Consider the following 57,671-nt stretch of genomic DNA (forward strand, 5'->3'; position numbering starts at 1 on the left):
GGCGCTGGCCGACGTCGGCTACCACACCGACTCCCGTTGCGACGGAACGGGATTGGAAGAAGCCCTGGAGGGCCTGCGCCCCGACTTGGTGGTGCTCGACGTGATGCTGCCGGGCCGGGACGGATTCGAGCTGATCGACGTCATCCGCGAATGGGGCGATGTCGGGATCGTGATGATCACCGCGCGCGACGGCCTGCCCGACCGGTTGCGTGGCCTCGACGGCGGCGCCGACGACTACGTCGTCAAACCGTTCGAGCTCGCCGAGCTCGTGTCGCGGGTTGGTGCCGTGCTGCGCCGACGGGGACGGCTGCCCAAGGTGGTGCAGTTCGGCGACCTGCTGCTCGACGTCGACGCGGGGGTGGCCGCGCGGTCCGGGCATCCGCTGGACCTGACCGCCACCGAGCTGCGGCTGCTGGAATTCCTGGTCGAACAGCGCGGCCGGATCGTCAGCGCCACCCAGATCCTCAGCGCGGTATGGGGATACGACGCCTACGACCCTAACCTGGTGCAGGTGCACGTCAGCGGGTTGCGGCGCAAACTCGAAGCGCACGGTCCGCGGATCCTGCACACGGTCCGCGGTATCGGCTACCGGTTGCAGCCGCCGCGATCGTGACAGACCCGGTCACCGCCACCCCGTCGCTGCAGCGACGGGTGATTGTGCTGGTCGTGGCGCTTCTGGCGGTGCTGCTAGTGGTGCTGGGCGTCACGATCGACTTCATGCTCCGCACCCAGGCTGAGCGCAACCTGCACGACAGGCTGCTGGCCGCGACGTCCCGCGCTGACGCGCTGGTGGGTGTCAACACCCCGCCGGACCTGCTGGCCGCCCAACTCAACGGCGGCAGCGTGCGCGCGCTGGTGGTGATGGCCGACGGCGCCACCTACGGCGATCCCGGCATCAGTCCTGACACCAAAGCCGGTTCCACTGTCCCGCCGCCCCCGCCACCGCCTCCCCCTCCCGTGCCCGGCCCGATTGCGCCGGGCTTGCCGCCGCTGGCGTCCGGTGCGCCGCCGCTGCCCCCGCCGCCACCCATGCCGCCCGACTCGACCGCGACGGTCGTCGTCCACCCGTTGCCTGACGGCGCGCGGCTGATCCTGGTCGCCGATACCACCCAGACCACGCAGGTGACCCGCCAGCTCCGGCAGATCATGATCGGCGCGGGCCTGGCGACGCTGCTGCTTGCCGGGCTACTGCTGGTGGCGGTCAGCCGGGCCGCGCTGCGCCCGTTGGAGCGGCTGACCGCGCTGGCTAAGGACATCGCGACCGGCGATCGCGGCCGGCGGTTGCGGCCGTCTCGAGCCGACACCGAATTAGGACGTGCTGCAACGGCTTTCGATGTCATGCTGGATGCGCTCGAGGACTCCGAATTGAGGGCTCGGCAGGCCGCCGACACCGCGCAGCGCGCCGAAGCGGCGACCCGGCAGTTCCTGGCCGACGCCGCGCACGAGTTACGCACGCCGATCGCGGGCATCCAGGTCGCCGCCGAGCAACTTGCTGCCCACCAGACCGATGTAGAGGACGCTCAGCATCGGCGCGCCAGCCTGCTGCAATCCGACGCCCGTCGCGCAGGCAGGCTGGTCGCCGACATGTTGGACCTCAGCCGTATCGACGCCGGGTTGGTGTTGGATAGGCAGGACACCGACCTGGGCGCCACCGTCGACGCGGAGGTGCAACGGGCGGCGATGCTGGCCCCTCAGCTCTCGATCGTCCGCACCGGGCTGCCGACGCTGAATGTCGACGCCGACCCGACCCGGATCGCGCAGATTCTGTCCAACCTGCTCGACAACGCGCGCCGGCACACCCCAGCGGGCGGGGCGATCACCATCGACGTGAGTGCGGACAGTGCGGTTGCCGTCGTCACCGTCACCGACACCGGTCCGGGCGTTCCCGACGACGAGCGCTACCGCATCTTTGAACGTCTGGTGCGGCTGGACTCCGACCGGGCTCGCGACCACGGGGGTGCCGGACTGGGGCTGTCGATCGCACGAGCGCTGGCCCGTGCCCACGGCGGCGATCTGGTATGCGTGCCGCACGACGGCGGAGCGCGTTTCCGGTTGAGCCTGGAGCTGCCGCCGCGGATGTGATCGCGCCGCGAAATCGGGTAGCAGGCGAGGGACGCGTCAGCCGGTCACAATGCTCAAACCCCACTGTTCGAGCCACGGGCGCACCAGCTCAGCCACCGAAAATGTCGCCGCGGTCGAGCAGCCCGGATTGGGGTCGTTGGGGCGTCCGCCGCGGATGTGGATCCCGACGGCGACAGCGCCGTCCTTCTGGATCAGGTAGACCGGTCCACCGGAGTCGCCGCATTGGCTGGCCGCCAGGAACACCACCTTGCTCTCGGTGACTTCGGTGATCTGTCCGCATTCCACCCGGCCGGTTTTCATGCCGTATTTGCACAGCTGCTGCCCGATCTGCACGTTCTCAGCGACGCGCATCACTGGCATTGATGACTTGATCGAGGGTGTCTGCGGCAGCTTGTCGGCGTCGAGGGCGATCAGTCCGATATCGTGTTGTTCGCCGTAGGTTCCTTCGCTGACGGTCTGGTCGAAGGTTCCCACCGTCACGTAGGACTCGCCTGCGGAGTTGACGCTGACCTTGCTCGCTTCGCCCGGCTTGTTGCAGTGACCGGCGGTGAGCACTCCGGGCTGGCCGCTTTGGGCGCGAACCAAAAACCCTGCAGTGCAAGCCATCCCGCCGGTGCCGTCGGCGAAGCTGACGGCGATGGCGGTGCCCGGCCCGATGCTGGTCGCCGCAGGCAACAGGAAGGGGATGGCGATGGGCGGATCTTCAGGCCTGCGCACCGCCGTGCCTGGACCGGGCAGGAAAATGGCCACCACGAACGATGCCGCGCTGAGCAGCGCGAAGAACGAGAGCCGCCAGCTGTAGGTGCGCCGGTCGGAGCGGCGGGGCGCCGCAGCCAACGGCCAAGCGGCCACCGCCAGGCACAGCAACGCACCGATCACAAGCAAGATGGCGCGCAGCGACGCTTGCGGCGTCATGTGGGCGAGCGCACCGACCATGAGGTCGATCTTTCAGGCAAGGGCAGACGCGCTCAAACTCAAACCGAGCCGACAGGCTCTTGGTCGATGGCGGGGGCGGCGGTGCCAGCGGCATGGTGTGCCGCATGATGCTGCCGGTACTTGCGAATCTCGTAGACCAACCCGCACAGCCCCAGCGCGCCGGTGCACACCGACACCAGCACAAGCAGGGGATTGCCGTCCCCGGCGAACGCGTTGCCCAGGATCACCACCGCCGCGGTGCCAGGCAGCAGGCCGACGATCGTGGCCGACAGGTAAGGCATCACCCGCACCGCCGACGCACCGGCGGCGTAGTTGATCACCGCGAAGGGCACAGCAGGGATGAACCGCAGAGACAGGATGGCCAGCCAGCCGCGTTCGCGCAGCCGCTCGTCAAGTCGAGCCACCGCGCGTCGGCGATCCAGCCGATTGAGCCGCCAGCCGGTCGCACGTACCAGCAGCAACGCCAGCACCGCACTGGCCGTGCTAGCCGTCACCGCGATCGCCACCCCGATCACCGGTCCGAACAGCAGACCAGCGGCGATGGTGAATGCGGTGCGCGGGAACGGCGGCACCGTGACCACGGTGTGGACCAACCAGAATGCTAGCGGGAACCACGGCCCCACCGAGCGCGCCCAGTCGCGCATTTCGACGGCCGTGGGCAGCGGTACCAGTAACGCGACGGCCACCACGATTGTGATTCCCACCACGGTGACGACAAGTCGCGGTCGCGAAGCCTGCCGCAGCCCACCGCGCAGCGCGACGCCGATGCCGCGCACGGTATCGGTAGTTTTGCTGATTGCGGGGGTGGTCACGATTGCCAAGGGTACGGGGCGGCGGTGAATACCGAGTTTCCTTCGGCTGGCGTTTCGCCTCACAGAGCAGTGCGGCCGCCCGCAACGCGATTGCTGTTTTGCGGCGCTAATCAATTAGCCTAATTTGCAAGTCACATGCCCCAAACAACTGGGAAAACAGGAGCAGTCGGTGTCCATTGACGTACCCGAGCTGGCGGACCTCGAAGAGGTCCGCGGTCGTTGGCGCAGTGCGGTCGCCGGAGTGCTATCCAAGAGCACCCGGACCGACCCGGCCGAGTTGGGCGAAGAACCCGAGCAGCGGCTGGATACGCCGACCTACGACGGGTTTGTCATCCACCCGCTCTACACCGTGTTCGACGAGCTGCCCGAGCCGCCACTACCCGGCCAGTGGCCGTTTCTGCGGGGCGGGGACCCGACGCGCGACGTCAAGTCCGGCTGGAAGGTCGCCGAGGCGTTTCCGCTGCCCGGCCTGACCCCCGGTGAGGCCAACTCGGCGCTGTTGGCCGCCCTCGGCGAGGGCGTCAGCGCCCTGATGATCCGGGTAGGGAACGGCACAGTGGCGCCGTCTGACCTTGGGGCGCTGCTCGACGGGGTGTACCTGAGCATGGCGCCGGTGATCCTGGACGCCGGCGCTGAGTACACCGCGGCCGCTGACGCGATGCTGGCGCTAGTGGACGCGGTGGACGAGGACCAGCGCGCGACGGTGTCGGTCGACTTGGGCGCGGACCCGCTGACCGCGACGCTGAGCGACCGCAGCGCCCCGCCCGTAGTGGACGTCGTTGCCGTTGCTAGACGGGCTACCGGCAAACAGGGGGTGCGCGCGATCACCGTCGACGGACCCGCCTTCAACAATCTGGGCGCCACCGCGGCGTGGGAACTTGCCGCCACCATCGCCGCGGGAGTGGCCTATCTCAGGGTGCTCACCGAAGCGGAGTTGTCAGTCTCGGAAGCGTTGCGGCAGATCAGTTTCCGGCTCTCCGCCGATGACGACCAGTTTATGACGCTGGCAAAGATGCGCGCCGCGCGTCAGTTGTGGGCCCGGGTAGCCGAGGTGGCCGGCGATCCCGACGGCGGCGCTGCAATTCTGCACGCGGAGACGTCGCTGCCGATGATGACCCAGCGCGACCCGTGGGTGAACATGCTGCGCACCACACTGGCCGCGTTCGGTGCGGGGGTGGGCGGCGCCGACACCGTGCTCGTGTACGCGTTCGACGTGGCGATCCCAGGCGGATGGCCGGGTACGGCGACCAGCTTCGCGCGCCGTATTGCCCGCAACACTGAGCTGCTGCTGCTGGAGGAGTCGCACGTGGGCCGCGTGCTCGACCCCGCCGGCGGGTCGTGGTTCGTTGAGGACCTGACTAAGCAGCTCGCTGAGCAGGCCTGGCAGCATTTCCAGTCCATCGAGTCGCACGGCGGCTTCGTCGCGGCTGGCGATTTCCTCAAGGTTCAGCTGGACGAGTTGGCGGCGAAACGCGCCGACGACATCGCACATCGCCGCATCGCCATCACCGGCATCAATGAGTTTCCCAATCTCGCCGAAGCGCCGCTGCCGCAAGGTGCTTCGATGGGCCGCGCCGGGCAGGTCGTTAGGTACGCGGCCGAATTCGAGGCGCTGCGCGATCGCTCGGATGCCTATCTCGCCGAGCACGAGGCGCGCCCGCAGGTGTTGTTGTTACCGCTGGGTCCGCTGGCCGAGCACAACATTCGCACCACTTTCGCGTCGAACCTGTTGGCCTCGGGCGGTATCGAAGCGGTCAACCCCGGTACCGTTGACGCCGCCGGCGTAGCCCAGGCGGTCGAGGCCGCGAATTCGGCCGCCGCGAATTCGGCCAAGGTCGCGGTGGTCTGTGGCACCGACAAGAGGTACGCCGAGGAAGTCTCTGCCGTGGTGCAGTCCGCTCGTGATGCCGGCATCGAGCGGATATACCTGGCCGGACCGGAGAAAGCCGTCGCTGAGGCCGAGCACCGGCCTGACGAGTTTCTGACGATGAAAATTAATGCGGTGCAAACACTTTCCGATCTACTGACGCGATTGGGGGCCTAGTATGACCACCACAGTTCCGTCAATCGGTAGCTTCGCCGACATCCCCCTCGACGGCGACACGCCCCTGCACAAGCCAACCGAAGCCGACGTCGAAGCGCACATCGAGGCCACCGCGAAAGCACACTGGTACACCCCAGACCAGCTGATCTGGGAGACCCCGGAGGGCATCGATGTCAAGCCTGTCTACATCGCCGAAGACCGCAGCGCCGCCGGCGAAGAGGGCTACCCGCTCAACAGCTTCCCGGGCGAGCCGCCGTTCGTGCGCGGACCGTACCCGACCATGTACGTCAACCAGCCGTGGACCATCCGGCAGTACGCCGGGTTCTCCACGGCCGCCGAGTCAAACGCCTTCTACCGCCGCAACCTGGCCGCCGGCCAGAAGGGCCTGTCGGTGGCCTTTGACTTGGCGACGCACCGCGGTTATGACTCCGACCACCCTCGGGTGCAGGGTGACGTCGGAATGGCCGGCGTAGCAATCGATTCTATCCTGGACATGCGGCAGCTATTCGACGGTATAGACCTCTCGACCGTCAGCGTGTCGATGACGATGAACGGGGCGGTGCTGCCGATCCTGGCGCTGTATGTGGTAGCCGCTGAGGAGCAGGGGGTGCCGCCGGAGAAATTGGCCGGCACCATCCAGAACGACATCCTAAAAGAGTTCATGGTGCGCAACACCTACATCTATCCGCCCAAGCCGTCCATGCGGATCATCTCCGACATCTTCGCCTACACCAGCGCCAAGATGCCTAAGTTCAACTCGATCTCGATCTCGGGCTACCACATCCAAGAGGCTGGTGCCACAGCCGATTTGGAGCTGGCCTACACCCTGGCGGACGGTGTTGAATACATCAAGGCGGGCTTGGACGCCGGGTTGGACATCGACAAGTTCGCGCCGCGCCTGTCGTTTTTCTGGGGCATCGGGATGAACTTCTTCATGGAGGTCGCCAAGCTACGGGCCGGACGGCTGTTGTGGAGCGAGCTAGTCGCAAAGTTTGACCCCAGGAGCGCCAAATCGCTTTCCCTGCGCACACATTCGCAGACCTCCGGCTGGTCGCTGACCGCCCAGGACGTGTTCAACAACGTCGCCCGCACCTGCATCGAGGCGATGGCCGCAACCCAGGGGCACACTCAGTCGCTACACACCAACGCCCTGGACGAGGCGCTGGCGCTGCCCACCGACTTCTCGGCCCGTATTGCGCGTAACACCCAGCTGGTGCTGCAGCAGGAGTCGGGCACCACCCGCCCGATCGACCCGTGGGCCGGTTCGTACTACGTGGAGTGGCTGACCCACCAGCTGGCTTCCAGAGCCCGCGCGCACATCGAGGAGGTCGCCGAGCACGGCGGAATGGCCCAGGCGATCAGCGAGGGAATCCCCAAGCTGCGTATTGAGGAGGCCGCCGCGCGTACCCAGGCGCGCATCGACTCCGGGCAGCAGCCGGTGATCGGGGTGAACAAGTACCAGGTCGAAGAGGACCAAGAGATCGAGGTGCTCAAGGTTGAGAACAGCCGGGTGCGCGCCGAGCAGCTGGCCAAACTCGAAGAGCTGCGGGCGAATCGGGACACCAAGGCGGTCCAGGCTGCGTTGGCCGAGCTGACCCGCGCTGCCGCGGCGCATTCCGGAGCAGCCGGCAACGGAGATCACGACGGGCTGGCCAACAATCTGATGGCGCTGGCCATCGACGCGGCCCGGCACAAGGCCACCGTCGGTGAGATCTCCGATGCATTGGAGAAGGTGTACGGACGCCACCAGGCAGAGATTCGTACCATCGCCGGTGTCTACCGTGACGAAGTTGGAAAGGCCCCCAACATCGCTGAAGCCACTGAACTCGTAGAGAAGTTCGCCGAGGCCGACGGCCGCCGGCCCAGGATCCTGATCGCCAAGATGGGTCAGGACGGCCACGACCGCGGCCAGAAGGTGATCGCGACCGCGTTCGCCGACATCGGCTTCGACGTCGACGTCGGGTCGCTGTTCTCCACACCGGAAGAGGTAGCGCGCCAGGCGGCCGACAACGACGTGCACGTCGTGGGTGTGTCGTCGCTAGCCGCCGGGCATCTGACGCTGGTCCCGGCGTTACGCGACGCACTGGCGGAGGTGGGCCGCCCCGACATCATGATCGTGGTCGGTGGCGTCATTCCGCCGGGTGACTTCGACGAGCTGTACGAGGCGGGGGCGGCTGCGATTTATCCGCCAGGGACGGTGATCGCGGATTCGGCGATTGGTTTGCTGCATAAGCTCGCCGAGCGTTTGGGCTACGACCTGGCTTAATGACCGCCTACTCTGCCCGCGAGTGCAACCAGGCTGCGACGAGCGCGTCGATTCTCGACGGTGCGGTGACGTCGGTGGTTCGGAAGGCGGGTTGAGTGGGTACCGACGAACTCGCCGAGAATGCGTCGGAAAGCGCACAACTCGACCGCAAAGGCGCGCGGTGTTACGTCTTTTTGGCTGGCTGGGTGATTTTCTGGGCGGTGGTACATTTATTTATCGTGTTGGCTGTTTTCTCCAACACTGTCATGTTGTTGTCGTACTATGCCGTCAGCTACCGAAATGGCTTCGTCCGCCGTGGACTTGCGGGTGAACTTTTAAGAGTGTTCCCTGAATCAGATTATTTTGGGGCCGCGTACGCGATCTTGTGGGTTTCGACAATAGTCTGGCTGATCGCACTCGGCGTTTTAATGTGGCTGGTTCTTTCGCCTAACATCCGCTCTGAGCGACGAGTATTACTAGCACTATTGATCCCAGTACTTCCATTCTCCTATTCATACGCGATCTATAACTCACACCCCGAGATATTGGGGATGAGTGCCCTGCTGGCTTTCAGCATCGCAATCTGGAAGGCGCGAACGAGTCGGGTTCGCGTCATCGCGAGTTCGCTCTACGGAATCGCCATAGCCGTTTTATCTTTCATACACGAGGCGATTCCGTTAGAGTTCACGCTGGGCACGGTCCTGGCGATTATTGTTTTGCCAAAGGGTGCGACAGACTCCGAGCGGCGCCGCTGCTTTTCGTTGGCAGCGCTGCCCGGGCTGGCCGCCGTCGGTACCATTGTTTTGCTGGGGCGCCGCGACATCTCCGCGCAGTTGTGTACGCAAGTCCCGCACGGCATGGTGGACGATCCGCGCGGCACGGTACCCAACACGTCGCATAAGGCGTTTGGCTGTATCTTCGGGCAATTTCAGGGCCAATCGGACCTTCACGATTGGGTGTGCAGCAAGATAATTTTTTTCTTCGACCTCGACACGTTTTCTATGGCCCGCGTGGTAGCTTCTTTCGGGATCCCGCGCCTCTTCGCTTCTTTCGTGCTAGGCGTGGTGTTTTTTGTTGCAACACTGTCGGTGCTGCGATTGGTTTGCGGAGCGCCGGCTCGGCCTTTCTTTCGTGCGGTTGGCGAGCATAAAGCGATCGCCGCGCTGGCGGCAGTACTAGTGATTCCATTATTTGTGACCGCCCTAGACTGGACCCGCTGGTGGACCATGATGGCGCTCGATGTGGGCATCGCCTATATCCTCTACTCGCTGGACAAACCAGAGATCGAGCAACGGCCGCCGAAGAGGACCGTGCTGGTGTCGATAGCGATTATCATGGTGCTGGCCGTCATCCCCTTTGGAGACGTCAACAATGTCGGGGGATAAATTGTGAGTTTCGCGGAAAACGAACGAGCGGGCAAGAAAACGACACCGCGCGACGCACCGATGGCTGAGCTGGCCAACGCGATCCGCGGCGGCGACCGCGCCGCGCTGCCGCGGGCCATCACCCTATTGGAATCAACCCGCGCCGACCACCGGGAGCGGGCGCAGCAGCTGCTCCTGGAACTATTGCCCGATTCCGGAAACGCCCACCGGGTGGGTATCACCGGCGTGCCGGGAGTGGGGAAGTCCACCAGCATCGAGGCCCTGGGTATGCATCTGATCGAGCAGGGGCACCGGGTGGCGGTGCTGGCCGTCGACCCGTCCTCGACCCGCACCGGCGGCTCGATTTTGGGCGACAAGACGCGCATGGCGCGGCTAGCCACACACCCCGACGCATACATCCGGCCATCTCCGACGTCAGGGACTCTAGGGGGCGTAGCAAAGGCCACCCGAGAAACAGTGGTGCTGTTGGAGGCGGCGGGATTTGACGTAATCCTGATCGAGACGGTGGGAGTCGGGCAGTCCGAGGTGTCGGTGGCCAACATGGTCGACACGTTCGTGCTGTTGACTTTGGCGCGTACCGGGGATCAGTTGCAGGGCATCAAGAAGGGGGTCCTGGAGCTAGCCGACATCGTGGTGGTCAACAAGGCCGATGGTGCGCACCTCAAGGACGCGAAGATGGCCGCCAGGGAGTTGTCGGGAGCGCTTCGGTTGATCTATCCACGTGAAACACTATGGCGCCCACCCGTTTTGACGATGAGCGCGGCCGAGGGCACCGGATTGACAGATCTGTGGGAGACCGTCGAGAAGCACCGCAAGGTGCTCACTGAGGCCGGCCAGTTCGAGGCGCGCAGGCGCGATCAACAGGTGGAGTGGACCTGGCAGATGGTGCGCGACGCGGTGCTGGACCGGGTGATGTCGAACCCCGAGGTGCGCAAGGTCCGCCGGGACGTCGAGCGTCAGGTGCGCGAGGGTGAGCTGACCCCGGCACTAGCCGCCCAGCAAATACTTGAGATAGCGACGACCTAACAGATCGGTAAATATGTCCGAATTTGCCGGTGAGCACTTAGACCATTGAAGTAAATTCGATCTGTGACGGTAGACATCGGAGTCGATCGCCGCGCTGTTCCTCCCCACTACGCCCCTGACGCAGGGCATGGTGTGTTCGGCGCCGCGGACTCGCAATTTGGTTGCGTCGTTCGTTTGTTTTCTAGCATGTTCCCTGGTCACCGCTTCGGCGGTGGGGCATTGGCCGTGTATCTCGACGGACAACCCGTCGTCGACGTCTGGAAGGGCTGGGCGGACCGGGCCGGAGAAGTGCCATGGGCGGAGAACACCGCTCCGATGGTGTTCTCGGCGACCAAGGGCATGGCCGCGACGGTGATCCATCGCCTGGCCGACCGCGGTCTAATCGACTACGACGCGCCGGTTGCCGAGTACTGGCACGCCTTCGGGGCCAACGGCAAGGCGTCCATGACCGTCCGCGAAGTAATGAAGCACACCGCGGGCCTATCGGGCCTGCGCGGCGCCGACCAGGTGACCGTGCTCAACCACGTCGCAATGGAAGAGCGGCTGGCGGCGGCCTCGCCGGGTCGTCTGCTGGGTAAGCCCGCCTATCACGCGCTGACCTTCGGCTGGCTGATGTCCGGGCTGGCGCGGGCGGTCACCGGCAAGGACATGCGCATCCTGTTTCGCGAGGAACTCGCCGAGCCGCTGAACTCCGACGGCTTCCACCTGGGCCGGCCGCCGACCGAGTCGCCCACCAAGGCCGCCGAGATCATCATGCCGCAGGACATCGCCGCCAATCGGCTGTTCACTTTCGCGGTGCAGAAGGTCGCCAACAATTTCTCCGGCGGCTACCGCTCGATGTATTTCCCAGGCGTGATCGCCGCGGTGCAGGGCGACAACGCCATGCTGGACGCCGAGATTCCGGCGGCCAACGGCGTGGTGACGGCGCGCGCGCTGGCACGGATGTACGGTGCGATCGCCAACGGTGGGGAGGTGGAGGGCACCCGATTCCTGTCGCGTCGGCTGGTCGCGGGTCTGACCGGTGAACGGGTCATGCAGCGCGACCACAACATCTTCATGCCGATGGCGTTCCACCTGGGCTACCATGCGCTGCCCTTCGGCAATGTGATGCCGGGGTTCGGGCACGTGGGTCTGGGCGGTTCGGTCGGGTGGAGTGACCCTGAGACCGGATTGGCCATCGGGGTGGTGCACAACCGGCTGCTGACGCCGCTGGTGCTAACCGATCACGCCGCGTTCGTGGGGCTGTACAAGCTGGCTCGCCAAGCCGCGGCCAAGGCCCGCAAGCGGGGGTATCGGCCGGTGCACGGGCTGGGGGCGCCCTACTCCGAGCCGGGTGCGGTGGCGGGCTAGCTCCCTAGCGATACGAATCTTCTAGGCGGAAGCCAACTTTCATGGTGACCTGATAGTGGGCTACGGCGCCCTCTACCAGGTCACCGCGGACGGACTGAACTTCGAACCAGTCCAGGTTGCGCATGGTGTTCGCCGCGCGGGCGAGGCCACTCTTGATCGCTTCGTCGACACCGTCGGGTGAGGTCCCGACGATCTCGATCACGCGGTAGGTGTGATTGCTCATCGTGTCCCCTCGACTTGCTGATATCGCGACCCTATACGCGAGTGCGGGTCAATCGAGGTTTCCGAATGCGGCGATTTGCTCTTGAGTTACCACCAGCGGATCGGCGCCGTCGTGCACGCGTCGTTCCCAGTCGATGGTCCAGGTGATGGCTTCGCGGAAGCCGAGCCGATTGCGCCAGCCAAGTTCTTTCTGCGCCTTGGTGGCGTCGAGGGCGAGCAGGTTCGCCTCGTGCGGGTGATCGCCGGGCTGGTTTTCCCAGCGGGCGCCACCGCCCCACAGTTCGGCCGCCAGGGTGGCAACCTGACCGACTTCGACGAAGCTGTCGCGGCCTGGCCCGATGTTCCACTGGCCCGCACCAGAGCCGGCCAGCAGCGCGTCAGCGATGCTGAGATAGCCGCTAAGGCAGTCCAGCACATGTTGCCACGGGCGCACCGCGTGGGGGAAGCGCAGCAGGGGAGGCCTGCCACTTGCGAAGGCGCGCACCAGATCTGGCATCAGCCGCTCGGGGCTGACGTCGCCGCCGCCGATGACGTTGCCGCCACGGGCGATCGCGGTGGGGCAGCCGGGATAGCTGCGGACCCACGACTGGGTAAGCAGGTCAGCCATCGCCTTGGAGGCGCTGTAGGGGTCGTCACCGCCCAGGGGGTCGGTTTCGACGTAGCCGGCCTCCTGGTTGATGTTGCGGTAGACCTTGTCGGTGGTGATGACCGCGTGCGCGCGCACCGAGGGGGTCTTGCTGACAGCTTCGAGGACGTTGAGGGTACCCATCGCGTTGGTCTCGTAGGTATATCGTGGCTCGCGATAGGACTCCCGGACCTGCGACTGAGCGGCCATGTGCACGACGACGTCAGGTGAGATCTCCTCCACAGCGGCAGCGGTAGCCGGGGCGTCGCGGATGTCGACGCGCAGGTCGTTGATTAGTTCTTCGTCCAACCGGGCCGTCTCGAACAGGCTTCCCTCGGGGGGATCGAGGGCCAGGCCGGAGACTTGGTGGCCGCGGCTGAGCAGCAGCAGGATGAGCCAGGGGCCTTTGAAGCCGGTATGGCCGGTGATCAGGTAGTGCATGGTCGCCTCGGCCCTCTGGTCGCAAACCTGGAAATGGGATCTCCTCGTGTGCAGAGTCGTGAAAGCACATAGTAGTGGTGGCCTCTCGGCCAACAACATGCGATACGCATGGAAAGTCTCGCGTTCCCGTACCTGCGGTATGAATTGTGAAAGCCGCATGTGGACGGCAAAAAGCTCGTACCCTCGTTCCATCGGATTCTCGACTTTGCCGTCGAGGGCCAGGGTTGCGTCGTCGGATTCTTGGATAAAGCCGGGAAATGAGGGGTGGTGGCGGTCCGCGTGGCAAATCAGCCGCAGAAGCGAATCTGCATTATCGGGGGTGCCGGTCACGTCGGCCTACCACTGGCACTGGTGTTGGCGGACGAAGGCTACTGTGTCGACATCCTGGACACCAATGCCGTCGCATTGAAGACCATCATGGCCGGCAAGATGCCGTTCATCGAGAACGGTGCCGAGGAACTCCTCAAACGTTTGCTGCCAACCGGGCGTATTTCAGCTAGTACAGACTCATGGATTGTAAGGAACGCGGACATTGTCATCTGCGTCGTGGGCACTCCCGTCGATGAGTTCCTGACTCCGCAGGCGCATACGTTCTTTCGCATTATCAACGAAATCAGCCCTTACTTTCACGATGAGCAAACTCTGGTTCTCAGAAGCACGGTCTACCCGGGGCTCACCCAGCGTGTCCAAGATCTGTTCTACGAGCGCGGGATTGGGGTTCACGTCACTTTCTGCCCAGAACGCATCGCTCAAGGCCATTCGATTCGGGAGTTGCGGATCATTCCGCAGATAATCAGCGGATTTGACGCTGAGGGTTTACGGGTAGTTCGCGAGTTGTTCTCGCACATCACCCCCGAAATCATCGAGGTAGAGCCGCAGGAAGCAGAGCTGGCCAAGTTGTTCTGCAACAGCTACCGCTACATTCAATTCGCGGTAGCCAATCAATTCTATCTGCTCAGTCGTGAGGCAGGTGTCGACTACAGCCGCGTTCATCACGCAGCAACGTACAAGAATGGTCGGGTCGACAGCCTTCCACGTGCCGGGCTGGCCGCGGGTCCGTGTCTTCTCAAGGACACAATGCAGCTGGCCGCGTTCAGCAATAACAACTTCATGCTCGGGCACTCGGCGATGCTTATCAACGAAGGTCAGCCGCAGTTCATCGTCAACATGCTCAAACAGCGTGTTGATTTGCGGGACAAGGTTGTTGGCATCTTGGGCATGACGTTCAAGGCCGACTGCGACGATACCCGTGACTCGCTTAGCTTCAAGCTCAGGCATCTTCTTCTGCTCGAAGCCAAAGAGGTCATCCGGCACGACCCGTTCTTGGCGGGCCCGGACTATTACCCGCTGGACACAGTTATAGATCGCGCCGATGTCATCGTTGTGGGCGTCCCTCACTCGGCGTATCGGGGCCTGCGCGTCCCAGCGGGCAAGGTCGTCGAGGATGTTTGGGGGTGCCTTGACGCCGACTGCGCTGCGGCAGACGCAGTTAGACAGCCCGAATTGCTCCAGCTCGAGGTGGAGGCAGCAGCTCGGTGAAGGTTCTCGTAACGGGCAGTGCGGGATTCATCAACGGTTACGTGGTCGACGAGTTGCTTCGGGCCGGCCACGAAGTTGTCGGAATTGACAACTATTCGAAGTACGGACCAGTCAAGAAGTCCTACGATGATCACCCGAACTATCACTTTGTCGAAGGTGACGTCAAAGACGTCGACTTGATGTTCCAACTTGTCGAGGGCTGCGAGCAGATGGTCGCCAGCGCTGCGCGCATCGGCGGCATCACGTACTTCCACGAGTACGCCTACGACCTGCTCGCCGAGAACGAGCGCATCGCGGCGGCGCATTTCGACGCTGCCATCTACGCCCACCAAAAAGGGTGGCTAAAGAAGATCAACGTAATTAGTTCCTCGATGGTGTTCGAGAATGCAACTATTTTCCCGACACCTGAGAAGCACATCACCGAATGTCCGCCCCCAACAAGTACTTACGGTTTTCAGAAGCTGGCGTGTGAGTACTTTGCTCATGGTGCGTACGAGCAATATGGGCTGCCATACACCATCATTCGCCCCTTCAACTGCGTTGGCACAGGCGAACAGCGGGCGCTAGGGGGCCGTGAAATCCCTAGTGGGAACGTCAAACTCGCGATGAGTCATGTGGTCCCGGACTTGATCCAGAAAGTGGCCAAAGGCCAAGACCCGTTACATATACTCGGCGACGGCACCCAAGTTCGTCATTACACTTACGGCGGAGATCTGGCCCGTGGCATCCGGACCTGCATGGAGCACCCGGCGGCACTGAACGGGGATTTCAACCTTTCCACGCCGGAAGCGACGACGGTGTTGGAACTGGCGGAAGTGATTTGGCGCAAGATGCGGCCGGACACGCCGTTCCGCTATGAAAGCGATCCGCCTTTCGAGCACGATGTCCAGCTCCGCTCGCCCGATGTCGAGAAGGCAGCGGAAATGCTGGGGTTCTCCGCAACGACGCGACTCGATGCCATGCTTGACGAGGTCATACCGTGGGTCACCAACGCGGTTGAGGCAGGCTCGATATAACGTGCACGGTTGGTACTCTTAGGGGCGCCATGCGTATCGCGGGTGATATCGATCTCCAGCAGCTGTACCGCAATCGATTCGGCCATGACGCCGACTCGCGATCTGCAATATGGAGAGTATTGGTCCAAGACTTCTTTCAGGCATGGGTCAGACGCAGCGACACCGTACTTGACCTAGGTTGTGGTTACGGCGAGTTTCTTAACCACATAACCGCGGCTCGACGTATCGGGGTCGATCTGAACCCGGATACTGCCAAAATGGTGAACAGCGGGGTCGAGTTTCATCACAGTCGAGCCGACAAGCTTGACTTCCTTTCTGAGGATTCGGTTGACGTCGTTTTCAGCAGCAATCTGTTAGAGCATCTGCAAACCAAGGAGGAAGTGGAACGCACCATCGCCGAAGTGCGGCGAGTGTTGAAACCGGGCGGCCACTTCATCGCGCTAGGTCCCAATATTCGCTTTCTACCCGGCGAATATTGGGACTATTGGGACCATACTGTACCTATCAGTGATCGCTCCTTGAGTGAGCTACTACAAATTAACCAATTCGAAGTGCTGGAAAACTACGAACGTTTTCTTCCGTACTCGATGTACTCACCGTTGCCGAAGTCGCCGTTTCTGGTCCAGCTGTACCTGCGCTCACGATCAGCCTGGCCGCTAATTGGGAAGCAGTTCTTGATCCGTGCCCGGAAGATGGCAACTCTCCCAGACCAGCAAGAGCAGCTCATCAGTGTGGTCATCCCGGTGTACAACGAGGGCGAGAACATTCAAGTCTGCATCAGGCGGCTTAACGAGGCACTATCCGGCACACCGCACGAACTGATTATCTGCTACGACTTCGACGAAGACACCACGCTGCCCGCAATCGAGGCGATGGCCGACCGGCCTTCCACCGTCCGTTTGGTTAGAAACTCGCTGGGCAAGGGGGTGGCCAATGCGTTGATTGCCGGTTTTGCCGCTGCCGCGGGCGACGTCGTCGTCACCAGCATGGCAGATTTGTCGGACCCGCCCGCAGTTATTCCTTTGATGGCAGCGAAGATTCGCGACGAAGGTGCCGACGTTGTCAGTGGATCACGGTATATGCGTGGCGGCTCCCAGCAAGGGGGGCCGCGGTTGAAGACCCTGATGTCGAGAACGGCCGGGCTAAGTCTGCACTACGTAGGGCGCCTACCCACCCGCGACGCAACGACCAACTTCCGTGGATATAGTCGCCGATTTCTGCAAGACGTAGCAGTGGAGAGCGTCCGTGGCTTCGAGGTGGGCTTGGAGCTCACCACCAAAGCGCACCTTCTCGGTTATCGAGTAGATGAGGTTCCGAGCAGCTGGGTGGACCGGACTGCCGGCACCAGCAGGTTCGACCTCGCCGGATGGTTGCCTGCCTATCTGCATTGGTATGGGCTGGCCATGCGGCGGCCGTTGCTGCGTTGGACCGGTGGAGGGCTTGCCTCATTAGGGGTGCTAGGTCTATTGCGTCGGAAGCAAAGCGACAGTAGTCAAACTCGGAAGTTGTGACGCAATTCGTTGCCAGCGCAGAGTACACAACTCTGGGAAAGAGTAGTCAATGGCTGAGCAAGATGATCAACAACACTCGCCGATAGATGCGAATACCCGCACTGCGGATTCTGTCTTGAATGCTAGTTGCGATGCTACAACGAGCTCGGCCGAGTCTTTATCCGAGTCGCCGCCACATCCAAAAGTTTCATTCGGACTGCTGGCAGCGGTTGCATGCGTGGTGCTCGGTGCAAAGCTTCTAGTAATCTCGGTACTCGGTTCTCCATCACCGCTTTTAGATCAATGGGACGGAGAGGGCGACAATTTATATGTTCCCTATTTGAGGGATGAGTTGACAATTTCGCACCTCTTTGCATCGCATAACGAACATCAAATTGTCCTCTTTCGTTTGCTGGCACTATTTCATTTAGAACTGGCAGGAGAATGGAACCCGCGTCTGGAGATGATTCTTGGCGCATTAATTCATGTCGTCGTAGTTACCTGGTTAGTAGCGCTGCTCATACCGCTAATCTCTCCGCAGCGCCGACTGCTTTCTGCCTGCTTTATCGCTTTCGTCTTTGCGCTACCAATCGGCTATGAAAACCTACTCTGGGGCTTCCAGGACCAGATCTATTTTTCGTTACTTTTCGGTCTCGCGACCATCGCCGCATTTGTCGTCGCAGAGCCTTTCTCTTTGCGGTGGTTTGGTGGTTTGACCGCTGCGGTACTGAGTTACTTCTCCTTTGCGACAGGGGTAGCCGCGATCCTCGTCGCCGGTGCCCTAATCAGCCTACAAATGGGAACCCGTGTCAGGAGGCGGCGTGGGCGCGAATATGCAGGACTTTTCGTGTTGGCGTTGATAGCTGGAATGATGATCCTGTGGACAATATCGCGCGCGAATTCAACGACCACCACTCCGTTGGCATTCATTATCGGATTTGTTGTACTCGCCGGCCCGACCATAGTGGGAACAATTGTCATCCAAATACCGGTTATCTGGTTTATTAAACACACGGTAGCAAGGCGCCCAGTAATCTCTGACCCGGCTTGGGTAGCAATTGGAATTGCTGGATGGGTTTTACTACAGCTCGTATTGATCGCCTACGGGCGCGGGACTGTTTTTGGTGTCCGGTACTTAGATATACTCTTACCGATGTATCCAGTAGCGCTTGTAGCTGTATTCACATATGCCGATGCGACACGCGGTATGCAATTTGAAAAATATACCAGACGCGCCAGTGTCGCTTGGGTTTTTGGGATAGTAACGGCTGTCGCATTATTGGGCTACTTCGCTTCGATTCTCCAGTCGATCGACTGGTCTAGGTCGGCAAACCAGCAGATGTCAAAAGTGCAAGCATATCTTCACACCGGAGACCGCAACGATCTCAGGCCAAAAGTCGGCGGCGGCAACACCGTGGATGTCTCTTTTCCCAATGCTCAGAAACTGGCATCAATTCTTGACAAGCGCGATATCAGGGCCATCCTGCCGCCCCAACTCCGTCCTGCCGACGCAGACATCGGTCAGGCTCGAAACCGCATGTGGCTTCGCGGTAGGTTTGCCAGTTCCACCGCAGCGACAATGCACGTCGTCCTCTCCATTGGCCCGGCATTTCTAGCAGTAGGTGTGGGTCTGTTCTTTGCGATTGGCGCAAGACGGAAAGCTTTCGCGGCAGACTAACCGCGAGGAGCGCGACGAGATCTCAGATTAGCGGTAAAGATATCCGCGCTGAACCAGTCGCTGCCGGCTTCAGCATTTGCCGTCAGACCCGAGACAGCGACGCGGCGAAGACCTCTACACCCTCATCTCGGATGAGCGTGTCCAGATTCTCAGTTTGGTATATCTGCGATCGGTAACCGTGTTGTCTTGAACAGGCTCGATCAGTTGACTTCCCGGAAAAAAATTCCGTCAGCTTGGAGCATTCTTCCGTTCCGCATATCGGTGAAGCAGGGCCGCAAGCCTGTTGGGGTGAAACCCAGCGAGGCGGCGATATCCAGGGCCTCGCGTATGAGTGTCCCTCCTTCGTACAAGGGTAGGAAGGAAAGTTCAAGTTGTATTCCGGCACAATAGTTTTGAATTGTTTCACCGCCGCCGGCGAGAACTTCTTTTTCAAACCCTTGGACGTCGATCTTTAGGAACGCGACATCAGACGGCTGTAGGATATCAGCAGCCACTGAATCGAGGCGCCTTACGGGAACTTCTTCGGTGCCAACATAATTGGCCGGAGGATAGGCTTCCTGATGACTCTTGAGCATCGGTAGCACCGAACTACTTTCACCCGCGTTGCCCGCGACGTTGATGGAAATGGTTCCGTCGGAATCGCCCAGTGCGCTGCGATGGCATTCCCATCGCGGATCGGTTGACGCCCTGCGCTCCAAGATGGCGTAAGGCCCAGATAGCGGTTCGAACGAGACAATGCGGCCTTGGAAGCCCGCTGCACGCAAATCGCTCGCGTATTGCCCGGAGTTTGCACCAATGTCAAGAATTACAGTTACCCGGTGGGATTCGAGTTGGCGCATAAAATTGCGCTCAAAGTCCCAGTCGGGGCGGTAGCGGGATAACTCGATACCACTGCGGCGCAATAGGTTACGAGCGCGGTGTGAGAATTTCACTGCGCCACAGTAACACGCAAAACCGCTGTGTACGGCTGCTTCATTGCCGCACTGTGTTTGCGTTCTCACGGTACCAAGCCACCGTGGCCTCGATTCCGTCACGAAGTGAGATTCCAGGTCTCCAACCGGCCTGCTGAAGTACTGAAACATCCAGTAGCTTGCGTGGCGTTCCATCGGGTTTGCTTTTGTCCCAGCGGGTTTCACCGCTGTAGCCAACAGCCGCGGCGACCAGCTCGGCGATCTCGCTGATCGTGTGGTCGACACCAGTGCCAACGTTGACCTGTTGCGGTCCATCGAAGTGTTCCAGCAGGTAGAGACACGCACTCGCCAGATCATCGACATGTAGTAGCTCGCGGCGCGGAGTTCCGGTGCCCCAGTTGGTTACTTCCGGCTTGCCACTCGCCTTCGCGTCCTCGTATCTGCGGATTAGCGCCGGAAGCAGATGTGAGCCGGATGGAGAGAAATTATCGCCAGGGCCATAGAGGTTGGTGGGCATCGCCGAAATCCACGGCAGACCGTGCTGGCGTCGTATTGCCTGCACCTGCAGAATGCCGGCGATTTTTGCAATCGCATAGGCATCATTCGTTGGTTCCAGAGGTCCGGTGAGGAGGGCGCTTTCTGGGATGGGCTGTGGGCTGAACTTGGGATAGATGCATGAGGAGCCGAGGAATAGCAAGCGCGGGACGTGCGCCGACACGGCGGCGTCGAGCAAATTTACCTGGATCTGCAGGTTTTCGGAGAGAAAATCAGCGGGACGCGTGCTGTTGGCCATGATGCCGCCGACCCTGGCCGCCGCATCAATGACGACACTTGGTCTCGATTCGCGGATGAAGTCGAACGTCGCGGCCCTGTCGGTCAAATCGACTTCGCTGCGGGACTTAAGGATCAGGTTGGTGAAGCCCTCGCTGGTGAATTGGCGCACCAGGGCAGACCCGACCAGTCCGCGGTGGCCAGCGATGTAGACCGGGACGGCGCGGTCGAGTTTGCCGACCGCAGTGTTCGCACTCATGTCAGGCCTGAGGGCACTGGTTTGTCTATCCACGGTTTGCCCTCGCACTCGAGCGCGGCAATGTCGGCGTCGACCATGATTCGTGCAAGCTCGCCCGTGTGCACGGAAGCTCGCCACCCAAGGGCGTCGGCTGCTTTGGACGCGTCACCGATCAGAGAATCGACTTCGGTGGGCCGCAAATAGCGCTCGTCAAACTTGACATGCTCCTGCCAGTCGAGTCCGGCATGCTCGAATGCCGTCTGGGCAAACTCTTGCACGGTGTATCCGCGCCCGGTCGCGAGTACGTAGTCATCGGGCTCCGAAGCCTGCAGCATCCGCCACATGCCTTCGACGTATTCAGGCGCGTAACCCCAATCGCGGACCGCGTCGAGGTTGCCCATGTAGACGTCGGATTGGATCCCTGCTTTGATGCGGGCTACCGCTCGCGTAATCTTCCGAGTCACGAATGTCTCACCGCGACGGGGTGATTCGTGATTAAACAAGATGCCATTGACTGCGAACAGCCCATAAGCCTCGCGATAGTTACGTGTCACCCAGTACGAGTAAACTTTTGCGGCGCCGTAGGGGGATCGCGGATAGAACGGTGTCAGCTCGTTCTGAGGCGGGGGCGACGCACCGAACATCTCGGATGAAGATGCCTGGTAGAACCGGCACTGAACCCGGGAAAGGCGAACGGCCTCTAGCAAACGCATAGATCCCGTACCCGTGGTGTCGCCGGTATGAACGGGTTCGTCAAAGCTGACTCGCACATGCGATTGCGCCGCAAGGTTGTAGACCTCGTCGGGTTCGATCGTGCTCAGCAAGGTCACTAGGCGGGTTCCGTCAATCAAGTCGCCGTAGTGCAGGAACAGGCGTGCACCCGATTCGTGGGGGTCGACGTACAGGTGGTCGATACGCGACGTGTTGAACGTCGAAGCCCTACGGATCAGCCCATGTACCTCGTAGCCCTTGCTCAGCAGAAGTTCGGCGAGATATGAACCATCCTGTCCCGTGATTCCGGTGATCAGGGCTCGTTTCATCGGATTCCTACGCGTCCCATGGTAACCGTCCTGCTCCTTGCGTTGGTGTACCTGGCGTGCCCCCATAGTTGCTTCATACTAGATGTCGACTGGCAAGCAACCGGGTAATACTGGGGCTCAGGCCGCCGCGTCGGTGCCGCTTCGATAGGGATCGAATCTGCGCTGCGGTGGCTTGCTACTCGACGAGCTCCGCAGCGATCATTGGCTGGCCCCTTTGGAGTCGAACGGTCTGGACCGGTCCCGGCTTCCTGAAGCACGTTCGAGTCCAACCGTTGCCGCCGACGGGATGGGGATGTCAATTCCAACGCTGCATTTTCTTTGTTGGCAGTAATCACTTTCTGATGCCACATTCGACGATCGTAGTGTGACTTGGCAGTGTGCGATCTGGCGCTGGTTCGCACGGTCGCCTTGCGGATACAAAAATGTTAACGAGTTTTGACTTGTGACGAAGTGTTATATCAATTTTCAGAATTGGCACTCAACTCGATGACGACAGAGTCCATACCTGCGCGGATTAATGCGCTGGGAAATGCGGCTCGCGCTGCGCTCGTAATCGCATCGAGTTCAGGGAAGCCGGCAAGACCCGAGCCGAAGAGGCGGAGATCGTCGATCACTACCGTCGTTCCTGCTGGCGTTACGGTTGCGAGGCGGCCCAGTGTCGACTCCGCTGGCTCCATTTCAGCCCCTTCTGCGGTGCCAGGGCCGGAGAAATGCCCATCAAGAAATACTAGTGGAGGTGCCGGGCAGCTCGCGATAATCTTCGGGATTTCGACGAGCGAGTCGCCGTGGATAATGTTGATGTTGGGGTTTTGTGCGAACTTCCGCTCGGCGGCAGCATATAGCTCATCGTGCAGTTCGACCGAGAACACCTGATCCACGTGCGGGGCCATGAACGCAGTCGTTGCGCCCTTATATGTACCGGCTTCGACGAAGATTCGATGCCCACGTGACTGCAGCACATGAAGAAGATGGCGGTGCTTTGCAGCCGCTGGTGGCGAGACGAGGTGTTCGCCTCGAAGCCACGCGTACACGGCTGCGCGGCGGGTGGGCTCCAACGACTTCGATCTACCGCCGGCGTGCAACGCGACTCCCGCTAGGTGACGCCTAATGAATGCCATAGCTGCTGACCATAGCTGCGACTACCACTCGGCAACACAGGTTTAACCAAAAACCGCTGGTGAAATGATGTCGCCTGCGGGGGCGCCAAGGGCGGCATCTCGTGGCAGTGGGCTAGCAGGCGCGTACTTGCGCCTCGGATACGAAGGACGCGAGTAACCACCTTTGTCCAAGACGCCAACGGCGCAGCACGGAGCGAGATCGGACACCGCGCTCTCGCAACACTCCTGCGTCCGTCGACCTGATTTGGTGTCGGGATGCCGAACTGACATTGACGCCATGTTGGGGCTCAGTCCGCTTGAAGGGGCGTTCACGAATACGACGCCAGTGAATGACGTGCTGGCTCGGGCGCCAGCGCATCAGGCCTCAGAATAGTGATGCGTTCCAGGCGCTGCCTCGTAATCACCTGAAGAGGTTCTTGCGCTGAAATGAATTCGGAGATTGCGTTAAGAACTCCTAAGACACATTCGTCTAATCTTTCGAATGTTGATATATCAACGTTTGCTCAATGCTCCTATTTTCTTTGGTGTCTTAAAGCCCGCTATCTTTCGATTGAAGAGCTCTAAGGCCGATGCCTTGAGATACAGCGGTAGGCGCTTTTCCATCTCTCTGTCTCGACCGTTACTGAGTCCGGAAACGTCGTTGAAGTTTGCGACTACTATGTCCATGTATTGGATGTCTAGCGCTGGATTTGAGAAACAACGGATATTGAAATCCCAGTCCGCCCAGAGCGGGTATCGCAAATTGTAGGGGCCGATACCAGCAAAAAGCTCTCGGCGATAGAACATCGACTGATGACAAATGTTCTTCTCGAACAGCAGACGGTCGAGGTCGAACCGACCGGCATAGCGAGATGATGTCGACCGCATCAACACATCGCCGTACACCAGGTTGCTAGTCTGGTGTGCGTCGATGAACGCAGCGACTTTCGCCAAAGTCGCATCCTCGTACAAGGTGTCGTCGCCGCCGAGGAAGTACACCCACGCTCCGGTGGACTTGTCGACGCCACGGTTCATAGCGTCGTAAACGCCTTTATCGGGATCACTTTGAATCACCAGCCTATGTGCCAAGCGGGCGCGGAAGCTTTCCGCGATCTCGACGGTGCTGTCAGTCGATCCGCCATCCACTATGAGTAGTTCGTAGTCGCTGTAGGTCTGCCGAGCGACGCTCTCGACGGTGGCATGCAAACTCGACGCCACGTTGTAGGTAGGGACGATTATTGAAAACATGGGCTCGGGCACGGCGCGATGCTAGCAGTGGGCCTCCATCTCAGCCGGTGATTGACGATCGAGATCCTAAACTCCTAGCCCAGGGTGCGAAACGCGCTGCCGCCCAGGCTGTGCGGTCCGCGAACTTGGACTGCAACTAAGGATTTCCCGCCGCCAAGACGCAGACCTGGCGGCTTGAACTCGAACCAGACATATCGACGATTCATCAATGCTCGGCGTCGCTCAGAACCGCCTCGGGCGAACCGCTACCAATGTACGGTTACTTCGTGTCGTTACTAGTCGCAGTGCCGGTCTTCGGCCAACACGAGTACACACACGCCCTTGTCGCCGATTTGGAGCGTGAGGGTGCGGACTATCTCATCATCGACAACCGAGGTGACTACCCAAAGATCGGCAACGAACGGGTGAGCATACCGGGGGAGAATCTCGGCTGGGCCAAAGGAAGCGATCTCGGTTTTCGAATTGCGTTCTCCGAGGGCTACTCCCACGCCATGACGCTTAACAACGACACCCGCGTTTCCAAGGGATTCGTCGCCGGTCTGCTCGATCCCGGCCTGCCAGACGATGCGGGAATCGTCGGCCCGATGATTGACCAGGGGTTTCCTTGCGCCATACCTGATCAGCAGCCCGAGGCCGCGAATTATGTCCCGCGGCAACAATTTCGGGCAGTGCCGGCAGTCGAGGGAACGGCGCTGATGATGTCGCGGGAATGTTGGGACGCCCTCGACGGAATGGATCTCGACAGCTTTGGCCGCTACGGGTGGGGGATCGACCTTGATCTAGCGTTGCGCGCGCGAAATGCTGGATTTGGCGTTTACGTAACCGAAATGGCTTATATCAATCACTTCGGTGGCAAGACTGCAAAGGCCAATTTCGGAAGCTGGCGATACGAGTGGAACGCCAACTTCGCGTTGGTGCGCGGGTTGGGACGTGTCCACGGCCGCAAGTGGCGCGACGAATTTCCCGGAGCGCTGATGGGCGAGGGGCCATCTGGATGGCGTGCAAAGGCCATGCTTACAGCGGCGATGGCGGGGGAGACAGCTGCCCTGGTGGATCGCCGGCGCGGGCTGTAGCGGCCTCAATCTTGGGAATGTGTAACCAACCTCCGCGGCTTTGACCTTCTCTCATTGAGTTTTCGCGTCCTAGGACGAGGACCCTGCAGCGGGGAACTCCGGCTACCCCCGACCGGCGCGGCGCGATCTCAGGTGGCCAAGTTCTCCCTGGATCAGGTCGACTTCGAACGGCTTTGATGCCTTGAGCTGGATACTGCGCAAGGCTCCAGCTCAAGCGCTGCACTCGGCCGCGACGCGGTAGCCTCGCACTGCAAGTGGAATGAACAGTGCGATCAGCGCCACTGCCCAAGCCACAGTCAGCCCCAACGGCAACAGGACAGGCCCCTCATGCGCCAGTGCGCGCATGACTTCGATCGGTGGCGACATGGGCTGTACCCGAACCACCGGCTGTATCCAATGCGGAAAGAGTGCGACCGGAGTGGTTCCTGAACTGATGAAGACCAGCGCGGTGATTGCCGCCGCCAGATAGGTGACAATCGCACGTCCGTTGCTGCGTACTGCCAAGGTCATTACCAATGCCGTGAATCCCACTACGACAAGCGGTGGGATGAGGATGTAAGCAATCGCGGTGTGCCACCCATGCGCGAAACGCAGACCCATGCCTGTTCCGACAATCGTGATGAGGATAGTTCCCAACAGAGCACGCGCAGCTTCAGCGATCAGCCGTCCTCCGATCGCGCTCGCTCGGTGCACCGGCAACACCCACATGCGACTCAGCAATCCGGACGAACGCTCCATGGGGATACCGACGGCACCACCCAGAGCCCCGAACATGCCAGCCAGCACCGCGCACATCGGCACCAAGCCGTAGATGCTGTCTACGCCGGTCACCTTATGGATCTGCTCGCCAAGTACTGCTTTGTATACCACCAGGAGGCAGATAGGGAGGATAACAGTGGCGAGCACCGCAGCCGGTTCACGCCGCCACCGGATCATGATGCGACCGGCGTGCAGCCAGCTATGCCTCAGCAGTGCACTTAGCGTGCCGGCATTGAAGTTCATCGGCTGCGCCTCTGCAACCGCAGCGTGGTTGCGCCGAAAACCACGAACATCCCGAAACACCACCACAAGGCCGCCTTTGCATGATCGACGGGTATGTGCCCGCTCGCTAAACCGCGCAGGGTTTCGGCAGTCCGCGAAACGGGTTGGTTGCGTACAAAGGGCCGCGCCCATTCAGGAAAAGTCTTCTCAGGCGCGACGCCCGTGGAGAGCAAGACCAGCACCAACTGTGGGACCAGCAAGATCTGGCTTGTCGTTTCGATGTTGCCGCCGCTGGACCCCAGCGCGTCCGCGCCGAGCGACACTGCCAGGCAAAGCCCCAACGCAAGCCCGACGAAGGCCAGTCCGTAGGTAAGTCCGCCGGCCATCCGGAATCCGAACGCGTACCCGGCAGTCATGGTTGCCAGCAACGCGATCGATGCCCGTACCAGCGTGGCGGTGACACGCGCGCTCACTGGTGAGAAAGCGGCGATCGGCAACGTCCGCAGTCGCGTACCAAGCCCGAACACGCGATCACGACCCGCACGATCGGCGGTAAGCGCTGCAGCCATGATCATCGATTGGACCACCACCGCCGGCAACACATACTGGGGATAGGTCATCTGGCCGGTATCGATGAGGCCATGGGTCGCCATGGTCAATCCGACCAGGCTCACGATCGGTACGAAAATCTCGAAGATGATTCCGGAATCGCGCAACGTGTTTCGAAGCGAGCGTTCGGTAAGGGCAACGAGTGCAGTCATGATTGCGCAACGGTTGGGTTGGTGAGGTGCAAAAACGCCTCGTCGAGCGAGGGCTTCCGCAGCGAGATATCCGCGATTTCGATTCCGATCGTATCGATCCGCCGGAACACCTCGCCCAGCGTGGCCACGCCATCGCGGGCAAGCACGGAGACCGAGTTGTTGTCGGCGTCGAGGTCGATGCCGTCGAGGCCGGCCAATGCCTCCGCAACCAACGGTAGATGCGCGGGATTGGCAGGCGTGACCTCGCAATAACTGGTGCCAACTTTGCGCTTGAGTTCGGCCGCGGTGCCGCTGGCTATCACCTGACCGTGGTCAAACACAACGAGCGAATCACTCAGCACATCGGCCTCTTCGAGGTACTGGGTGGTGAGAAGCACGGTCACATCCTGTTCGGCAAGCGAACTGACAATGCTCCACACATCGCGTCGACTTCGCGGGTCGAGCCCGGTGGTGGGTTCGTCGAGAAAAAGAACTTTGGGCTGCACGACGAGAGCGCTGGCGAGGTCGACACGGCGCCACATGCCCCCGGAAAACGTTGATACCCGGCGGTCGGCCGCTGCGACCAGGTCGAACTGTCCGATCAACTCGTCGGCGCGGGCCTTGGCCTGCTTGCGGCCGAGTCCACGCATCCGCCCGAACAGGACCAGGTTTTCCCGGGTGGTCAGCATCGGGTCCACGGCAGTGAACTGCCCGGTGATGCCGATCTGGGAGCGCACTTTGGCCGACTGGCGGACAACGTCGTATCCGGCGACCATTGCGCGCCCCGAACTGGGGCGCATGAGCGTGCACAGGATGTTGAGGGTGGTCGTCTTGCCGGCACCGTTATGGCCGAGAATGGTGCATACGGACCCCGCCGGAACCGCGAAATCTACGCCGCGCAACGCAGGCGTGCCTCCCGGGAATGTCTTAGTGAGGCCAGTGACCTCGACCGCAAGTTGGCCCACGGGGGGAGTATTTCATGTCCTATCGCCGCACGCTGGATTTTGGAACGATCGTTCAGATTTTGCAGTACAAACGGGGTCCAGCATCGTGATTCGCGAGTAGAGGGACCGCTGCGCTCACCGATTCCCTGGAATCAGCCTGTGGCCTGCGCTTCGGCTGATAGTCTGGCGGCCGTCTTAGCAAGCGAACGGACCGAGATGACCTCCCTGCCACACTTTTTCACCGAAGATCGTCCGCGACTAGAGCGCCGCACCAACTGGCGGCGCACCGCGCGGCGGGCGCAGGCCACGCTCATACCGTGGTCGCCCCGGGTGCTGGGAAAGAGGCTGGAAAGTCAGGCCGCCATGCTCGGCGGTCTTGTCAGCCGCGGTGAGACGGTCCTCGACGTCGGATGCGAAACCGGGCATCTGTGCATGTACCTCGCCGATATGTACGGCGTGACCGCTACCGGGATCGACGTCCATGACGCACGCACCATTCCGATCGACTTCCAGGTATTCGATGGCAGGTCAATCCCATTCGAGGACAACAGCTTCGACTCCGTCGTTCTGAGTTTTGTGCTGCACCACTGCAACGACCCGATGGCATTGATCAAGGAATGTCGCCGGGTGGCTCGACGGACCATTATCGCGTTCGAAGATCTCCCTGAAACACGGGTCGAGAAGATGATGACCAAGGTTCACATCGGCCTCTTCAAGCTGGCCTACCGACTGGAGCCGGCCGGCGATTATCGGACAGCCCTCGAATGGCTCGGTGACAACTCCACCGAGATGGTCGAGACCCCGTTGCCGCTGGATTGGTTCGACGTCTTGTACCGAGTTCCGCACGTGATGCTCACTTACCAACTGGGCAAGGACTGAAGGAAATCGAGCGCGAGAAGGCTAACGCGTCCCGATGAAATTCGCCCTAGCCAGCTGCGGGACCCGCGGTGACGTCGAGCCCTGTGCTGCTGTGGGACTCGAGCTGCTGAACCGGGGGCACGAAGTTGTGATGGCGGCGCCGCCGGACCAAGTCGGCTTTGTTCAGGGCATGGGACTGACCGCGGTGCCGATGGGCCCCGCCACCGGGGAGATTCCCGAGGTTTTCGTGACCCCGTGGACGATCAAGGATCCAATTAAGCCGGTTCGAGAAGCGCTCGACCACATCACTCAGCGGTGGGCCGAGGTCAGCGAAACGTTGAAGTCGTTGGCCGACGGGGCGGATTTGCTGCTGACCGGCGTCTCGTATCAGGAATCCGCCGCCAACGTCGCAGAGCACTACGGCATTCCTGTGGCCGCATGGCATCACGTGCCGATGCGGCCGAATGGGCATCTCATTTCCATCGTTCCGGCGACGCTGCTCCGATCGGCGATGAAGTTCAGCGACTGGGCACAATGGCGTGTGGTCAAACGCGCTGAGGACACTCAACGGGGCCAACTCGACTTACCCCGAGCCAAGGGCCCAGCATCAAGGCGAATGGCGGAACGCGGAGCGGTGGAGATGCAGGCCTACGATGCGCTGTGTTTTCCGGGCTTGGCGGCCGAATGGAGCGGGCAGCGGCCCTTTGTCGGAGCGTTGACCGCCGAACTGCCAACAGACCTCGATGACGACGTTTTGACGTGGATCGCTGCGGGAAAACCGCCGATCTACTTCGGGTTCGGCAGCATGCCGGTTAAATCCCCAGCCGACATGGTTCGCATGATCAGCGCGGCATGTGAGACGCTTGGTGAGCGGGCCTTGATCTGCTCCGGGGCAACTGATTTAGCGGATATTCCGGATTCCCGGCGGGTGAAGATCGTGCGCGGGTTCAGTCATGCAGCGGTGTTCCCGGCTTGCCGGGCAGTGGTCCACCACGGCGGTGCCGGTACTACCGCCGCGGGCATGCGCGCTGGCATTCCGACCCTGATCCTCTGGGTCGCATCCGATCAACCAATCTGGGCGGCGGTGGTCAAGCGGCTCAAAGTCGGTAGAGCGCGTCGATTCTCACGGACGACCGGCAAGTCACTGACCAAGGATCTGCGCCGCATACTTGCATCGCAGTACGACGACCGTGCCCGCGAGGTGGCCGCCCAGATGACGAAAGCCAGGGCCAGCGTCTGCAGTGCCGCCGATCTGTTGGAACATGCCGCGCAGAACAAGGGAATTCGTTGATCCGGCTGCGCAGCGACGGCTGCGTCGCTGCGCAAAAGTGGGGGCCGTTCTCCGGGAGCTCGTCCCAATGGTCGGCCCGACGGATACCGATCGATGTACGGTGACTACGTGTCGGTACTGATTACAATTCCGGTTTTCGGTCAGCACGAATACACCCACGCCCTAGTCCGTGACTTGGAGCGAGAAGGTGCCGATTACGTCATCGTCGACAACCGTGGTGACTATCCCAAGATCTGCAACGAGCGTGTCATTGCACCGGGTGTGAACCTGGGCTGGGCGGGCGGCAGCGAACACGGTTTTCGAATTGCGTTCGCCGAAGGCTATTCCCACGCAATGACCCTCAATAACGACACCCGCATCTCCAAGGGATTCGTTGCTGGACTCCTCGACCCACGGCTACCCGACGATGCCGGAATCGTCGGCCCGATGTTCGACCACGGATACCCATACGCGATGGACGACCTCAAGCCCGACGCCGCGAACTACCGCCCGCGACCGCAATACCGCGTAGTTCCCTCCGTGGAGGGCACGGCCCTGGTGGTGTCCCGCGAGTGCTGGAAAGAAACCGGTGGGATGAACCTGGTGGACTTCAAGCAATACGGGTGGGGCCCCGACCTCGATCTCGCCTACCGCGCCCGCAAGGCCGGATACGGGGTGTACACCACAGAAATGGCCTATATCAATCACTTTGGCCGCAAGACGGCAAACGCGCATTACGGTGCATGGCGGTACGAAATCTCGGCCAACATAGCCATGCTCCAAGGCCTGCGGCACTTGCACGGTGTCGGCGTTGCGCTAAACATCATGCGGCAGATCGGATTTGCCCATGACCGGAAATGGCACCGAGTAATCCCGTTGGCAGATTCGACAAGCCAGATGCAGGATTGATCCGGATGCTTCGGTCGATCAACAGAAAATCTCCGCGGAAAGGTCGAACTCGGCCAATGTGCGCTCTGTAACCTCGCGCAACGCGTCTTGGGACTTCTCCATGCCGTCAAGGTAGGCATTAACAGAGATAAACACTCTGCCGTGAATCCGGCCGGACACCACAAACAGTTGGCCCCGCATTCCATCCAAGACGCGCTTGGTGATGCCGGGTTCGATCAAGCGTCCGGACGCGTAGGCGGCATCGGTGCCGTCCGGGCGGTTCACCGCCGGATCGAAATCTCCAAGATTGGAGCAACCGATGGGCAGTTGTGCTGAGCCCATGCCGATTTGAGCAGCTCGGCGGGCAAGCCACTTCGGAGCAACCGATGTCAATGGCAAAGGGGCCAATACCTGATCGGAGGTCGCGGCCAGGTCCGCGAAGGCTTGCTTCGCCTTGATCCGAACATCACTGAGGTCGGACGCCAAATTGGTTGGATCGACTGACGCCACCGGCAATACCATTGCGTTCCCACGGGTATCGTCTGCTGTTCGATCGCTGATGGGCAAGGAAAGTGTGACCATGCCATTGCCGTCAACGCGTCCCAGCCGTACGCCTACCCTGCTGGCGAACCCCGCAAGCAGCGTATGGCTGTTTCCGCCAATAGCTCTTGCCCGCACATCCCAGTCATCGAGGCCAATGAACGCAGTGGCTGTCGGTACCACCACAGCCAGTTCGCGTCCGAGTTTGCGTGTCGAACGTGGTCCCGATCGCTTGAAGGACGCGGCGACCCCCATGCGCCGTTGCCGGGCCAAACGAATCGTCGCTCGCAACGCTCGGCCTAATTGCGGCGTCGATGCGATGAATTGCCGTCCATCCTCGGCGATAGCGCGACGACGCGAACGTGACCCGGGGCCGGGATATCCCAGGTCACGGGTCCTGCCGCTGGCCGCATCCGCGATGGCGCTGACGAAACCGAGTCCGTCGACGACGGTGTGCGAGGCCACCAGACTCACGGCGGTGCCGCCGTCGTACAGCGGCAGTGCACCAAGATGCCAACTCGGCCCGTCCTCCGGATCGATCGGTACGTATGCGCGCTCGCGGAACCAGTTGTGCACTTCGGCACGCGGGCGTGGTGTGTCAGTCATGGCGACGTGTTGCGGCCCTCGGCAATAAACCCATCTGTCTCGGGTGAAGGGCAGGGGAGAACGTTCAACTCGGCGTCCCAGCAACCCGTAGCCGAGATTCTCGTGAAATCGTCGCAGTCCAACCATGCTCATCGGCTTGTTGTAGATCCAATTGAACTGGCACAGAGCGCCATAGCCAAGCGCGCCCAGGCCCAGGAACGATGCCTGATCCATGTGTGCGAGACGATTATCCACTCTGTCCACGCTAGATTAACGGCGCCGGGTTACGGCGCGATCAGACCGCCGGCATCACGGTCAGACCCGCCGATGATCCTTCGAAAGATTGGTACGACCGTACCTTGACGGTTCCTGCCGCAAACTCATCCGGCACCGGTAACCTGATCTGCGTGGTTGAGTCCTCCCTTACAGCAGTGCTGCGCGAGCGCGCGAGCTTGCAGCCCAACGAGACGGCATTTACCTACATTGACTATGAACAAGATTGGAACGGGGTTCTCATCACCCTCACCTGGTCGCAGCTGCACAAGCGGGCGTCCAACCTCGGTGAACAGCTGAAAGCTCATGGCTCAGTAGGCGACCGGGCGCTCATTCTTGCGCCGCAAGGACTCGATTACATCGTGGGTTTCCTTGGTGCGTTGCAAGCCGGCCTCATCGCGGTTCCGCTATCGGTGCCCTACGGCGGTGCCCACGACGAGCGGACCGTTTCGGTTCTGCAGGACACATCGCCCGCTGTGATTCTCACCACGTCGTCTGTATTGGCCAACGTCCGCGAGGTGGTCGAGGCTAACGCTGGATCGGCTTCGGCGACAATCGTGGAAGTTGACCAACTGGACCTTGATTCGCGGCAACGACCGCAGGGGCCAAGGTCTCGGGCCGCCCAGAGCGACCGTCCCGATTTCCTGTATTTGCAGTACACCTCGGGGTCTACCCGTACCCCGGCCGGCGTAATGGTCTCCAATGCGAACGTTTTCGCCAATTTCGGGCAGGTCATGGGCGACTTCTTCGTGGAGCACGGTGGCGTCGCCCCGCCGGGTCTAACCGCGGTTTCGTGGTTACCTCTCTACCACGACATGGGCCTGCTACTGGGCATCATTATGCCGATCCTGGCGGGCGTCCCGACCGTACTCACCAGCCCGGTAGGCTTCTTGCAGCGCCCGTCCAGGTGGTTGCGGCTGCTCGGGGAATACGGTTGCACCATTTCCGCTGGCCCGAACTTCGCCTTCGAATTGGCGGTGCGCAAGTCGCCCAACGAGGACCTGGAAGGACTCGACCTCAGCGGCGTGCACACCATTCTCAACGGCAGCGAGCGCGTTCAAGCCTCGACCCTAAAGAGATTCGCTGATCGCTTCGCTCCTTTCAACTTTCCGGCAAGAGCGCTGCGGCCCGCCTACGGAATGGCGGAAGCGACCGTGTACATCGCGACCCGTAAGGTCGGCGAGCCACCGGAGATCGGCCATTTCGACAAAGAAAAGCTGCCCGCCGGCGAAGCTGTCCGGTGTGAAATCGGTTCTGGCACACCATTAGTCAGTTATGGCGCCCCGCAATCGATGCACGTTCGCGTCGTCGACGCGGACACCGGCCGTGAATGCCCGGCGGGCGGCGTCGGCGAAATCTGGGTTCATGGCGACAACGTGGCATCCGGTTACTGGCAAAAGCCTGAAGAAAGCCAAACTTCCTTCGCGGCAAAGATTGTCGATCCCACACCGTCGACACCGGAAGGCCCATGGTTGCGAACCGGCGACTCCGGGTTCTACTCCGACGGCGAGCTTTTCATCATCGGCCGTATCAAAGACCTGCTAATCGTCTACGGACGCAACCATTCTCCCGACGACATCGAAGCAACAATCCAGGAGATCACCGCCGGCCGTTGCGCGGCCATCGCCGTTCCCGACAAAGGTATCGAGAAGCTCGTCGCGATTATCGAGCTCAAGAAGCGTGATGACAGCGCTGAAGCCACGGACAAACTGCGTTTGGTCAAACGCGAAGTCACATCAGCCATTTCGAAGTCACACGGACTCAAGGTCGCGGACCTGGTGCTGGTGTCGCCGGGCTCGATCCCAATCACGACAAGTGGCAAGATTCGGCGGTCGCAGTGCGTCGAACTGTACCAGCAGGACGAGTTCGCCAGGTTAGACGCGTAGCACGGCGCGGCTGACTGTCAGGGCGACGTCGTCGCGCTCACTCGGCGCCGAGGTTTTCCTGGGCGCCGCTGTTCACCGCCGCTGTGACGACCGGACGGTGGGCGATGACGCTGTAACCGAATAGCGGCAGGGAATGGCCGAGGTATTCGTCGTCTTGCTTCTTTTTCTTCTTCTTACCGTTGGCGGCACGCACGGGGGTCGTGCTTCTACCCGCCCGTTGGAGATCAGCAGTCACTTGGGTGGGCAATCCACTCAGGTCAAACAGCGGAAGCGCATGTCTCGGTTCGGCATGGCCTCTGGCGGCTGGGCTCGGCTTGCGCGAAGCGGAACGCTTCCGTGCGTTAGCGGCCGCCTCCGCGCGGGTCCGGGGCCTCGGCGGGGGCTTGCGCTTCGCGGGGTCCGGCATAAGTTTGAACCTGACCAACTGATCGGTGATCATAGCCAGCTTCTTCTTCCGGGAGCGCGTGATGGCCTCCGCTTCCGCCGTCGGCTTGCCGAGACTGGAAGGCCACCAGTTCTTTTGACCGAGCAGTGCCGCGATGGCCGGCACCGTGATGGTGCGAACCAAGAACGTGTCGATCAGAATTCCGACCCCGATGATAAAGCCGGCCTCTGCCATAGTGCTGATACTGGCAGTCAGCAGCCCGAACATCGAAGCGGCGAAGATCAGACCCGCCGAGGTGATCACTCCGCCGGTGGAGCCCACGGTGCGGATAACGCCGATGCGCACGCCATGCGGGGACTCGTCACGTATTCGCGAGATGAGCAGCATGTTGTAATCCGCGCCGACCGCGACGAGCAAAATGAACGAGAGCCCGGGCAGGCTCCAGTGCAATTCCTTGCCGAGCACGAACTGGAATAACAGCACGCCTATGCCGATAGCGGACAAATAGGAGAGCAGTACCGTGCCGATCAGGTATAGCGGGGCGACGACGGCGCGCAAGAGGAGAACCAAGATTAAGAACACGATGATGATCGTCGCGAAGATGATGAATCCGATGTCGCCGTTGTAGTAATCACGGGTGTCGCGTAGTCCGGTTGGGACTCCCGCTACCGCGAATTTGGCATCAGACAACTCGGTGTTCGGCGTCGCTTCTCGCGCGGCTTTCTCGATCTCGTTGATCTGGTCCATCGCGGCGGTGCTGAACGGGTTGAGCCCGCTTTGGATGAAGTAGCGCGCGGCGTGGCCGTCCGGCGAGATAAAGATCTGTGCGCCCTTCTTATACTCTTCCCGGGTCGTGATCGCCGCGGGAAGGTTGAATCCCGCCATCGAGGGTTTGGTTGCGTCATGTCGCATGCCGAGAAGGAATGTTGACGCCTCATTGAGGCCGCTGCCCAATCTGCGTGTCTGATCCACCAGTTCTTTGACGCCGCCCGCCAGTGCCCGGCTGCCTTCGGCGAGGGCGTTTGAACCTTGCTGCGCCTGGCTCATGGTGGACTGCAGGGTCTTGATCGTCTTCAAGGCACCAGAGGCTTGGCTCAGCGTCTGCTGGATTTTGGCCAGCGTCTGGCCGATAGTTTGCGCCTGCTGCACGGCTTGCAGATTGCGGGCCAATGCTTTGATCGAGACGAGTGTTCCGTTGTCGTCTGCGGCCACCATGGCTGCCAGCCCGGCGCGGGAGTTGACGCAGGCCGGATCGATATTGCAATCCGGATTGTTGTTGAGCACTCGCAGCATCGGACCGGCCCACGCAGCGATATTCTCCGCATTTGCCGTTGAGGCATTGAGGCTGTCGCTGAGATTTTTCATCTGACCGGTGAGTCGCGCGCCCTGATCGAGCGCGCTAATGGCCCGGTCGCCGCCCACCATTTGCTCAAGCGCGGTCAGTGCCGCAACCGTTCCGCTCAGGCTGGACACGGCGCCGGTGACTTGGTCGCGGAGCATGGCGAGAGCATCCGCCAGCTGGTTTGCCCCGCCCACCAGCCGGTCAAGGTCGCCGCCATGATTCTCGATTTGGCCCGATGCCTCATCGAGTTTGCCACCGACCTCGCCTGCCTGCCAGGACAGCTTCATCTGTTCCAGGGGATCACCGTTGGGGCGGGTCAAACCGCGCACCATCGTGATATCCGGTACCTGGCTCACCCGGGCGGCCACCTGCTCCAGGTCCGCCAATGCTGCCGGCTTCCGCAGGTCATGTGACGACTGGATGAACAAGACCATCGGCGTCATCGAGTTCATCGGGAAGTGACGATTCATGGCCTCGTACCCACGAGAGCTGTCCACGTCGTCCGGCAGTGACTTGAGGTCGTCGTAGTTGTAGCGGACGGCCGCCATGCAGCTGGCAAGTCCGATGAGCACCACCAGGCTGGCAGCCAAGTGAATGCGCGGCCGGCGCACGATGCGAATGCCTGAGATTCGCCAAATCCGCGACGTCAGGTCGCGCCGTGGCTTAATCCAACCGCGGCGGCCGGTCAATACGAGAACGGCGGGCAAAAATGTGACGGCAGCGAGTAGCGACACCACGATGGAGATCGAGATTGCCGGCCCCACTGAAGAGAACACTTCGAGTTTGGTGAACACCATCGCCAGGAACGTGACCGCGACGGTGGCAGCGGATGCGGCGATCACCTTGCCGATCGACATCAAGGCCTTCTTGACCGCTGTGTCGGAGTCGTCGCCGTGTCGCAGGTAGTCGTGGTAACGGCTGATCAAGAAGACGGCATAGTCCGTCCCGGCGCCCATCATCACCGCGGTCATGAACACGATGACCTGCAGATTGGTCGCCAATCCTAATTCGGCCGCACCGGACAGCACACCTTGCGCGGTGGCCACCGAAATGCCGATCGTCGCCAGCGGCACGAACATCGTGACGATGTTGCGGTAGATCACGATCAAGATGATCAGCACACTGAGGACAGTGGCAATCTCGATGAAATGGACATCCTCCTGGCCGATTTCGGTGACGTCGGAGATGGTTGCCAGGGGTCCACTGAAGAATGGGGTGACATCGGTTCCCGCGAGCGTTTGTTTGACGATCGCGGCGACACGCTTATAGGTCGCCAGTGTGGCGGGGTCGTTCTGATCGCCGGGAACATTGACCGGCAGGATGAGGGCCTTACCATCCTTGGCGACCAGAAGCTTGCGCATCTCCGGGTCTTCTAGCGCATTCTGAACCGACATCTTGTCCTGAGTGTCTTCGTTCAGTTTTGCGATCAGTTTCCGGTAGAGGCCCTCGTCCTCCGGTGACATGCCCTTTTCGTTGGTCAGCACGACCATCAGAAGCGCAGTGGGCAGTGCCGGAGCAGCGGCCGCACCGCCCCCTTCGTCTTTCTTGTCGTCCGGTGGCGCGCTCCAGGCCTTGGCCATTTCCCTGCCGACGACCATGGTCGGGGCGTCATCGGGGAAGGGATTCGGGGGATGTTTGCCGGCTTGGACTTGCAGTGGTGGGAAGGCGAGAGCGAGGACCGCCGCTACCGCAATCCAGGAGGCGATGACCAGCACGGGATAGCGGATGACGAAGTCGCCGAGGCGGTCGTAGATTCCCCCAACCTTGGCCGCCTCACCGGAACCGGCAGTGCTCGACACTTTTCTGAGCCTACAAGTCGAACTCGGCGGTCGCCGGGTAATCAGATGTCACCCGAAATCGTGATACCAGTGTTACATCCAGTGGATCGCGCCTCGTCGGGGCGGTGCGGCTAGCCGTCACTGTAGTTGCCCCGACCCGCGTGCCGGTATTGTCGCGCTCCTCTGGCCGACTTTCTTCTCGATCAGGTCCACGGCCTTTTGTACGCTGACCGCTGACGGCGTCATTCTGCTCGCGATCTCTCGCGTGCGCTCTAGGTATTTCGGTTCGAGTATCGCGCGCAAATCCTTGAGCAACGATTTCTTGGTCACACCGGCGAATCGCCTCGACTTGCCGACCTTTAGCTTCATGACTTGAAATGCCCAGAGCGGTTGCTCGGCGCTGATCCACAGAACCAGCGTAGGGACGCCTGCCTTCATTCCCGCGGCCAACGTGCCAGGTCCTCCGTGATGGACAACCGCGCGACAGGATGGGAACACGGCCGCATGGTTGACCTCAGGGACTACCTTGACGTTGTCCGGTACCCGAACGTCGCCGTAATCAGTCACGCCACCGCAGATTAATGCTCGGGTGCCCAACTCGGCACAGACCTCGCTAATCATCGCGACCGTCGCTGCCGGGCTTTCCACCCGCATACTGCCGAAACCGAAGTAAATCGGCGCTGGCCCGGCCGCAATCCAAGAAGCGACCTCGTCGTCGGTGGACGTCGGCAATTCAAGAGTCAACGCTCCGACAAATGGACGCTGACCGGCCCACTCTTCCTTGAGCCCAGGAAAGAAGACGTCGTCATAACCCTGAATCTCCAAGGACCCGCGCTGCACGATCCGCTTCGCCGACGAAACGTTGGTCGTGGGCATACCCAATGCGCGACGTTGCGCATTCTCGGGGCCTTTCGTCATCAACCAATACACCCCGTAGATGGCGCGCATCCCGGTACGGGTGAGTGGCGGCGGCACCAATGGAAAAAGGTGACCGTGCACCCGTTGCGGGAAGTAGTGCAGCGCAGCCAGCGGGATATCGAGATACTCGGCAACGTTGGCGGGCACACCCTGATAGGTCTGGCCCGAGACGATGATGTCGGCACCCTCTGCCAGCGAAACCAACGTGGTGCCCATCTCGGCCCATCCGCGAGTGAGGTACTCGGCGCCCGGGCGCAAAACCCCCAACGGATTCCGGACCCGCCAAAAGCTCCGGAAGATCTCTTCCTCGAGCTGCGCGTGTGAATCCGGGCCGTAGGCAACGGCTTTGAGCCCGGCCGACTCAACGAAGCTGACGAGATTCGGTGGTACCGCCATTTGCACTTCGTGACCACGACGCTGCAGCTCTGCGCCAACGGCGGCACAAGGCTCGACGTCGCCGCGGGTGCCATGGACGGCGAGAACAGCTTTCATTGCCGGTTTTCAACTCCGTTAAGTTTCGTCGCGTGGCGACCTTGAGCTATGCGCTGGGCTATTGCGCCACGCGCACCGGGATGCTGCTCGACAAGCTGCCGGCAACAACCCGCTGGAACACCGATCGCAGGAGTTCGGTAAACCGCGTCACCGACTCCCGGGCAACCGGGTTGTTGGGGTAGGACACCATGATCGAGACCTCGTCGAAGAGCCGGAACACCGTCGAGTACATGTACGCCGGGCTGCGGCCGTCGGTGAACGCCGTGGCATTCACACCGTCCAGCGCGGTGGCGACAATCCCGGAGAGGGGCGGAAGCCCCGCGTCCATGTAGCTCATCATCGTGAATTGGGGTCCGGGCTTGCGCAGCCACGGCGCCAACTCCAAGACGCGGTCGAACGGAACTTCCTTCACGCCTATGTTGGCATCGAACGATTCCTGGGCGGCACGAGCCGTTTCCGCAAAGGAGTTCGGGTCGATGGGAACGATGAACGGCACGATTCCGGTAAACCACCCGACCGTCATGAATTCCGCGGGGGTCTTCCGCTTGTCGGTAGGGGTAAGCCCGTAATAGGTCAGTTCACCGGTCAATTCGTAGTGTGCCAGCGCGGCACAGGCGAACAGTCCACCGCTGAACCGCGCGCCGGCCTCCCGGCACATCTCCTCGAACTTCGCGGTCTCCTCCGCGGCCAACAACTGCTGCACGCGCACGTCCCCGCCGCATGGAATCGACTGGTCGCCCAGCGGCAACGGGAAGTCGGGCAGCGTACCCCCATTGGCTTCCGCGACCTCGATCCAAGTGCGCACCTCCGGTGACTCCAAGGTCATGGAAGCAATCGTTTCGCTTTCGCGAATGCAGAAGTCGTCGTAACTCGCCGCGGGTGGCATGGCCATCGGAGCCCTACCCTCGACCAGCGCGTTGTAGTTCATCACCAGCTCTACGTACAAGCCGGAGATCAGCATCGGGTCGCAGTGGAGGTGATCTACGACTGCGTACAGCGCGAAGCGGTCCTCGTACTGAATGATGCCGTACCGAAAGCAATCCCACTGCAACGGATCCGGGGTCGCCATCACGTGGTTTTCCCACTCGGGCTGCGTCATCGGACCGTGTTCTTTAGCGACGAACTGGATCTCGCGCGGGTTCTTCAACGTGTGCCGGATGATGTTGTCCGGGTCCTTGAATTCGAACCAGCTGTGGTACGTGCCGTGCCGACGGAGGTGCGTGTTGATCACGTACGTCATGGCGCGAATGTCGCATCGGCCAGGAACTTCCCACGAGCCCATGATCGCCCGGGAGTAGTCCAGACCCTTGTCCCGGAACTCGACGAAACCGCGAAGATGACCCTTCTGCATCGAGCTAGCGGGCACAGGTGTAGCCGGCGCCTGTCGTGCCTTGGCGACAGAGCCAGGAGTCGGTTCCCACGTTATGACAGTCCCCGAACCCGGGTCCCAGTCGTATGCGTTGCCAACTCGCAGGCTGTCGTGCTCAGACCCTCCACCTATGAACACGGTTTCCTCCTATGCTAAAAGTCCTACAGGACAAGTCATTTCGCTGCAGATCAGGTCACGCCGGCGCGCCTTCCTTGGGTGCCATTTTCTCCACGAGGTGATCTGCAAGTCCGCGAACCGTCGTGATGTCAGCGGAGGTGATACGCACGCCGGTTTGCGCCTCAATGTGCGTGCGCAATTCGAGGTTGCCCAGCGAGTCCAGCCCATACTCGGACAGCGGGTGGTCTGGATCAATGTTTCGGCGCAGGATCAATCCAATTTGCTCGGACAGCAGACGCCGCAGCCGGCCAGGCCATTCGTCGACCGGCAGCTCGGACAACTCCGACCGCAGTTTGCTTGAGCCAGAACGCTTGTCGCCGGCGGTCTTGAACATCTCCAGGAATTTGCTCCGCGCCGCGAACGACTCGATCCACGGTGTTCCGATGAGGGGGCTGTAGCCGGAGTAAGCCCGATCGTGCCGCAGCAGAGCCTCGAACGCGTACGCACCCTCGTCGGGAGCGATCGCCGAGCCGGTGCCTTCTGCGAAGTCCGCGCCGCGGCCGATCTCGCCCCATGCGCCCCATGCGATTGAGGTGGCAGGCAACCCCTGAGAGCGACGCCAGTGGGTGAAGGCATCCAGCCAGCTGTTCGCGGCGGCATACGCGCCCTGGCCGGGTGAACCCAACAAGGCGGCTGCCGATGAGAACGAGCAGAACCAATCCAGTTCTGCCGAGGCAGAGGCCTTGTGCAGGTTCCAGGCGCCGTACACCTTCGGAGCCCAGTCGCGCTCGATGAGCTCGTCGGTGATGTTGGTCAACACAGCGTCCTCCACCACGGCAGCCCCGTGCAGCACGCCACGCAGCGGAAGCCCGGTCGCGGTTGCCGTCGCCACCAACTGGTGGGCCGTCTCGATCTGAGCGATGTCGCCGCACTGGACGACCACGTCGGACCCGATTGAACGGATGAGTTCGATTGTCTCCAAAGCCTTTAACGTGGGCTGCGACCGAGAACTCAGCACGATTCGACCGGCACCGGCAGCGGCCATCTTCTCGGCCAGGAACAGTCCGAGGCCACCCAGGCCGCCGGTGATGATGTACGACCCGTCCCGGCGGAATACCGGTGCCTGTTCCGGGGGCAGGACCACACTGCTGCGTCCGCCACGCGGAATGTCGAGGATCAACTTGCCGGTGTGTTGTGCGCCGCTCATCACGCGGATCGCGGTGGCCGCTTCAGCGAGCGGGTAGTGCGTCGCTTCGGGCATCGGAAGCTTGCCTTCGGCGGTCAACCGGTACACCGTGCTCAGGATCTCGCTGACCTGCTGTGGGTGGCTCACCGACATCACACCAAGATCCACGCCCCAGAACGCCAGGTTGCGGCGGAATGGGAACAGGCCCAGCTTGGTGTCACCGTAAATGTCGCGCTTACCGATCTCGACAAAGCGCCCGCCCAAAGCCAGCAATTTCAGGCCGGCGAGTTGAGCGGCTCCGAAGACGGAGTTGAGCACGATGTCCACGCCGTAGCCGTCGGTGTCCTGGCGGATCTGTTCGGCGAAGTCGGCCGTACGTGAGTCATACACATGCTCGATGCCCATGTCGCGCAACAACTGTCGACGCTGTTCGCTGCCCGCGGTCGCGAAGATCTCGGCCCCGGCGGCCCGCGCGATCGCGATCGCGGCCTGTCCCACGCCGCCGGTGCCCGAGTGGATCAGCACCTTGTCGCCGGCCTTGATGCGGGCCAGGTCGTTCAGGCCGTACCAAGCGGTGGCATGGGCAGTGGTCACCGCCGCCGCCTGGGCGTCGGTCATGCCGTCGGGCAACGTGGTGGCCAACCGGGCGTCGCAGGTGACGAAGGTGGCCCAGCAGCCGAGAGGTGACATGCCGCCGACGTGGTCACCCACTTTGTGATTGGTGACTCCCTCTCCGACCGCCGTGACGACACCGGCGAAATCGGTTCCGAGCGCAGGCAGAATCCCGTCAAGGCTCTGGTAGCGGCCGAACGCATTCAGGACATCGGCGAAGTTGATGCTCGACGCTGAAACCGCGACCTCGATCTGTCCGGGGCCAGGTGGCACCCGGTCGAATGCGGCGAACTCCATCGTCTGCAGGTCACCGGGTGTGCGGATCTGCATCCGAACACCGCCGGTTTCGTGCGCCGCGATGGTGGTCTTGCGCTCCTCGGGGCGCAGTGGCGAGGGGCATAGCCGAGCGGTGTACCACTCGTTGTCGCGCCACGCTGTCTCGTCCTCGTCGGTTCCGGCCAGCAGCAGCTGACGGACTAGCTGCTCGGCGTCGGTCTGCTCGTCGATGTCGATGTGGGTGGTGTGCAGGTGCGGGTGCTCGGCGCCCACGACCCGCAGAACCCCACGCAGTCCACCCTGTTCCACGTTCGGCGCATCACCGGTCAGCACCAGCTGCGCACCCCGTGTGACGACACACAGCCGCGGCGCCTCACCCTGGACCTCCGCCAGCTCGGCGGCGATGCGGATCAGGTGCCGGACGGCGTTTCCGCCGCGGCGAGGCGAATCATCATCCGGGTCGCCCGTGGGTGACCCGGTGAGAACTACCACCCCGGTGAAGCCACCGCGGTCAAGTTGGTTGCGCAGCTGCTGGGCCATCGCCGAATGGTCGCCGTCTTCGTGCCAGGCCAGCGTCGTCGATTCCGCGTCATGCAGTTTCATCGCGTCGGTCAGGGTGGTGGCCAACAGATCGGCCGTGTCAGCGGTGCTGACGACCAGCCACGTTCCGGCGTCCGCGGTCGCCACCTCGGGCAGTTGGCGGTGTTGCCACTCGACGGTGAGTAGCCGCTCGCCCAACAGGCGCGCCCGCTCTCCACTGGCGGAGACTCCGGTGCCCATCTCGAGTCCACGAACGGTAAGGACGACCGCGCCCTGCTTGTCCAACAGGTCGAGGTCGGCTTCGACGGCTCCGCCGGTCGCCGCGGTCACCCGGGAGTAGCAGTACCGGGCCGTGTGGACGGGTCCATAAGTCCGGAGTTCACGAACTCCCAGCGGCAACAGCAAACCGCCGAGGCTGGCGATTGCGACGCTCGGGTGCGCGGCCACCGACTGGAAGCATGCGTCGAGCAGTGCCGGATGGACGTCGTAGTTGGTTTGCTGCGTACGGATGACACTCGGCAACGCGATCTCCGCGAGGACCGAGGTGCCGGTCTCCTCGGCCGTGTGGGCAACTGCCAAACCGGTGAATGCGGGTCCGTACTGAATTCCGCAGAGGTCCATGGCATCCCGCAGGTCCGTCCCCTGAACCTGGCTCGGGTGCGCGGCCCTCAGCGCATCGAGGTCCTGCGGGTCCGGTTGGTTGTCGCCGTCTACCGCCTGCAACACCGCCGAGGCGCGGCGCACGGGGACCCCGTCCTCGTTCGTCTCGACGACGAAGGTGAGTGCGTCGGGCACATCCGCGGTCGCGGTCAGGGTGACCTGGGTTTCGTCGTCGAGAAGCAACATCTGCTCGAAGCGGATGTCGCGCACCCCGGCTGCTTGGCCGAAGACCTCGCGGGCCGCGGCCAACGCCATCTCGCAGTAGGCCGCACCCGGCAGGGTCGCCGTGCCGTGTACCTGGTGGTCGCCCAGCCACGGCAACGCATCGGTACCGATCTCGCCCTGCCACACGTGGCGCTCGGGCTCTTCCGGCAGGCGCACGTGTTGACCCATCAGCGGGTGCACGACGACGCTGGAACTCAGGGCGCGGGAGCTGTGGCCGTCGCGGCTGAGCATGAGCGTGCGGTGGGTCCAGGCTGGCAGCGGGGCGTCGACCAGGTGGCCGTGGGGGTAGATCACCGAGAAATCGACGGTGGCGCCGGTGCTAAACAAGTCGCCGGCAAAACTGCGTAGTCCAGCGGGAAGAGGTTGCTCGCGACGCATCGCGGCCAGTGCCGCGGCCGTCATGTCGAGGCTTCGCGCGGTCTGGTCCACCGCGTGGGTCAGCAGCGGGTGCGGCGACAGTTCGCCGAACACGCGGTAGCCGTCCTCCAGCGCGGCCTGCACCGCGGCCGAGAAACGCACTGTGTGGCGCAGATTGTCCACCCAGTAGTTGGCATCGCAGTACGGCTCCTCGCGCGGGTCGAACGAGGTTGCCGAGTAGTAAGGAATCTCGGGGGTCAATGGCTCGATCTCGGCCAGCACGTCGTACAGCTCATCCAGAATCGGGTCGACCTGCGGCGAGTGCGACGCGACGTCGACAGCCACTTCGCGGGCCATCACGTCGCGACCCTCCCAGGCTGCGACCATTTCGCGAACGCTGTTCGTCGCGCCACCAATCACAGTGGATTGGGGCGAGGCGACCACTGCGACAACCGCGTCATTGATACCGCGGGCCATCAATTCCGAGAGCACCTGCTGAGCCGGCAGCTCCACCGATGCCATCGCCCCCGAGCCGGCGATGTTGGTCATCAGCCGGGAACGGCGGCAGATCACGCGTGTCCCGTCTTGCAGTGACAGCGCGCCAGCGGTGACGGCCGCGGCGCACTCACCCATCGAGTGGCCGATGACCGCGGCCGGTTGCACGCCGTAGGACTTCATCGTTGCCGCAAGCGCGACCTGCATCGCGAACAGCGTCGGCTGCACACGGTCGATCCCCGCCACCTTCTCGGGCGCTGTCATCGCTTCGGTGACCGAAAAGCCGGACTCCGCGGCGATCAGGGGTTCGATCTCGGCGATGGTCGCCGCGAAGACGGGCTCATTAGCCAGCAGGTCCGCTCCCATCGCAGCCCACTGCGACCCTTGCCCGGAGAACACCCAGACCGGACCGCGTTCCTCCTGACCCACGACCTCGGGGTACAGGGCGTCGCCGTCGGCAACCTCACGAAGGGCCGCCACCAGAGCCGAAGTGTTGCTCCCTAACACCGTCGTGCGCACCGACCGGTGCCCGCGACGGCGCGCCAGGGTGTAGGCGAGATCCCGCGCACTGAACTCCGACGCGTGCGTCTCGACCCAATCTGCCAGGCGCGACGCGGTGTGCCGCAGTCCTTCTGCCGACGACGACGACAGCGGAATAAGCAATGTGTCGTCGCTGCTCGGGCTGGCGGCCACCCCGTTGGGGCACGGCGGTTCGGGCGCCTGCTCGACGATCGCGTGCACGTTGGTGCCGGATATACCCCACGCCGACACCGCCGCACGCCGCGGGCCGTCACCCTGCAACGGCCATTCCAGGTTTTCGACCGGCAGGAAGAGCCCGGTCTCGATCTTGGCGAGGTTCTCCGGGAGGGACTCGAAGTGCAGGTTCTTCGGGACGACGCCGTGCTGAACGGCGAGTACCGCTTTCATCAACCCCAGGGTCCCGGCGGCAGCCTGGGTGTGGCCGAAGTTTGTCTTCGATGCGCCGACGGCGCACTTGTTACCGACGGCGTACACCTCTGACAGGCTGGTGTATTCAATCGGGTCACCGACCGGAGTGCCGGTGCCATGTGCTTCGACCATGCCGATGCTGGCGGGTTCAACGCCCGCCGCCTGCAGGGCCTGGCGGTACAGGGCGGCTTGCGCATCGCCGGACGGCATGGCGATATTCACGGTGTGGCCGTCCTGGTTGGCGGCGGTGCTACGGATAACACCCAGAATGCGGTCGCCATCGCGCTGGGCATCCGAGAGCCGCTTCAACAACACCACAGCGCAGCCCTCGCCGGAAACGAAACCGTCTGCTTTGGCGTCGAATGCGTGGCAATGTCCGGTGGCCGACAGCATGCCGCCCGCCGAGGCCGAAGCTGACCTGCGTGGTTCCAGCATCACGTTCACGCCGCCCGCAAAGGTCATGTCGCACTCGCCGCTCTGCAGACTGCGGCAGGCCTGGTGGACCGCGAACAGTCCGGACGAGCAAGCGGTGTCGATCGTGGACGCGGGCCCGTGCAGGCCCAGCGCATACGAGATGCGGCCAGAAGCCATGCTGAAGATGGTGCCGGGGTTTCCGTACGGTCCGTCGAAGGCGTCCGAGGCAATCTGCACGAACTGGTAGTCGCCGTAGTTCAGCCCGACGAAGACGCCGGTCTGCTTGGCGATGGTGTCTTTGGTCAGGCCGGCATGCTCCATGGCTTCCCACGCGGTCTCCATCAGCAGTCGCTGCTGCGGGTCCATCGCGATGGCTTCTTTTTCGCTGATCCCGAAGAAGTCGGGATCGAAGTCGCCGACGTCATCGAGGAAAGAGCCCCACTTGCACACCGATCGACCGGGTACGCCGGGCTCGGGGTCGTAGTAGTAGTCAGCGTCCCAGCGGTCGGGGGGAATCTCTGTGACCAAGTCATCGCCGCGCAGCAACGCGTCCCACAGCAACTCAGGGGAGTTGATGCCCCCCGGCATCCGGCAAGCCATCCCAATGACAGCAACCGGAGTGACGCCCGCGCTATCCACCAACCCTCACCTTTCTGCCTATCTCCAAGTTCCTATCACCGCCGCACCCTCTTATCAGGGCTTTTAGGAATTTCGCTGGGCTGTGATGGGTGCTGCAACCTTGCAGCACCGCAACCAGTGACCCATCGACCCCCGTAGCGAAGCGGCCTCTCGAACTTGATGCGTTCAAAGCGTAACTGCTCCACTGCGCACGTGTGGAAAAATCGTGCGAACGTACAAAAATTTAACAGCGGACCGGGCTCGCGACTTCTGGCCCGTTGGACCCGAAACGAGACGTCGACAGAGCATTTGGGGCACTGCACCTGCCCCCGCGGCGGCCCACCTGGGAAGCCACTCACGTTGTGCGGCAGAGTAGTACACGATTGACCAGGACCTGGGTGGTGTCGGCGTAGCGCGCGAGGGCCGCGATACCGGTGGAAGGTGGGCACGGGAGCACGCCTGTGATTTAAAACACATTGTAATAAGGAGAGCTCTTAACCTCGAGTTTGCTAAGGCTCAAACGAGCGACCGACTCACCCGGCCCGCGAGGGGCCAGGAATGCGGCCGGTCAGCACCACACTGTTGCACCTGGTTTCGGATATTAGGCGTTGTTGCAACAGCGCGTGCAGGAATGGGAAATTTTTATCAAACTAGCCCCAATGGATCGTATGTGCGCCCCGGCGGCTGCCGGGGCCGTGTGTTCTTGTCCGTTCTAGTCCGTCCGAGTCCGTCCGAGTCCTCCGCTGCGACTCCGGGGCATGCGGCACTCCGCGACCTCCGACTCCACGTAGTGCGGGAAAGCAGATTGGGCGATGTCGTCGGGCCGGCTGGCAAGTTGCGCGTGGTTGCGGCTGGGACGGTGGCCGCCCACCGATTTCTGGACTGACGCAATTGATTACGTTGGCAGTCGTGATGAATCAATCCGCCGCCGGGTGTGTTTGCGTCTGATTTCTTTGCACGACACCGGCTTTCGCCTGCAATGTCGGTATTCTGCCGGGCTGCGTCACATGGCACGAGGGTAGCGGCGACGTGGCCGAGGCCCCTTAATTAGGGACAGAATCTAGATCAAAGCTTTGCTCACGCGGGTACGGCCATCGCGGTATCGTCGAGCCCGTGCTTGAGGCGTCCATCCCCGCAGTGCTGCATAAATGTGCCGGTCAGCGGCCCAATGAGACCGCGTTCACCTTCATTGATTACGAGCAGGACCCGGCAGGTGTGGCGCAAAGCCTGACGTGGTCGCAGGTGTACCGGCGGACGCTGAACGTCGCTGAGAAGCTCAAGCAGTGCGGGTCCCCAGGCGATCGAGCCGTGGTGTTGGCGCCGCAGGGCCTCGACTACGTCATCGCTTTTCTGGGCGCGATGGAGGCGGGTCAGATTGCCGTCCCGTTGTCAGCTCCGCAAGGCGGCGCCAGTGACGAACGAGCTAGTGCGGTCCTGCTTGACGCGGCACCGACGTCGATTCTCACCACCTCTGCTGTGGCTGGCAGCGTCGCCGAGTGCATCGAACCGGGCCAGTCGGCGCCGTCACTGATCGAACTTGACCTGCTAGATCTCGATGCCGAGATTGCACCCGCTAGCGACACAATTGATCTGCCAGAAATTGCGTATCTGCAATACACCTCCGGCTCGACCCGCACACCGGCGGGCGTTGAGATCTCGCATAAGAACATGCTGGTCAACATCGAACAGATCTTGTCCAGTTATTTCCGCGACGAAGGCGGAGTCGCTCCGCCGGACACCACTGTGGTGTCGTGGCTGCCGCTGTTCCACGACATGGGTTTGATTGTGGGCATTGGTATTCCGCTCGTCGTCGGGTGTCCCGCAGTGCTCGCGAGCCCGCCGGCCTTCCTGCAGCGCCCGGCGCGATGGATGCAGTTGGTGGCCTCGGCTACTCGGCCGTTTACGGCAGGCCCGAATATTGCTTTCGAATTGGCGGCCGCGAAAACGTCCGACGACGACCTGGCCGGCCTGGACCTCGGGCACGTCCGCAACATCCTCAATGGGGCCGAACGGGTCCAACCAGCGACGCTTGAGCGCTTTGCTAAGAGATTCGCGCGTTTCAATCTCGACCCCAAAGCGTTGCGGCCTTCCTATGGCCTCGCGGAAGCCACCGTGTACGTGGCGACGCGCGAGCAGGCCGAACCGCCAGAGGTTGTGTATTTCGACTCTGCGGCACTGACCGCCGGCCACGCGACGTCCTGCCCGACCGGGGAGGGCACACCGCTGGTCAGTTACGGTACGCCGCGGTCGCCGATCGTGCGCATCGTCGATCCCGAGACCAGGATCGAGTGCCCGGCCGGGACGGTCGGGGAGATCTGGACGCACGGTGACAACGTCTCGACCGGCTATTGGCAGAAACCCGAAGAGTCAGAACGCACGTTCGGCGCTGCGCTCGTGGACCCCTCCGCCGGAACACCGACCGGCCCCTGGCTGCGAACCGGTGATCTAGGCTTCTTGTACGACGACGAGTTGTTCATCATCGGTCGCATCAAAGATCTCCTGATTGTCTACGGCCGCAACCACTCTCCCGATGACATCGAAGCGACCATCCAGGAGATCAGCGCGGGCCGATGCGTAGCGATCTCGGTGCCCGACGATGCAGGCACCGAGAAGCTGGTGGCCATCGTCGAACTCAAGGTGCGTGCCGACTCCGAAGAGGCCGCGACACAGAAGATCACCGGCGTAAAGCGCAAACTCACCTCGGCGATCGCCAAGGCGCACGGCTTGAGTGTGGCGGATCTGGTCCTGGTGGGTCCGCACTCGATCCCGCTGACCACCAGCGGCAAGGTCAGGCGCAGAGAGTGTCTGCAGCGGTATCAGCACGACGAATTCACTCGCATAGATGCGCACCTTTCCCGTCCGCCGCAGCGCGCGGCTCAGGAAACCGATGCGCGCGAGGACGCGAATTCAGGCTTGGCCCAACGGCTGCGCGCGCTCCGCAAGCAACAGCACGACCTCCTGGTGGGGGTGGTCTGTGCGCAGGCCGCCGCGGTCTTGGGCCTAGCGAGTCCAGATGACATCGACCCCGAGGGCGCATTTCAGGACCTGGGCTTTGACTCGGTGAAGGCCACCGAGTTGCTGGACCGACTCAAATCCGCCACCGAGCTGGAACTCGCGCCCACGTTGGCCTTCGACTATCCGACGCCGGCGGCACTCGGAGACTATCTGGGAGAGCTACTAAGCGGGTCGGTCGCCAAGGCTCCGGCGGTGGTTTCGCGGGAGGTGGTCAACGAGCCAGTGGCTGTGGTCGGAATGGCCTGTCGGTTTCCGGGCGGAGTCGATTCGGCGGCGGCGCTGTGGGATCTGGTGGCCGCCGGCACCGATGCAATGGGCGGCTTCCCGACCGACCGGGGCTGGAATCTGAGCGAACTGTTCGACGACGACCCCGATGCGGTGGGCAAGACGTATACCCGTGTGGGCGGATTTCTGGCCGGGGCAGGTGGGTTCGACACCGAGTTTTTCGGGATCTCGCCGCGGGAGGCCCAAGCCATGGATCCGCAGCAGCGGTTGCTGTTGGAGGTGTGCTGGGAAGCGCTGGAAACCGCCCGAATTGACCCGGTCACGTTGGGCCGTTCGCAGACCGGCGTGTTCGTCGGCGCCTGGTCACAGCGCTACGGCGCGGACGGCAGTGACGGCGCCGAGGGATACGCCATGACCGGGCAGTCCACCAGCGTGGTGTCCGGGCGAGTCGCTTACGCGCTGGGATTGCAGGGCCCGGCCATCACCGTGGATACCGCGTGCTCGTCGTCGTTGGTGGCCACGCATCTTGCGTGTCAATCGCTGCGCAACGGAGAGAGCAGCCTGGCGCTGGCGGGTGGGGTCACCGTAATGACCACTCCGATGGTGTTCACCGAGTTCGCCCGGCAGCGTGGTCTGGCCCTCGATGGACGCTGCAAAGCGTTCGCGGCCGGCGCCGATGGAACCGGCTGGGGCGAGGGGGCAGCGGTGCTGGTGCTAGAGCGGCTCAGCGACGCCCAGCGCAACAATCACCCAGTGCTGGCGGTGATTGCGGGATCCGCGATCAACCAGGACGGTCCGTCCAATGGTCTGACTGCCCCTAACGGACCCGCCCAGCAAAGCGTGATCCGTCAGGCGGGCGTCAACGCCGGTGTCGGGCTTAACGAGGTCGACGTCGTGGAGGCGCACGGTACCGGAACGACGCTGGGCGATCCGATCGAAGCCGGGGCCCTGCTCGCGACCTACGGGGCGCACCGGGATGCCGATCAGCCGCTGTGGCTGGGGTCGGTCAAGTCCAACATCGGCCACACCCAGGCAGCCGCGGGCGCCGCCGGCCTGATCAAGATGGTCGAGGCGGTCAACCACGACTTCTTGCCTCCGACAATGCATGTCGACGAACCCAGTCCATACATCGACTGGTCGGCCGGGTCGGTCCGTTTGCTCACCGAGTCGGTGCCGTGGCCGGATACCGGTCGCCCGCGCACCGCGGCGGTTTCATCGTTCGGGATCAGCGGCACCAACGCGCACATTATCGTCCAACAGTCGCCTGTCTCGCCGGAGACGTCCGCCGGCCCCGCGGCGGCGTCATCGGTATTGGACCCGCTGCTGGTGTGGCCGGTGTCCGCGCGCAGTCCTCAGGCACTGGCCGCCCAGGCGCACCGGCTGCGCGAGTATCTGGGCAGCCATCCCGAACTTGGACTGGCTGACGTGGCCTACAGCCTGGCTAGCACCCGGACCCAACACCCATATCGGGCCACTATCGCCTCTTACCGGGGGAGCGCGGATCCCCGTCAGGATCTGCTCTCCGGCCTGGAGGCGTTGACCGTCGGCCTGCCGCACCCCCGATTGGCGAAACATCACAATCCTGCACATCAGCTGGGCGCCGAGACGGTTTTCGTCTTCCCGGGCCAGGGCGCTCAGTACCCGGGCATGGGATTGGACCTTTACGAACAGCTGCCCGTCTTCGCGCGCAGCCTCGACAGGTGCGACGCTGCATTGCGTCCTTTCACCGGCTGGTCGGTGATCGACGTCCTGCGGCAGGATCCCGCGGCGCCGTCATTGGAGCGCGTCGACGTGGTCCAGCCCGTCTTGTTCGCGATCATGGTCTCGCTCGCGGAATCGTTGGCCGCGTACGGGATCGTCGCCGATGCGGTGATCGGACACTCGCAGGGTGAGATTGCTGCCGCCTACGTCGCCGGGGCACTTTCGCTTGCCGATGCCGCCAAGATTGCCGCGCTGCGTAGCCAGGCGCTGACCGTGCTATCGGGCAGCGGGGGAATGGCCTCGATTGTGCTGCCGGCCGAGGAAGTACGCCCGCGGTTGCAATCTTGGGACGGTGCGCTGAGCATCGCCGCGGTCAACGGGCCGTCGCACACGATTGTCAGCGGAGATCGCGCCGCGCTCGAGCAACTCACCGAGCTCTGCACACGTGACAACATCCAAATACGGCCTATCGCAGTCGATTACGCATCCCACGGTAGTCAGGTACAGCGGCTGCGTGACCAGCTCGTGGCTGACCTGGCTGGGTTGACCGCGCAGCCCGCACGTATTCCGCTGTACTCGACCGTGGAAAGCATGCTCTCGGATCAGCCGCTCGACACCACCGTCATGAACGCCGACTACTGGTATCGCAATCTGCGTGAACCAGTCCGGTTCCACGACAACGTCATTCATCTATTGGACCGCCGAGAACACCTCTTCGTGGAGATCTCGCCGCACCCGGTATTGGCGGCGGCAATCACCGACACGCTGGGCGGAACCGCTGATCGGCCCGGCTCGGCGGTACTCACCCCGCTGCACCGAGACCGTCCCGACCTGGAAACGTTGGCCACCACGCTGGGCCAGCTGCACAACCATGGGCATTCGCCGATGTGGCGGAATCTATACCCCGACGCCCAAACAGTTGCGCTGCCCACCTACGCCTTTCAGCACCGGATCTACTGGGCGACGCCCACGCCTACCACCTCCGCCGTGAGCGATGCTGCCGACGACGCACTCTGGAAGGCCGTCGACAATGACGGGGTCGACGCATTCGCCCAGTTACTGGAACTGGACGGCACGCAGGACGAGGCAGCGTTGGGAGATGTTGTCCGCGCCTTGCGGCGGTGGCACTACGATACCGGTGCGCGAACGGCGGCAGACAAACTCAGGTACCGAGTCGATTGGCGAGCCGTCACCCCGAACACCTTCGGTCTGACCCGTCGTCGCTGGGTGGTGCTGGCCTTCCCGGATCAGATCGAAGACGACTGGATCACCGGTTTGTCCGCAGGCTATCCAGATGCTGTTGACGTGCACACGGTTGACCGCAGCGCCGTCGGCAGAGAGTCGCTGGCCGCATTGCTGCGTACGGCGGCTGCACATTGCGACGGCGTTGTTTCGTTCCTGGCCGCCGGTGCGCAAGTGCATCCGGATCCATCGAGCATATCCGCCGGTTTGACCGCGACACTTCTCCTGGCCCAAGCGCATGGCGATGCCGGTCTCGGAATCCCGTTGTGGGTGATTACCCGTGGCGCGGTTTCGGTATCCACCGACGACGGTCCACCCAATCCGACCCAGTCCGCTGCTTGGGGACTGGGACAATCGGTTTGTCTTGAAGATCCAGACCAGTGGGGTGGTTTGATCGACCTTCCGCCCAAGTCGACACCGCGCGACCTCGAGTCCCTGTACGCGATCCTGAGCTGTCCGCAAAAAGAAGACCAACTTGCGATCCGGTCACACGGTATAAGTGCGCGCCGGCTGGTCCAAGCTCCGCTCCCGTCAAAACGACTGGCGCGAGGGGGCGGTTGGCAACCATCGGGAGCGGCCCTGGTCACCGGTGCGACAGGACGCCTAGGCAAGCATCTGATCGGCTGGCTTGCCGACGCTGGCGCCAACCCTCTGCTGTTGTTGAGTCGCAACGCGACAGCGGATCCACAACTGGCGGAACTGGAAGCGGAGCTCCAAGCACGTGGGGTGACCACCGCATCGGTATCCGTCGATGTGAGCGATCGGTCCGCTTTGGCCGACGCTCTGGCTGACCTGCGTAGCATCTACGGACCCATCGGCACCGTGGTGCACGCCGCGGCAGCCATCGGATGGAACTCCATCTCCGACACCACCGCTGAAGAACTGTCCGACAGTTGTGCGGCGAAGGTGGGTGGCGCCATCAACCTGGTGGAACTACTCGACGACGAACCGGAAACCTTCATCTTGTTCTCGTCAGCGGCAGCGACCTGGGGAGGTGCACAACAGGGCGCCTACGCTGCCGCGAACGCCGCGATCGATGCGCTAGCCGAGCGCCTGCGTTGCAACGGACGCAGGGCGGTGGCACCGGCGTATGGACTCTGGGCGGACGAAGCCAGCAACATGCCGGCCGAGGTTCTCGACTCCTTCCGGCGAATCGGGATCAACCCGATCCCACCCACGACCGCGCTGGCCGCACTGCGACAGGCCATCGAGGTAGACGACACATTGATCACCCTGGCTGATGTCAGCTGGGACCGATTCGTGCCCGCCCTGACCGCACGACGTTTACACCCGCTGCTGACCGAACTGGCGCCACGTGTGAACACCAGTGAAAGCAGTAGCGCGCTATCCAGCGGTGACGCCCACGGACTCAGGGAGAAGCTGGTCGGCCAGACGGCCGAAGAGCGACTCCAAACGCTGACCACCATTGTCGCGCGGGCCACCGCCACCGTGTTGGCTCACCCCGATCCGGTCAGCCTCGACACCGAGACCGCCTTCAAAGACCTTGGCATTGATTCGCTAACGGCCATGGAGCTGCGCAACACGCTGACCGCCCAAACCGGGCTGACCCTGCCGGCGAACCTGGTGTTCGAGCACCCCACTCCCGGCGTGCTCGCCAACCACCTGGCAAGCCAGCTTGCCTCCGTCGCCACGCCGACCATCCCAGCTGGTCAGCTCGCCACACGCGGGGCCGAGCCGGTGGACAACCTGCTCGCCTACCTCGATCAAGCGGCATTTCTTGCCACGCGAGCAGTTCACGGCGCACTGATTCAAGTTACGTGGATATACGACCGTGGCGCCGACATGGAGGGGCTGCGGCGGTTCCACCGCAACCTCGGATCCGGACCATTTGGCCGTACCGTCGAGCGCTCGCCGATACCGTTCGCGCGGGACCGTTGGGTGTTGGCTCCCAGATTGCCCGACCTCGAGATCGCGACGACGCCGCGCCGACGCGCCGACGTGAGCGCGTGGGCCGACGAGCGGGCACGCCTACCGATCGACCCCGAATGGGGACCCGGCTGGCATCTTGGAGTGCTGCCCCTGGAGGATGGCGGGACAGCCGTCAGTTTGGTGGTCTCTCACGCGGTCGTCGACGCGATCGGATTCGGCCAGGCGATCGCCGAAGCGGCCGAAGGCAAAACGCACGAGCTGAGGTACCCGCCCGCGCGGTCGCGCACCCGCAGACAGGCATTGCGTGAGGATTTGCGACAAACCGTCAAAGAACTGCCCGCTGTTGGCCACGCGTTGGCGGCCGTAGCTCGAAGGGCGCGACGAGACCGCAAACAGCTCACCTCCTCGATAAAAACCGCACCACCCGCGCGGAGAACCGCGGGCGTCGGGGATCAGGCGGTGGAGATGCCCGCCCTGACCGCGCGCATCGATTTGGCGGAATGGGATACCCGCGCGAAAAAACTTGGCGCAAGCGGCAACTCGCTTGTGGCAGGTGTCGCATGCAGACTTGCGGTACGGATGGGCCGCGTGACTGACGACGGGTCTGTCACGCTACGACTGGTCGCCAACCTACGGACCGACGGCGATACGCGTGGCAATGCCATCACCGCAGTCGATGTGGCCGTCGATCCCACACACGCAGCAACGGACCTGCGGGACGTCCATCACAGGATCACGCAAACAATCCTCGAAGCGATGGACGACGCAGACAACGAGTGGTTGGCGCCGCTGCCATTGACAGCCATGACGCCAAAGCGCGTGGCCAGGAGGCTGGCCGGAGTGGCAGCGGGTGGTCCGTCGCTACCCGTCACCGTCTCCAACATCGGCGACCTGCCGCCCGCGGTCAACCGACCCGACGGTACCGATGCCGACCATGCGCACATGAGACCGTTCGAACCCGGAATGAAGATGAGCACCCTCGAGCGCATGGGTGGGCAACTGCTGTTCGTCAGTGGCCGCGATCGCGGCCAGGTCTTCATCCGAATCTCCGCTTATCTACTTGGCCGGCCAAACACGAAAGAGGGCCTGCAGGAGGCGATCCTGAGTACATTCGCCGAATTCGGCCTGATTCCGGAGATCGACTGGTAATTCTCGATCGGCTAGCCAGGTATTTGCGACTGTAGCTGGCATTGCGGTGCCAGTGATCGGCCCTCGGCCGCGCGTACATACACCGATCGCATCGTTTCCAGATACCGAGCAACCGATTCGTAGGCGATCGGATTACTCGGGAATGAGGCGGTGATCGTGGTCTCCTCGTGGAATTTGTTGACCCACATGCAAACTCGCGATGCGATCCGGCCATCGCTGAAAGCCCGGGTGTTCGTCTGGCTCAGTTGCGTGGCAACCATCGCAGACAACGGCGGCACCCCGGCGTCTAGGAACGACAACATGGGAAAACCGGAGTGGGCCGGGGGAGGGCGCAGCCAGGGCGCAAGTTCCAGAACCCGCTCGAACGGCACCTTGGCGAGGTGGGTGTTGGCGTCGAACGCACTCTGGGCGCCACGGGCGGTCTCGCCGAACGTCGGGGCAACCGGAACTGCAAACGGAGCGTGGCCGATGAACCATCCCGTCGTCATGAAATCCGCGGGCGTGCTTCGGGTCCCGATCGGTGTGACCGCGTAATAGGTAGGCGCACCAGTCAATTCGTGCTCAGTGAGGGCCGTCGCGGCGAACACCCCGCCGCTGAAGCGAGCACCGGCAGCGCTACACGCGTCCTCGAATCGGGCTGTCTGACGGGCGTCCAGCAACCGTAGCGTCAGCAACTCACCCTTGGTGGACAGTGCGGTGTCGCCCAGTGGGAGCGGGAATTGGGGCAGTGCGCCGTCGTTGTGCTCAAAAAACTCGATCCACCCTTGTACCTCCGGGGATCGCAGCGTCAGCGCCGAGGTGTAGTCGCGCTCGCGTAGACAATAGTCGGCGTAGCTTCCCGCGGGTGGAAGTGCAAGCGGCCCTTCACCATCGATCAACTCGTTGTACATTGCCCGGATCTCCCAGAAGACGCCGCCGACGAACATCGGGTCGACGTGTAGGTGATCGACGCTGATGCAGACGGTGAAGTGATCGTCGCGCTGGATGATCGCGAACCGGAAACAGTCCCACTGCAGCGGGCTCGGCGTTTGCAATAAATGCTCCTGCCACTGGGCGGGCGACATCTGGCCGCGGTTGACCGCGGCGAGTTCGATGGAGGCAGGATCGCCGATGGTGTGCCGCACGATGGTCGCGGTGGGACCGGCCCCGACGAATTCGAACCAGCTACGGTACGTGTCGTGCCGACGCAGGTGGGCGTTGAAAACGTAGGTCAGCGCGCGAATGTCGCATTCACCGGGCATATCGAAGGCCATCACCAGCAACCGTGACATGTCCAACCCACGTGCTTGCCGTTCGCGGAAGCCCTTCAGATGCCGGGCCTGGACGTAGCTGGGAGGCACAGTGCTTTTCGGTGCTCGCCGCGCAGCTTGAATGGAAGCCGGTGTGGCACACCAGGTCCAGGAGACACCGGGAACAGGAATCCAGTCGGTGATTGTCCCCAGACCCAGATGGCCCACGACGACCAAGTTTTCGCTCCCTTCCG

At 62.4% G+C, this 57,671-nt stretch carries 34 protein-coding genes and 1 pseudogene (1 of these 35 running past the window's edge); 17 read left to right on the plus strand and 18 right to left on the minus strand.

Going from position 1 to position 57,671, the window contains the following annotated elements; genetic code table 11:
* Nucleotides 1–613, plus strand: partial view of a response regulator transcription factor gene (locus tag H0P51_RS12445; protein ID WP_180918347.1) — the 3' portion only. 98 nt of this gene lie to the left of the window's left edge; 613 of the gene's 711 nt are visible here — the last part of the coding sequence; the start codon falls outside the window, past its left edge; it ends in the stop codon at nt 611–613.
* Nucleotides 607–2,082 carry a sensor histidine kinase gene (locus H0P51_RS12450; protein ID WP_425489047.1) on the plus strand — a complete coding sequence of 492 codons (1,476 nt, stop codon included), beginning with the start codon at nt 607–609 and terminating at the stop codon, nt 2,080–2,082. Before H0P51_RS12445 ends, H0P51_RS12450 begins: the two co-directional genes overlap by 7 nt.
* A 36-nt stretch (nt 2,083–2,118) precedes the next feature.
* On the opposite strand, the gene H0P51_RS12455 is transcribed toward H0P51_RS12450, so the two are convergent.
* The gene (locus H0P51_RS12455; RefSeq protein ID WP_180918348.1) at nt 2,119–3,018 is read right to left on the minus strand and encodes a S1 family peptidase; all 900 of its coding nucleotides are present in this window, start codon (nt 3,016–3,018) and stop codon (nt 2,119–2,121) included.
* A 38-nt stretch (nt 3,019–3,056) separates the two neighbouring features.
* Entirely contained in the window at nt 3,057–3,830 is a 774-nt protein-coding gene (locus H0P51_RS12460) for a TVP38/TMEM64 family protein (RefSeq protein ID WP_180918349.1), read from the minus strand.
* 169 nt (nt 3,831–3,999) lie between these two features.
* Between H0P51_RS12460 and mutA the strand changes: the two genes are divergently transcribed.
* The 5 genes and pseudogenes from mutA to lipL all read left to right on the plus strand — a co-directional run bounded on the left by mutA (nt 4,000) and on the right by lipL (nt 11,880).
* Nucleotides 4,000–5,874: a methylmalonyl-CoA mutase small subunit gene (gene mutA, locus H0P51_RS12465; RefSeq protein WP_180918350.1), complete on the plus strand. Its 1,875-nt coding sequence runs from the start codon at nt 4,000–4,002 to the stop codon at nt 5,872–5,874.
* 1 nt (nt 5,875) lies between these two features.
* Nucleotides 5,876–8,140: a methylmalonyl-CoA mutase gene (gene scpA, locus H0P51_RS12470; protein WP_180918351.1), complete on the plus strand. Its 2,265-nt coding sequence runs from the start codon at nt 5,876–5,878 to the stop codon at nt 8,138–8,140.
* A 95-nt stretch (nt 8,141–8,235) separates the two neighbouring features.
* Nucleotides 8,236–9,504 (plus strand): hypothetical protein, encoded by a 1,269-nt coding sequence (locus tag H0P51_RS12475; protein WP_180918352.1) that lies wholly within the window; start codon nt 8,236–8,238, stop codon nt 9,502–9,504.
* A 60-nt stretch (nt 9,505–9,564) separates the two neighbouring features.
* A pseudogene (gene meaB, locus H0P51_RS12480) lies at nt 9,565–10,541 on the plus strand (methylmalonyl Co-A mutase-associated GTPase MeaB).
* Nucleotides 10,542–10,593: 52 nt separating this feature from the next.
* The gene (gene lipL, locus H0P51_RS12485) at nt 10,594–11,880 is read left to right on the plus strand and encodes an esterase/beta-lactamase LipL (RefSeq protein ID WP_180918353.1); all 1,287 of its coding nucleotides are present in this window, start codon (nt 10,594–10,596) and stop codon (nt 11,878–11,880) included.
* A 4-nt stretch (nt 11,881–11,884) separates the two neighbouring features.
* Here lipL and H0P51_RS12490 read toward each other — a convergent pair whose 3' ends face one another.
* Nucleotides 11,885–12,103: a dodecin gene (locus H0P51_RS12490; protein WP_180918354.1), complete on the minus strand. Its 219-nt coding sequence runs from the start codon at nt 12,101–12,103 to the stop codon at nt 11,885–11,887.
* Nucleotides 12,104–12,151: 48 nt separating this feature from the next.
* Nucleotides 12,152–13,168 carry a CDP-glucose 4,6-dehydratase gene (gene rfbG, locus H0P51_RS12495; protein WP_180918355.1) on the minus strand — a complete coding sequence of 339 codons (1,017 nt, stop codon included), beginning with the start codon at nt 13,166–13,168 and terminating at the stop codon, nt 12,152–12,154.
* A gap of 267 nt (nt 13,169–13,435) precedes the next feature.
* Here rfbG and H0P51_RS12500 point away from each other — a divergent pair, with 267 nt between their 5' ends.
* The 4 genes from H0P51_RS12500 to H0P51_RS12515 are packed head-to-tail and all read left to right on the plus strand — an operon-like array spanning nt 13,436 to nt 18,891.
* The gene (locus tag H0P51_RS12500) at nt 13,436–14,707 is read left to right on the plus strand and encodes a nucleotide sugar dehydrogenase (RefSeq protein ID WP_246398588.1); all 1,272 of its coding nucleotides are present in this window, start codon (nt 13,436–13,438) and stop codon (nt 14,705–14,707) included.
* Nucleotides 14,704–15,723 (plus strand): NAD-dependent epimerase/dehydratase family protein, encoded by a 1,020-nt coding sequence (locus tag H0P51_RS12505; RefSeq protein WP_180918356.1) that lies wholly within the window; start codon nt 14,704–14,706, stop codon nt 15,721–15,723. The genes H0P51_RS12500 and H0P51_RS12505 overlap by 4 nt, the downstream gene beginning before the upstream one ends.
* A gap of 29 nt (nt 15,724–15,752) precedes the next feature.
* Nucleotides 15,753–17,234, plus strand: coding sequence for a glycosyltransferase (locus H0P51_RS12510; RefSeq protein ID WP_180918357.1), 1,482 nt, complete (start codon nt 15,753–15,755; stop codon nt 17,232–17,234).
* A gap of 49 nt (nt 17,235–17,283) precedes the next feature.
* On the plus strand, nt 17,284–18,891 hold the full coding sequence (locus tag H0P51_RS12515) for a hypothetical protein (protein ID WP_180918358.1): 1,608 nt from the start codon (nt 17,284–17,286) through the stop codon (nt 18,889–18,891).
* 200 nt (nt 18,892–19,091) lie between these two features.
* On the opposite strand, the gene H0P51_RS12520 is transcribed toward H0P51_RS12515, so the two are convergent.
* The 5 genes from H0P51_RS12520 to H0P51_RS12540 form a co-directional block, all read right to left on the minus strand.
* Nucleotides 19,092–19,823: an FkbM family methyltransferase gene (locus H0P51_RS12520; protein WP_246398591.1), complete on the minus strand. Its 732-nt coding sequence runs from the start codon at nt 19,821–19,823 to the stop codon at nt 19,092–19,094.
* A gap of 40 nt (nt 19,824–19,863) precedes the next feature.
* A complete protein-coding gene (locus H0P51_RS12525) occupies nt 19,864–20,832 on the minus strand; it encodes a GDP-L-fucose synthase family protein (protein ID WP_180918360.1) in 969 nt (322 codons plus the stop codon).
* Entirely contained in the window at nt 20,829–21,851 is a 1,023-nt protein-coding gene (gene gmd, locus H0P51_RS12530; RefSeq protein WP_180918361.1) for a GDP-mannose 4,6-dehydratase, read from the minus strand. Before gmd ends, H0P51_RS12525 begins: the two co-directional genes overlap by 4 nt.
* A gap of 458 nt (nt 21,852–22,309) precedes the next feature.
* The gene (locus H0P51_RS12535) at nt 22,310–22,741 is read right to left on the minus strand and encodes a class I SAM-dependent methyltransferase (protein WP_180918362.1); all 432 of its coding nucleotides are present in this window, start codon (nt 22,739–22,741) and stop codon (nt 22,310–22,312) included.
* 720 nt (nt 22,742–23,461) lie between these two features.
* Nucleotides 23,462–24,196, minus strand: coding sequence for a glycosyltransferase family 2 protein (locus tag H0P51_RS12540; RefSeq protein WP_180918926.1), 735 nt, complete (start codon nt 24,194–24,196; stop codon nt 23,462–23,464).
* A gap of 251 nt (nt 24,197–24,447) precedes the next feature.
* Between H0P51_RS12540 and H0P51_RS12545 the strand changes: the two genes are divergently transcribed.
* Nucleotides 24,448–25,269, plus strand: a complete 822-nt coding sequence (locus tag H0P51_RS12545) for a glycosyltransferase family protein (protein WP_246398596.1) — start codon at nt 24,448–24,450, stop codon at nt 25,267–25,269.
* 210 nt (nt 25,270–25,479) lie between these two features.
* Here the strand turns inward: H0P51_RS12545 and H0P51_RS12550 are convergent, their stop codons facing one another.
* Genes H0P51_RS12550 through H0P51_RS12560 form a run of 3 tightly spaced genes read right to left on the minus strand, consistent with a single transcriptional unit; the run spans nt 25,480 to nt 27,955 of the window.
* The gene (locus H0P51_RS12550) at nt 25,480–26,271 is read right to left on the minus strand and encodes an ABC transporter permease (RefSeq protein WP_180918363.1); all 792 of its coding nucleotides are present in this window, start codon (nt 26,269–26,271) and stop codon (nt 25,480–25,482) included.
* The gene (locus H0P51_RS12555) at nt 26,268–27,011 is read right to left on the minus strand and encodes an ABC transporter permease (protein ID WP_180918364.1); all 744 of its coding nucleotides are present in this window, start codon (nt 27,009–27,011) and stop codon (nt 26,268–26,270) included. The genes H0P51_RS12550 and H0P51_RS12555 overlap by 4 nt, the downstream gene beginning before the upstream one ends.
* Complete coding sequence (locus H0P51_RS12560) at nt 27,008–27,955, minus strand: ATP-binding cassette domain-containing protein (RefSeq protein ID WP_180918365.1); 948 nt, start codon at nt 27,953–27,955, stop codon at nt 27,008–27,010. Before H0P51_RS12560 ends, H0P51_RS12555 begins: the two co-directional genes overlap by 4 nt.
* 195 nt (nt 27,956–28,150) lie before the next feature.
* Here H0P51_RS12560 and H0P51_RS12565 point away from each other — a divergent pair, with 195 nt between their 5' ends.
* The 3 genes from H0P51_RS12565 (at nt 28,151) to H0P51_RS12575 (ending at nt 30,971) form a co-directional block, all read left to right on the plus strand.
* A complete protein-coding gene (locus H0P51_RS12565) occupies nt 28,151–28,813 on the plus strand; it encodes a class I SAM-dependent methyltransferase (protein ID WP_180918366.1) in 663 nt (220 codons plus the stop codon).
* A 34-nt stretch (nt 28,814–28,847) separates the two neighbouring features.
* Nucleotides 28,848–30,083, plus strand: coding sequence for a glycosyltransferase (locus H0P51_RS12570; RefSeq protein WP_180918367.1), 1,236 nt, complete (start codon nt 28,848–28,850; stop codon nt 30,081–30,083).
* A 93-nt stretch (nt 30,084–30,176) separates the two neighbouring features.
* Nucleotides 30,177–30,971, plus strand: a complete 795-nt coding sequence (locus H0P51_RS12575; RefSeq protein WP_180918368.1) for a glycosyltransferase family protein — start codon at nt 30,177–30,179, stop codon at nt 30,969–30,971.
* An 18-nt stretch (nt 30,972–30,989) separates the two neighbouring features.
* Here the strand turns inward: H0P51_RS12575 and H0P51_RS12580 are convergent, their stop codons facing one another.
* The gene (locus H0P51_RS12580; RefSeq protein ID WP_180918369.1) at nt 30,990–31,964 is read right to left on the minus strand and encodes a hypothetical protein; all 975 of its coding nucleotides are present in this window, start codon (nt 31,962–31,964) and stop codon (nt 30,990–30,992) included.
* Nucleotides 31,965–32,482: 518 nt separating this feature from the next.
* On the opposite strand from H0P51_RS12580, the gene H0P51_RS12585 reads away from it, so the two are divergent.
* Complete coding sequence (locus H0P51_RS12585) at nt 32,483–34,234, plus strand: AMP-binding protein (protein ID WP_180918370.1); 1,752 nt, start codon at nt 32,483–32,485, stop codon at nt 34,232–34,234.
* 37 nt (nt 34,235–34,271) lie between these two features.
* Here H0P51_RS12585 and H0P51_RS12590 read toward each other — a convergent pair whose 3' ends face one another.
* From H0P51_RS12590 to pks2, 4 genes are all read right to left on the minus strand, one after another.
* A complete protein-coding gene (locus H0P51_RS12590) occupies nt 34,272–37,760 on the minus strand; it encodes an MMPL/RND family transporter (protein WP_180918371.1) in 3,489 nt (1,162 codons plus the stop codon).
* 117 nt (nt 37,761–37,877) lie between these two features.
* Nucleotides 37,878–39,149, minus strand: coding sequence for a glycosyltransferase (locus tag H0P51_RS12595; protein ID WP_180918372.1), 1,272 nt, complete (start codon nt 39,147–39,149; stop codon nt 37,878–37,880).
* Between the two features lie 58 nt (nt 39,150–39,207).
* Nucleotides 39,208–40,500 carry a condensation domain-containing protein gene (locus tag H0P51_RS12600; protein WP_246398598.1) on the minus strand — a complete coding sequence of 431 codons (1,293 nt, stop codon included), beginning with the start codon at nt 40,498–40,500 and terminating at the stop codon, nt 39,208–39,210.
* Between the two features lie 211 nt (nt 40,501–40,711).
* Nucleotides 40,712–46,948: a sulfolipid-1 biosynthesis phthioceranic/hydroxyphthioceranic acid synthase gene (gene pks2 / locus H0P51_RS12605; protein WP_246398793.1), complete on the minus strand. Its 6,237-nt coding sequence runs from the start codon at nt 46,946–46,948 to the stop codon at nt 40,712–40,714.
* Between the two features lie 1,131 nt (nt 46,949–48,079).
* Between pks2 and H0P51_RS28940 the strand changes: the two genes are divergently transcribed.
* Nucleotides 48,080–56,188: a type I polyketide synthase gene (locus H0P51_RS28940; protein WP_180918375.1), complete on the plus strand. Its 8,109-nt coding sequence runs from the start codon at nt 48,080–48,082 to the stop codon at nt 56,186–56,188.
* Nucleotides 56,189–56,199: 11 nt separating this feature from the next.
* Here the strand turns inward: H0P51_RS28940 and H0P51_RS12615 are convergent, their stop codons facing one another.
* Nucleotides 56,200–57,645 carry a condensation domain-containing protein gene (locus H0P51_RS12615; protein ID WP_281374044.1) on the minus strand — a complete coding sequence of 482 codons (1,446 nt, stop codon included), beginning with the start codon at nt 57,643–57,645 and terminating at the stop codon, nt 56,200–56,202.
* Nucleotides 57,646–57,671: the final 26 nt, after the last annotated feature.

Source organism: Mycobacterium vicinigordonae (genome assembly GCF_013466425.1).
Lineage (GTDB): Bacteria > Actinomycetota > Actinomycetes > Mycobacteriales > Mycobacteriaceae > Mycobacterium > Mycobacterium vicinigordonae.

Bases quoted from the DNA above. Each gene is read 5' to 3' on its own strand.
- H0P51_RS12545 (WP_246398596.1), top strand. From the start codon at position 24,448: ATGTACGGTTACTTCGTGTCGTTACTAGTCGCAGTGCCGGTCTTCGGC.
- H0P51_RS12490 (WP_180918354.1), bottom strand. From the start codon at position 12,103: ATGAGCAATCACACCTACCGCGTGATCGAGATCGTCGGGACCTCACCC.
- H0P51_RS12535 (WP_180918362.1), bottom strand. From the start codon at position 22,741: ATGGCCCCGCACGTGGATCAGGTGTTCTCGGTCGAACTGCACGATGAG.
- H0P51_RS12555 (WP_180918364.1), bottom strand. From the start codon at position 27,011: ATGACTGCACTCGTTGCCCTTACCGAACGCTCGCTTCGAAACACGTTG.
- H0P51_RS12550 (WP_180918363.1), bottom strand. From the start codon at position 26,271: ATGAACTTCAATGCCGGCACGCTAAGTGCACTGCTGAGGCATAGCTGG.
- gmd (WP_180918361.1), bottom strand. From the start codon at position 21,851: ATGAAACGAGCCCTGATCACCGGAATCACGGGACAGGATGGTTCATAT.
- H0P51_RS12455 (WP_180918348.1), bottom strand. From the start codon at position 3,018: ATGGTCGGTGCGCTCGCCCACATGACGCCGCAAGCGTCGCTGCGCGCC.
- H0P51_RS12515 (WP_180918358.1), top strand. From the start codon at position 17,284: ATGGCTGAGCAAGATGATCAACAACACTCGCCGATAGATGCGAATACC.
- H0P51_RS12540 (WP_180918926.1), bottom strand. From the start codon at position 24,196: ATGTTTTCAATAATCGTCCCTACCTACAACGTGGCGTCGAGTTTGCAT.
- H0P51_RS12600 (WP_246398598.1), bottom strand. From the start codon at position 40,500: ATGCAGAAGGGTCATCTTCGCGGTTTCGTCGAGTTCCGGGACAAGGGT.
- H0P51_RS12575 (WP_180918368.1), top strand. From the start codon at position 30,177: ATGTACGGTGACTACGTGTCGGTACTGATTACAATTCCGGTTTTCGGT.
- H0P51_RS12570 (WP_180918367.1), top strand. From the start codon at position 28,848: ATGAAATTCGCCCTAGCCAGCTGCGGGACCCGCGGTGACGTCGAGCCC.
- scpA (WP_180918351.1), top strand. From the start codon at position 5,876: ATGACCACCACAGTTCCGTCAATCGGTAGCTTCGCCGACATCCCCCTC.
- H0P51_RS12565 (WP_180918366.1), top strand. From the start codon at position 28,151: ATGACCTCCCTGCCACACTTTTTCACCGAAGATCGTCCGCGACTAGAG.
- H0P51_RS12525 (WP_180918360.1), bottom strand. From the start codon at position 20,832: ATGAGTGCGAACACTGCGGTCGGCAAACTCGACCGCGCCGTCCCGGTC.
- rfbG (WP_180918355.1), bottom strand. From the start codon at position 13,168: ATGCACTACCTGATCACCGGCCATACCGGCTTCAAAGGCCCCTGGCTC.
- H0P51_RS12510 (WP_180918357.1), top strand. From the start codon at position 15,753: ATGCGTATCGCGGGTGATATCGATCTCCAGCAGCTGTACCGCAATCGA.
- pks2 (WP_246398793.1), bottom strand. From the start codon at position 46,948: ATGGCTTGCCGGATGCCGGGGGGCATCAACTCCCCTGAGTTGCTGTGG.
- H0P51_RS12595 (WP_180918372.1), bottom strand. From the start codon at position 39,149: ATGAAAGCTGTTCTCGCCGTCCATGGCACCCGCGGCGACGTCGAGCCT.